This is a genomic window from Desulfovibrio sp. SGI.133 (genome assembly GCF_050313955.1).
Taxonomy (GTDB): Bacteria; Desulfobacterota; Desulfovibrionia; order Desulfovibrionales; family Desulfovibrionaceae; genus Desulfovibrio.
This window is the reverse complement of record NZ_JBNPMK010000006.1, coordinates 115344-160206: the sequence shown is the minus strand read 5'-3', so window position 1 is coordinate 160206 and position 44863 is coordinate 115344. Positions and strand designations below refer to the sequence as shown.

General features: G+C 60.3%; 38 protein-coding genes and 3 tRNA genes (1 of these 41 running past the window's edge). 25 read left to right on the top strand and 16 right to left on the bottom strand.

Features of this window, described 5'->3' with window-relative positions; translation table 11 throughout:
- Window positions 1–327 precede the first annotated feature (327 nt).
- Entirely contained in the window at window positions 328–1098 is a 771-nt protein-coding gene (locus ACQRBR_RS09145; RefSeq protein ID WP_427812827.1) for a DUF4198 domain-containing protein, read from the top strand.
- Window positions 1099–1545: 447 nt separating this feature from the next.
- On the opposite strand, the gene ACQRBR_RS09140 is transcribed toward ACQRBR_RS09145, so the two are convergent.
- Both ACQRBR_RS09140 and folK read right to left on the bottom strand, forming a co-directional pair.
- Window positions 1546–1839, bottom strand: a complete 294-nt coding sequence (locus tag ACQRBR_RS09140; protein WP_168935302.1) for a transcriptional regulator — start codon at window positions 1837–1839, stop codon at window positions 1546–1548.
- A gap of 79 nt (window positions 1840–1918) precedes the next feature.
- On the bottom strand, window positions 1919–2500 hold the full coding sequence (gene folK, locus ACQRBR_RS09135) for a 2-amino-4-hydroxy-6-hydroxymethyldihydropteridine diphosphokinase (protein WP_427812826.1): 582 nt from the start codon (window positions 2498–2500) through the stop codon (window positions 1919–1921).
- Between the two features lie 6 nt (window positions 2501–2506).
- On the opposite strand from folK, the gene xerD reads away from it, so the two are divergent.
- The 6 genes from xerD to ACQRBR_RS09105 all read left to right on the top strand — a co-directional run bounded on the left by xerD (window position 2507) and on the right by ACQRBR_RS09105 (window position 10327).
- A complete protein-coding gene (gene xerD, locus ACQRBR_RS09130; protein ID WP_204626485.1) occupies window positions 2507–3445 on the top strand; it encodes a site-specific tyrosine recombinase XerD in 939 nt (312 codons plus the stop codon).
- A complete protein-coding gene (locus ACQRBR_RS09125) occupies window positions 3445–6126 on the top strand; it encodes a CBS domain-containing protein (RefSeq protein WP_427812825.1) in 2682 nt (893 codons plus the stop codon). Before xerD ends, ACQRBR_RS09125 begins: the two co-directional genes overlap by 1 nt.
- A 62-nt stretch (window positions 6127–6188) precedes the next feature.
- A complete protein-coding gene (locus ACQRBR_RS09120) occupies window positions 6189–6671 on the top strand; it encodes an HIT family protein (protein WP_168935299.1) in 483 nt (160 codons plus the stop codon).
- 25 nt (window positions 6672–6696) lie between these two features.
- Window positions 6697–7137 carry a lipopolysaccharide assembly protein LapA domain-containing protein gene (locus tag ACQRBR_RS09115; RefSeq protein ID WP_168935298.1) on the top strand — a complete coding sequence of 147 codons (441 nt, stop codon included), beginning with the start codon at window positions 6697–6699 and terminating at the stop codon, window positions 7135–7137.
- Window positions 7138–7215: 78 nt separating this feature from the next.
- On the top strand, window positions 7216–9936 hold the full coding sequence (gene mutS / locus ACQRBR_RS09110) for a DNA mismatch repair protein MutS (protein ID WP_427812824.1): 2721 nt from the start codon (window positions 7216–7218) through the stop codon (window positions 9934–9936).
- Complete coding sequence (locus ACQRBR_RS09105; RefSeq protein WP_427812823.1) at window positions 9929–10327, top strand: DnaJ family domain-containing protein; 399 nt, start codon at window positions 9929–9931, stop codon at window positions 10325–10327. Before mutS ends, ACQRBR_RS09105 begins: the two co-directional genes overlap by 8 nt.
- Before the next feature lie 96 nt (window positions 10328–10423).
- Here the strand turns inward: ACQRBR_RS09105 and ACQRBR_RS09100 are convergent, their stop codons facing one another.
- Window positions 10424–11317, bottom strand: coding sequence for an acetamidase/formamidase family protein (locus ACQRBR_RS09100; RefSeq protein WP_278338559.1), 894 nt, complete (start codon window positions 11315–11317; stop codon window positions 10424–10426).
- Between the two features lie 22 nt (window positions 11318–11339).
- On the bottom strand, window positions 11340–12719 hold the full coding sequence (locus ACQRBR_RS09095) for an APC family permease (protein WP_204626489.1): 1380 nt from the start codon (window positions 12717–12719) through the stop codon (window positions 11340–11342).
- 227 nt (window positions 12720–12946) lie between these two features.
- Here ACQRBR_RS09095 and ACQRBR_RS09090 point away from each other — a divergent pair.
- The 4 genes from ACQRBR_RS09090 to ACQRBR_RS09075 all read left to right on the top strand — a co-directional run bounded on the left by ACQRBR_RS09090 (window position 12947) and on the right by ACQRBR_RS09075 (window position 17979).
- Window positions 12947–13024 (top strand) — tRNA-Pro (locus ACQRBR_RS09090).
- Between the two features lie 432 nt (window positions 13025–13456).
- Window positions 13457–13533, top strand: a tRNA-Arg gene (locus ACQRBR_RS09085).
- Between the two features lie 266 nt (window positions 13534–13799).
- Window positions 13800–15308 carry a site-specific DNA-methyltransferase gene (locus ACQRBR_RS09080; protein ID WP_427812822.1) on the top strand — a complete coding sequence of 503 codons (1509 nt, stop codon included), beginning with the start codon at window positions 13800–13802 and terminating at the stop codon, window positions 15306–15308.
- A gap of 10 nt (window positions 15309–15318) precedes the next feature.
- Window positions 15319–17979, top strand: coding sequence for a DEAD/DEAH box helicase (locus ACQRBR_RS09075; RefSeq protein WP_427812821.1), 2661 nt, complete (start codon window positions 15319–15321; stop codon window positions 17977–17979).
- 147 nt (window positions 17980–18126) lie between these two features.
- On the opposite strand, the gene ACQRBR_RS09070 is transcribed toward ACQRBR_RS09075, so the two are convergent.
- From ACQRBR_RS09070 to ACQRBR_RS09060, 3 genes are all read right to left on the bottom strand, one after another.
- Window positions 18127–18203 (bottom strand) — tRNA-Arg (locus ACQRBR_RS09070).
- 133 nt (window positions 18204–18336) lie between these two features.
- A complete protein-coding gene (locus ACQRBR_RS09065; RefSeq protein WP_427812820.1) occupies window positions 18337–19254 on the bottom strand; it encodes a DMT family transporter in 918 nt (305 codons plus the stop codon).
- Window positions 19255–19389: 135 nt separating this feature from the next.
- Window positions 19390–20280, bottom strand: coding sequence for a LysR family transcriptional regulator (locus ACQRBR_RS09060; protein ID WP_427812819.1), 891 nt, complete (start codon window positions 20278–20280; stop codon window positions 19390–19392).
- A 159-nt stretch (window positions 20281–20439) separates the two neighbouring features.
- On the opposite strand from ACQRBR_RS09060, the gene ACQRBR_RS09055 reads away from it, so the two are divergent.
- The 4 genes from ACQRBR_RS09055 (at window position 20440) to ACQRBR_RS09040 (ending at window position 24475) form a co-directional block, all read left to right on the top strand.
- The gene (locus tag ACQRBR_RS09055; protein ID WP_427812818.1) at window positions 20440–21030 is read left to right on the top strand and encodes a LysE family transporter; all 591 of its coding nucleotides are present in this window, start codon (window positions 20440–20442) and stop codon (window positions 21028–21030) included.
- Between the two features lie 199 nt (window positions 21031–21229).
- Complete coding sequence (locus tag ACQRBR_RS09050; RefSeq protein ID WP_303879007.1) at window positions 21230–21808, top strand: DapH/DapD/GlmU-related protein; 579 nt, start codon at window positions 21230–21232, stop codon at window positions 21806–21808.
- 89 nt (window positions 21809–21897) lie between these two features.
- Window positions 21898–22836 (top strand): alpha/beta hydrolase, encoded by a 939-nt coding sequence (locus ACQRBR_RS09045; protein ID WP_427812817.1) that lies wholly within the window; start codon window positions 21898–21900, stop codon window positions 22834–22836.
- A gap of 361 nt (window positions 22837–23197) precedes the next feature.
- Window positions 23198–24475: a Na+/H+ antiporter NhaC family protein gene (locus ACQRBR_RS09040; RefSeq protein WP_427812816.1), complete on the top strand. Its 1278-nt coding sequence runs from the start codon at window positions 23198–23200 to the stop codon at window positions 24473–24475.
- A 392-nt stretch (window positions 24476–24867) separates the two neighbouring features.
- On the opposite strand, the gene ACQRBR_RS09035 is transcribed toward ACQRBR_RS09040, so the two are convergent.
- Complete coding sequence (locus tag ACQRBR_RS09035; RefSeq protein WP_289616108.1) at window positions 24868–25629, bottom strand: DeoR/GlpR family DNA-binding transcription regulator; 762 nt, start codon at window positions 25627–25629, stop codon at window positions 24868–24870.
- 329 nt (window positions 25630–25958) lie between these two features.
- Between ACQRBR_RS09035 and ACQRBR_RS09030 the strand changes: the two genes are divergently transcribed.
- The 3 genes from ACQRBR_RS09030 to ACQRBR_RS09020 all read left to right on the top strand — a co-directional run bounded on the left by ACQRBR_RS09030 (window position 25959) and on the right by ACQRBR_RS09020 (window position 28946).
- Window positions 25959–26963: a TRAP transporter substrate-binding protein gene (locus ACQRBR_RS09030; RefSeq protein ID WP_006005181.1), complete on the top strand. Its 1005-nt coding sequence runs from the start codon at window positions 25959–25961 to the stop codon at window positions 26961–26963.
- Between the two features lie 111 nt (window positions 26964–27074).
- On the top strand, window positions 27075–27656 hold the full coding sequence (locus ACQRBR_RS09025) for a TRAP transporter small permease (protein ID WP_303879035.1): 582 nt from the start codon (window positions 27075–27077) through the stop codon (window positions 27654–27656).
- A gap of 3 nt (window positions 27657–27659) precedes the next feature.
- Window positions 27660–28946: a TRAP transporter large permease gene (locus ACQRBR_RS09020; RefSeq protein ID WP_303740406.1), complete on the top strand. Its 1287-nt coding sequence runs from the start codon at window positions 27660–27662 to the stop codon at window positions 28944–28946.
- A gap of 402 nt (window positions 28947–29348) precedes the next feature.
- Here ACQRBR_RS09020 and panF read toward each other — a convergent pair whose 3' ends face one another.
- Both panF and ACQRBR_RS09010 read right to left on the bottom strand, forming a co-directional pair.
- Complete coding sequence (gene panF, locus ACQRBR_RS09015) at window positions 29349–30803, bottom strand: sodium/pantothenate symporter (protein ID WP_427812815.1); 1455 nt, start codon at window positions 30801–30803, stop codon at window positions 29349–29351.
- Window positions 30800–31123, bottom strand: a complete 324-nt coding sequence (locus ACQRBR_RS09010) for a YhdT family protein (protein ID WP_427812814.1) — start codon at window positions 31121–31123, stop codon at window positions 30800–30802. The genes panF and ACQRBR_RS09010 overlap by 4 nt, the downstream gene beginning before the upstream one ends.
- Window positions 31124–31374: 251 nt before the next feature.
- Between ACQRBR_RS09010 and ACQRBR_RS09005 the strand changes: the two genes are divergently transcribed.
- The 5 genes from ACQRBR_RS09005 (at window position 31375) to ACQRBR_RS08985 (ending at window position 36766) form a co-directional block, all read left to right on the top strand.
- A complete protein-coding gene (locus ACQRBR_RS09005; RefSeq protein ID WP_427812813.1) occupies window positions 31375–32376 on the top strand; it encodes a glucokinase in 1002 nt (333 codons plus the stop codon).
- Window positions 32377–32809: 433 nt separating this feature from the next.
- Entirely contained in the window at window positions 32810–33454 is a 645-nt protein-coding gene (locus tag ACQRBR_RS09000; RefSeq protein ID WP_427812812.1) for a TetR family transcriptional regulator, read from the top strand.
- 11 nt (window positions 33455–33465) lie between these two features.
- Window positions 33466–34476, top strand: coding sequence for an HlyD family secretion protein (locus ACQRBR_RS08995; RefSeq protein ID WP_427812811.1), 1011 nt, complete (start codon window positions 33466–33468; stop codon window positions 34474–34476).
- The gene (locus tag ACQRBR_RS08990) at window positions 34476–35612 is read left to right on the top strand and encodes an ABC transporter permease (protein ID WP_427812810.1); all 1137 of its coding nucleotides are present in this window, start codon (window positions 34476–34478) and stop codon (window positions 35610–35612) included. Before ACQRBR_RS08995 ends, ACQRBR_RS08990 begins: the two co-directional genes overlap by 1 nt.
- Window positions 35609–36766, top strand: coding sequence for an ABC transporter permease (locus tag ACQRBR_RS08985; protein ID WP_427812809.1), 1158 nt, complete (start codon window positions 35609–35611; stop codon window positions 36764–36766). The genes ACQRBR_RS08990 and ACQRBR_RS08985 overlap by 4 nt, the downstream gene beginning before the upstream one ends.
- On the opposite strand, the gene ACQRBR_RS08980 is transcribed toward ACQRBR_RS08985, so the two are convergent.
- The 4 genes from ACQRBR_RS08980 to mnmH all read right to left on the bottom strand — a co-directional run bounded on the left by ACQRBR_RS08980 (window position 36717) and on the right by mnmH (window position 40605).
- The gene (locus ACQRBR_RS08980) at window positions 36717–37292 is read right to left on the bottom strand and encodes a TetR/AcrR family transcriptional regulator (protein WP_168935277.1); all 576 of its coding nucleotides are present in this window, start codon (window positions 37290–37292) and stop codon (window positions 36717–36719) included. The two genes, ACQRBR_RS08985 and ACQRBR_RS08980, sit on opposite strands and share 50 nt — an antisense overlap.
- Before the next feature lie 133 nt (window positions 37293–37425).
- Window positions 37426–38262, bottom strand: a complete 837-nt coding sequence (locus ACQRBR_RS08975) for a DMT family transporter (protein ID WP_289616112.1) — start codon at window positions 38260–38262, stop codon at window positions 37426–37428.
- Between the two features lie 133 nt (window positions 38263–38395).
- A complete protein-coding gene (locus ACQRBR_RS08970) occupies window positions 38396–39511 on the bottom strand; it encodes an alanine racemase (protein WP_427812808.1) in 1116 nt (371 codons plus the stop codon).
- Between the two features lie 23 nt (window positions 39512–39534).
- Window positions 39535–40605 carry a tRNA 2-selenouridine(34) synthase MnmH gene (gene mnmH, locus ACQRBR_RS08965; protein ID WP_204674374.1) on the bottom strand — a complete coding sequence of 357 codons (1071 nt, stop codon included), beginning with the start codon at window positions 40603–40605 and terminating at the stop codon, window positions 39535–39537.
- A 166-nt stretch (window positions 40606–40771) separates the two neighbouring features.
- Here mnmH and upp point away from each other — a divergent pair, with 166 nt between their 5' ends.
- Together upp and ACQRBR_RS08955 are read left to right on the top strand one after the other, a co-directional pair.
- The gene (gene upp / locus ACQRBR_RS08960) at window positions 40772–41398 is read left to right on the top strand and encodes a uracil phosphoribosyltransferase (RefSeq protein ID WP_289616114.1); all 627 of its coding nucleotides are present in this window, start codon (window positions 40772–40774) and stop codon (window positions 41396–41398) included.
- Between the two features lie 8 nt (window positions 41399–41406).
- Window positions 41407–42666: a uracil-xanthine permease family protein gene (locus ACQRBR_RS08955; protein WP_204674372.1), complete on the top strand. Its 1260-nt coding sequence runs from the start codon at window positions 41407–41409 to the stop codon at window positions 42664–42666.
- A 349-nt stretch (window positions 42667–43015) separates the two neighbouring features.
- Here ACQRBR_RS08955 and ACQRBR_RS08950 read toward each other — a convergent pair whose 3' ends face one another.
- Complete coding sequence (locus ACQRBR_RS08950) at window positions 43016–43918, bottom strand: DMT family transporter (protein WP_303879063.1); 903 nt, start codon at window positions 43916–43918, stop codon at window positions 43016–43018.
- Window positions 43919–44023: 105 nt separating this feature from the next.
- Window positions 44024–44863, bottom strand: the 3' portion of a protein-coding gene (locus ACQRBR_RS08945; RefSeq protein WP_427812807.1) for a polysaccharide deacetylase family protein. It continues 156 nt past the right edge of the window; the window shows 840 of its 996 coding nt (coding positions 157–996); its start codon lies beyond the right edge, outside the window; it ends in the stop codon at window positions 44024–44026.

Sequence of the window (44863 nt, the reverse complement as noted above, 5' to 3'; positions counted from 1 at the left end):
GGGGGGTCTTTTTTTGTCCCCGCTCCGCTCCCTTCCAAAAACTTTTGCCGGTGGGGCCTGTGCGAGGATGGGAGAGCCTCCTCTTCTTCACAGGCACTTCCATCCTCCCGCAGGCAGAGCCTGAGTTCACCTGTTACAGTTGTACCTTTGAGCAGCTTTTTTGAGAGATCCGCAATATTGACAGGGTGTTGTCTTTTGGTTGACATGTAGCGTAAGTGGGAAGAGCCCGAGCAAGTTGAAAGTCAATGTGCTCTTTTTTGTACCTGCAGGTATCCACGGGGCAGTGGGCGAAGATCCCTATTTGACGAGATCCAAGGAGAAAGCAGCATGTGGAAAATAGCATGCATGGCAGTTGCTCTGTGTATGTGTCTGTGTGGTCGGGCGGAAGCCCAGTTCAGTATGCTCATTCCCTCGTCTTCGACGGTAATGGAAGACAAAGAATCTTCCTTGAAGCTGGATATTTTCTCCGCTTATCCCATGGAGATGCGGGGCCTGGATATGCAGCAGCCAAAGTCCCTGACGGTTACCAGGGACGGGAAGGTGGAAGATCTCAAGGCGATGCTCAAGCCGGCTACCATCATAGGGCATCAGGCTTGGCGGGCTGTCTATGAGGTCAAACAGCCCGGCGTGTACCAGTTTGCCACGGAGCCTGCCCCCTATTTTGATCCCGAAGAAGACCGCTTCATCATCCACTATACCAAGACTGTCGTGGCGGCCTTTGGCGAAGAAAAAGGCTGGGATGTTCCTTTGGGGCTGAAAATGGAGATCGTTCCTCTGACTCGTCCTTTTGCCAACTATAGCGGCAATATTTTCCAGGGCCGTGTATTGCTGGATGGCAAACCTGTTCCCGGTGCTGAGGTGGAAGTGGAATTCTACAATCGTGATGATGTCTATATGATCCCCAATGTCTACTTCATAACCCAGGTGATCAAAACGGATGAGAACGGTGTCTTTACGTATTGTGCCCCCTGGCCGGGCTGGTGGGGTTTTGCGGCTTTAAAGACGGACAGGGAAAAGATGGAGCATCAGGGTGCATCCAAGGAGGTGGAGTTGGGGGCGGTGATCTGGGTGGAATTCACCGCGCCGTTGAAAAGATAGATGAGGATCTGCTCCTCGTTTGGCAGCGGCTTGGTGAGAGCTGATACGCTCTGCGTCCCGGATGGCATTCTCCATCGTAGGCGTTCATTACTCGATCGGCGATATAGGATGATTCCTGGAGGACGCCTGCGGGCTTGAGTGAGGTATGCGCATGGCCCCGGGTGCTGGGCAGCATGCCTCATCTTCAGGAGGAACGATGATAAACTGCTCGAGACCCGCTGGATCCCGGGCAGTTCCTATTTGGGGGCTGGAGTTAGTATGGGGAGTTGGTTGGGGGCCGGAAACGACGATTCATGGTTTATCCAAGGAATTCTGCCTGGAAGAAAAAAAGCAGTGTCCCCTATGCCCAAAGGACCTGCGGACACTTCCCTCAGGTTCGGGCCTCCTGCCTGCAAAAAGAAAAAGCCCGTACAATGACGGGCTTGGGAATCGGGATAAACGCGCTGCTTAGTCGCGGGGCGGGAGCTCACGGCCGCCTTCCTGGAGACGTTCCAGGAATTTGTCACGGCATTCGTAGCTGCAGAAACGGTAGACTTTATCGCCGTCACGCACGGAGATATTGCCGTCCACAGAGACATAGGTGCCGCATTCAGGATCTTTGACCATTTCGCCGGCAGCGACCTTGCGCTCGACTTCAGCGGCCTGGTCTTCGGCGTTTTCCTTTTTCTTCTTCAGAAAATCATTGGCAAACAGTCGGTACAGGACGTAAACGGCCAGACCCAGCACAAGCCATTTCCACATAGGGTCGCTCTCCTTCTCCTGCCTAGAGCAGGGTCTCATTCTTTATCGCAACTCAGAATAGCATAAGAGCTTTTGCGCGTCACTGAAAAATTCTCTGACCTTCCTGTCGATATTCGAGCTCGGCCAGCCATTGTGCCGGGGTGCGGCCGTGGATGCGACAGGCGGCGCCCACATCACACAGAGGGATGAGGACGAAGGCACGCTGGCACATGCGCGGATGGGGGACGATGCTTTCCGGCGCGTCGCACTGCCGGTCCCCAAAGAGCAGCAAATCCATGTCGATGCAGCGCGGTCCGAAGCGCAGGGCCGGATCACTGCTACGCTGTCTGCCCAGCAGTTTTTCCTCCGCCAGCAAGGCCTGGACAAAGCTCTGCGGGGTCCAGTCGGTCTCCAGCTCCATGCGGACGACCTGATTGTGGAACCAGGGCTGATCCACATAATCCTGCGGTTCGGTCAGATAGATGCCGGAGAGCGCATCCACCCGGGCACGGGGCAGGGCATGCAGCCGCTCCACGGCCAGGGAGAGCATATGGGCGGCATCGGGTGTGTTGGACCCCAGGCAGACGAAAACGGTGATGGTCGGTGCGGTCATGGCCTTCTTGTAGACATTTGCCCGGATGCTGTCAAAAATCTTGCCCAATCCGTCCAAGGCAGCTAGCATGATGACATGACGGAAAAAAGTGCATTGCCTGAGGCGACGGAGCGATCCCTGCAGATCCTGAAAAAACAGATCCCGGCCTGGGGGGAATACCTGCTGGCCCAGCGGGGCCTTTCCATGCGTACGGTGGTCTCATACCGGCAGGATCTGGAAAACTTTTTCCTTTTCCTTGATGAGCTGGATGCCGGTGACAAGACCAGCCTCGATGAGCATGATCTGTTCCTGTATCTGGCCTGGCTGCGGGCCCGGAAGAATGCGGGGCGCACGCTGGCCCGGCGTTTGTCGGCATTGCGCGGCTTTTTCGAATACACGGTGGAAGAAGGTCTGCTGGAGAGCAATCCCGCCAGCCTGCTGGAAAGCCCGCGTCTGCCCCAATACCTGCCGGAAGTCCTGAGCAAGGCTGAGATGGACCGCTTGCTGCAATTGCCGGACATGCGCGAGAAATGCGGCCGTCGTGACCGCTGCCTGCTGGAAATGCTCTATGCGGCGGGCCTGCGCGTCTCGGAGGTCTGCAATCTGCTGGTGGCGGATGTGGACATGCAGCGGGGGCTGGTGCTGGTGTCGGGCAAGGGCGCCAAGGACAGACTGGTCCCGCTCCATTCCCTGGTGCTCGATCTGTTGCAGCAGTGGTTGTCCTTCTGGCGTGACGACTTTTCGCCCCAAAGCCGTTACCTTTTCCTCAACCGTTCCGGCAAGGGCCTGAGCCGCCAGTACGTCTGGAAGATGGTCAAAAAATACGCCTTGCTGGCGGGCATACGGCGCTCCATCTCGCCGCACACCTTCCGCCATTCCTTTGCCACCCACCTGCTGGAAGGAGGGGCTGACCTGCGGGCCGTGCAGCTTTTGCTGGGCCATGCCGACATCAGCGCCACCGAGATCTATACCCATGTGCAGGCCGAGCGTCTCCATGCCCTGCACAGGCAGTTCCATCCACGGAGTCAGTCGTAATGTCCGCATCTTCTCCCCGGATCCTGGTCACCTGCCATGCCAATGCCGATTTCGATTCCTTTGCGGCCATGCTGGCTGCCCACTTCCTCTACCCCGGCAGCTTGCTGCTGTTTCCCGGGACGCAGGAACGCGGCCTGCAAAAGGTCGTGGCCTCGCTGGATGCCAAACGCTACCATCTGACCGAAAGTGCCGACATCCCCTGGGACGAGATCACGCATCTCGTGCTGGTGGATACGCGCCAGAGGGAGCGTGTCCGGCATGTGTCGACTCTGCTGGACAGGGAAGGGGTTACCGTCGAGGTCTGGGATCATCATCCGGCGTCGTCCGAAGACGTCCCGGCCCAGACGAGCCATGTGGAGACAGTGGGCTCGGTCACGGCCCTGCTGGTGCGGGAGTTGCGGCAACGGGGGGTCGTGCTGGAAGCCGCGGATGCCACCCTGCTGGGGCTCGGCATCTACGGGGATACGGGCTCGTTCACCTACAGTTCCACCACACCGCTGGATTTTGAAAGCTCGGCCTGGCTGCTGACCCAGGGCATGGATGTCAACGCCATCAACGAGATGGCGGCCCATGAGCTGACCAGCCTGCATGTGCGGGCCCTCAACAGTTTGCTGGAATCGGCGCGCGTCTACCATATCAACAATGAGCCGGTGGTCATCGCCGAGGCCTCCATGGAGCACTACCTGGGGGATTTCGCCTATCTGGCCCACCGGCTGATGGAGATGGAGAAGTTCACCGTGCTTTTTGCCGTGGGCCGCATGGAGGACAGGGTGCAGGTGGTGGCCCGCAGCCGCAGCGATGCCATCAATGTGGGCCGCATTTGTGCGGAGCTGGGCGGGGGCGGTCATGCCTATGCCGCCTCGGCCTCCATCCGCAACCTGACCCTCAACGAGGTCCATGACGCCATCGTGCGCAATCTGCACATGCAGGCAGGGCCGGAAAAGACCGCCAGCGATTATATGTCGTCACCGGCGGTGGGGATCGAGTCGGACCGCAGCATGCGTGAGGCCGATACCCTGATGATGCATTTCGGCCTCAAGGCCGTGCCTGTCTTCAAGCCCGGGACACGCCACTGCATCGGAATCCTGGATGCTCAGACGGCTTCCCGCGCCACCAGCCACAAGCTGGGCGACCGGCCTGTGGACGACTACATGCGTCGCAATATCAAGAGCCTGGCCCCGGATGCGCCTTTGCGGGATATCTCGTCCATCATCGTGGGCGGCCGGCAGCGTCTGGTGCCCATCGTGGACAAGGATCTGGTGGTGGGGGTGGTGACCCGCACGGACCTCATCAACGTCATGACCTCCGAGCCCGGTCAGGTCCTGGACTATCAGGAGAACAGCTCGCGCGAACGCAATGTGGCCAAGCTGCTGCGTGACCGTCTGCCCGCACGGGTGCGCCATCTGCTGGAGCTGGCGGGCCGTCTGGGACAGCAGCTGAACATGCCTGTCTATGTGGTGGGCGGCTTCGTGCGCGACCTTTTGCTGGACCGGCCCAACCATGACGTGGATTTCGTGGTGGAGGGCGAAGGCGTGGCCTTTGCCCGTGCCCTGGCTGCCGAACTGGGCGGCCGTGTGCGTGAACATCGCAAGTTTTTGACGTCCATGGTCATCTACCATGACGAAGACGGCCTGGAACAGCGCATCGACGTGGCCACCGCGCGCCTGGAGTATTACGAATCCCCGGCGGCGCTGCCCACGGTGGAGCTCTCGTCCATCAAGATGGACCTGTTCCGGCGCGACTTCACCATCAATGCCCTGGCCATCCGCCTGGACTGCACGCCCTACGGGCAGCTGGTGGACTTTTTCGGCGGGCAGCGTGACATCAAGGAAGGCGTGCTGCGCGTGCTGCACACCCTGAGTTTCGTGGAAGACCCCACACGCAGCCTGCGGGCGGTGCGCTTTGAACAGCGCTATGGCTTCCATATCGGGCCCAGCGCGGAAAAGCTCATCAAGAACCTGCTCAGCCTGCATATGCTGGACAAACTGTCCGGAAAGCGTATCTTCAACGAATATACCCACATATGTGACGAAGACGATCCGGCGGCCTGTTTCGAGCGCCTGGATGGCCTGGGCCTGCTGCGGGCCCTGGGGCCCTCCCTGACCTTGACGCCGAGCAAGCGCCAGATCCTGCAGCAGGTGCGCTCCATGCTCAACTGGTACCGCCTGCTGTATTTCGATGAGAGCGTCGAGAACTGGCTGATCTACTTCCTGGCCCTGGGACACCGGCTGAACTATGCCGAAGTCTCCGCCAATTTCGCCGCCCTGGGGCTGCCCGAAGGTCGCAAGCAGGAGATCTTGCAGCAGCGGGAGTCCATGCGGCATGTGCAGCCCAAGTTGGCCCGCTGGCAAAAGGCCTTTGAGGCCGGAACAGGCAGGATCAGCGAGCTGTATCTGCTGCTGGAAAAATTCTCGCTGGAATTCCTGCTCTACATCATGGCCGGTGTGGAAGACAGCGGGCTGCAAAAGAACCTTTCCCGTTACATCACCCAGTGGCGCCGTGAAAAGCCGGATATCGACGGCCGGGATCTGCGTGACATGGGTATCGCGCCGGGACCGCTGTTCGGGCGCATCCTGCGGGCCGTACTGGTCGGCAAGCTGGACGGGGAGACCCCGGATGTGGACAGCCAGCGTCGTCTGGCGCTGGACATGGCCCGGCAGGAAGGCGTATTTCCTAAATAAAAGAGCGGCGTTCAGGGCAGGACTTGCCCTTGGCGCGCAAGCCGTGTATTGAGGAAAAGAAAATGAAACAATTGTGGACGCCCTGGCGCATCGAGTACATCCTTGGCCCCAAACCGGACAGCTGTGTTTTTTGTCTTCCCGAAAGCAGGGATGAAGACGAGGAGCGGCTCGTCCTGTACCGGGGCAGGCATGCTTTTGTGATCATGAACAAATTCCCGTACAGCAACGGGCATATCATGGTCTGTCCCTATCGGCATGTGATGGCGCTGGCCCAGCTTGAAACGGATGAGACGCACGAGATCATGGACCTGATGCAGCGCTGCACGCTGGTGCTGCAGGAACATTTTCACTGCGAAGGCATCAATATCGGCCTCAACCAGGGGCAGGCTGCCGGAGCCGGTATCCGGGAACATCTGCACTTCCATCTCGTGCCGCGCTGGAACGGGGATTCCTCCTTCATGGCCGTGATGGACGAGGTGCGCACGATCCCGGAACACCTGCGCAGCAGCTATGCTCATCTGAAGCCGTATTTCGACAGGTTTTGAACACCACCGCGCAGAGGAGGAGACTATGCGCTATATAAAGGTCCTGTTACTTGTTCTGCTGATTTTCTTCAGTCTGGTCTTCTTCTTCCAGAACCAGACGGCCCTGTCGACGGCCATGACGCTCAAACTCAATCTCTTCTTCGTGCCTGAGATGACGTCCATCCCGCTGCCGTTCTACTTCATCGTCATCGTGGCCTTCTTCGTGGGTGCCCTGCTGGCGGTGGCCCTGCTGCTGTGGGACAAGATGCACCTGACGGCCCGTTACATGAAGAGCAAGTGGCGTGTGTCCGCTCTGGAACGTGAAGTGGCCAAGCTGAAGAAGAGCCTGGACGGTGAGACCGCGCGCGGCGATTTCCTCCGCAAGGTCTCCCAGGAAAAGGCCCAGGCCATCGAAGCCGCTCCTGCCAAGGAAAAGGCCGAGGCCAAGCCGGAAGAAGTGACCGCTCCCGACCCTGACAAGGCCTAGTCCCTTTTCCCCCGCGCATCAGGCGCATTTTTCTGCAGCGGCGTCGTCCTTGGATGGCGCCGCTGCGCAATTACGCATATGGCAGAAAAAACTCCCAAGCTGACTCCCATGTTCGAGCAGTATCTGCGCATCAAGGCCGACTACCCTGATGCGCTGCTGTTCTATCGGATGGGCGACTTTTACGAGCTGTTCTTCGACGATGCCGTCACCGCGGCCCGGGAACTACAGATCGCCCTGACCAGCCGCAGCCGCGACACGGAAAATCCCGTGCCCATGTGCGGTGTGCCCTGGCATGCCGCGCAGGCCTACATCGCCCAGCTCATCGACAAGGGCTTCCATGTGGCCATCTGCGACCAGACCGAAGACCCCAAGGCCGCCAAGGGGCTGGTGCAGCGGGCCGTGACCTGCGTGGTGACGCCCGGCACCGTGCTGGAAGACGCCAACCTGGACGCCCGCAGCCACAATTATCTGGGAGCCGCTTTCTGGGAGGGACACAACGGGGCCTTCGTCTGGGCGGACATCTCCACGGGCCAGTGGTCCGGCATGGAGGTGAAGCGCCTGCCCGAGCTTTGGCAATGGATCCAGAAGCTGGCCCCGCGCGAGCTGCTGGTGCCGGACGACAAGGAATTGCCGCCCAAATGCCTGCTGGAAGGCGTGCGCCTGCTGCGTCGCCCGGTGGCCGGTTTCGACGCCCGCAAGGCCGAACGCCGTTTGCTGGAAGCCCAGTCCGTGCAGGAACTGGCAGCCCTGGGCCTGCAGAACAAGCCCTGCCTCGTGCGGGCCTGCGGCGCGCTGCTGGTCTATCTGGAGCAGACCCAGAAACGCCGCCCCGAGCATCTGATGCCCTTCCAGCCGCTGGACCTGGGCCGTCACATGCTGGTGGACGACGTGACGGAACGCAATCTGGAGATCTTCCAGCGCCTCAACGGCCGCAAGGGCAAGGGGACCCTGCGGCATGTGCTGGACGATACCATGACGCCCATGGGCGGCCGCCTGCTGGAAGACATGCTGCGGCATCCGTGGCGCGAAGCGGCCCCCATCCTGGCCGTGCAGGACGCCGTGGCCCTGCTGCACGATGACGACAACCGCCGGGCCCTGCTGCGGGAAGCCCTGAAGGACGTCTATGATCTGGAGCGCCTTTCCACGCGCGTGACGGTCAACCGGGCTACCCCGCGGGATTTCATCGCCCTCGGCAACAGCCTGGCGGCCCTGCCTGCCGTTCTGGCGGCCTTGACGCAGCCCTTGGACGGGAAATACCCGCTGCCCGGGCAGGAGAACGGGGAGGACGCGCCCCGTGTCATCCATGAGCTGCTCAAAGGCTGGGACGATCTGGCCGATTGTGCGCATCTGCTGCACAGCGCGCTGGTGGACAGTCCGCCGGTGGTCATCACGGACGGCGGTCTGTTCAAGGCCGGATACAATGCCGAGCTGGACCGCCTGCTGGATCTTGTGGAACACGGCGAGCAGAAATTGCAGGAAGAGCTGGCCCGCGAACAGCAGGAGACCGGCATCGCCAAACTCAAGCTGGGATTCAACCGGGTCTTCGGCTATTATTACGAATTGAGCAAGGCCGCGCACAGCGGGCCGGTGCCGGAGCATTTCATCCGCCGCCAGACCCTGGCCAATGCCGAACGCTTCACCACGCCCGCCCTCAAGGAGCTGGAAGAAGCGCTCCTTTCCGCTTCTGAAAAACGCAAAACGCTGGAATATCAGCTCTATCAGGATCTGCGTACCTTTATGGCCCAACAGCGGGAGCGCATCCTGCACATGGCCGATGTCATCGCCCATCTGGACTACTGGCAGAGCCTTGCCGAGGTGGGGCGTCGCAACGGCTGGTGCCGTCCCGAGCTGGACAGCAGTGCCGACATTTTTATCGAGGAAGGTCGCCACCCGGTGGTGGAAGCCATGATCGGCGCGGCCAATTTCGTGCCCAATAACATCACGCTGGATTCCCGCCGCCGTCTGTGCCTGCTCACCGGCCCCAACATGGCGGGCAAGTCCACGGTGCTGCGGCAGGTAGCCATCATCTGCCTGCTGGCGCAGACCGGTTCCATGGTCCCGGCCACACGGGCGCGCTTGGGGCTGGTGGACAGGTTGTTCTCGCGCGTGGGCGCTTCGGACAATCTGGCCCAGGGGCAGAGCACCTTCATGGTCGAGATGATGGAGACGGCCCGTATCCTGCGGCAGGCCACCAAGCGCAGCCTGGTCATTTTGGACGAGATCGGGCGCGGCACCAGCACCTATGACGGTGTTGCTCTGGCCTGGGCCGTGGTGGAAGATCTGGCGGCCCGGGCGCACGGCGAGGTGCGCACCCTGTTCGCCACCCATTATCACGAGCTCACGGCGCTGGAAAAGCGCGTGCCCGGCGTGTTCACCATGAATATCGCCATCCGGGAATACGGGGGCGACATCCTCTTCCTGCACAAGCTGGTGCCCGGTCCCGCGGACCGCAGCTATGGCGTGGAGGTGGCCCGCCTGGCAGGCGTGCCTGCGCCGGTGGTGCAGCGGGCACGGGCCATCCTGGCGGAACTGGAGCAAAGCCGGGGCGAGGGGCGGCGCATGTCGCCCCAGACGGAGACGCTGGCCCTTCCCGGCATGGAGAAGCGGGTCGCCCGCGAGGAGCCCCCGTCCCTGCCCATCGACATCCCGGCCGCACCGGCCGCCGGGCCGCATCCGCTGGTCCTGCTGCTGCGGGACCTGGATCCCGAGGAGCTCTCGCCGCTGGCGGCCCTCAAGCTGATCATGGAGTGGAAAAAACTCTGGGCCGATGCTCCCGATACGGAGGAAAAACATGTCTGAGGTCAGTCCCTGGTCCGTCATCCAGTCCATTGCCGAGCGTCGTATCGAAGAGTCCATGGCCAGGGGTGATTTCGATGACCTCCCCGGCCGGGGCAAGCCGCTGGAACTGGAAGACGACAGCCATGTTCCTCCGGAGCTGCGCATGGCCTACAAGGTGCTGCGCAACGCAGGCTGCGTGCCGCCGGAGCTGGCCGAGCGCAAGGAGATCAGCAATCTGGCCGAGATGCTGGAACATTGCGAGGACGAGCAGGAGCGCGTGCGCCAGATGCAGAAACTGCGGTTCATGATCCTGCAGGCCCGCATGAAGCATCAGCGTCCCCTGAACCTTGATGACGACACCTATTACGACCGCTTGCTGGAGCGGCTTTCCCGGCACGACAGGAAAAAATAGCGTCTTCTGTTCCTCAGGCAAAAGGACACGAAAAAAGGCTGCCCGCAAGATGCGGACAGCCTTTTTCAGTATCGTCGCGTCGGACGGGCCGCAGGGCTAGCCCACCAGGGGACGCTTCATGTCGGCCTTGGGCACGCCCAGGCGCACGATGAGGTCCACTTCGCAGGGCTTGCAGGCCTGGCAGACTTCCAGGTCGCCGCGCAGGGACATGTACAGGTAGGCGTCGGTGGCATCCCAGCCGGTAGCGGCAGCCACCAGGCCCTGCATCTGCACGCTGGCGTGGCGCAGGGCTTCTTCATAACCGGCGGCGCTGGCCATGGTGTACCAGGTGTCGGCGGTTTCCAGCACGGGCCATTCCAGCGGGCAGTTCTTGATGACGCTCACGCGGGCGATGACGGTACCGTTGATCTCCAGACCGGTGCCGCACAGTTCGCTGTCACCCATGACGGCGTGCATGTCGCCCATCTGCACCAGACCACCTTCCACGCGCACGGGGAAATAGGCGGTGTTGCCCTTGACCATCAGCTTGCAGTCCAGGTTGCCGCCGTGGCTGCCGGGGTAGCCGCAGGGCACGCTCTTGCCCTTTTCGGGGGCCACGCCGATGACGCCGATCATGGGATTGATGGGGAAGGTCACGTCATTGAAGACGGCCTTGCCGTTCTCGATGGGAATGCGCTTGGTGCGGGTCTCGCACTTGTCCCAGAGGGGGCCGATCTTGGGCAGGGTGGTGGTGGTACCGATGGTGTCGCACTGCACGTCCAGCAGTTCCACCTTGATGACGTCGCCGGGCTGGGCGTCGCGCACGAACAGCGGGCCGGTGGCGGGGTTCATCTTGCTGTAGTCGCAGCTGGTCACCAGCTGGCTTTCGGAATGCATCTGGTTGCTGAAGCAGTCCTGGGTGCGGAAGATGACGATCTCGCCGGAATCGATGGTGCCGGTAGGTTCGTTGTCGGCACTGAAGGTATAAACGACCTTGTCAAAGTACTGCATGATTCAACTCCTGCAATGAAGGTTACACCATATCGCTCTTGCGGAAGGCTTCGGGGACGACCTTGTAGCCCTTGCTCTTGACGTAGCCGATGACCAGGCCGATGGCCAGCCAGCTGAAGCCCACGATCTGGGTCATGCTGTCGAAGGAGAGCCACACATAACCGAGGATGAGCACGCCGCAGAAGGGGCAGATCACATAGTTGAGCAGGGCCTTGCCGCCGCGCATCTTTTCACGACGCCAGAAGAAATTGTACACGGCGAGGTTCAGCAGGATGAAGGAGGTCAGGGCGCCGAAGTTTACCAGGCGGGCCAGGTCTTCCACGGTGGAGAGCTCGGCTACCAGGATGGAGAAGATACCCACGGCGATGGTGGCGATGTAGGGGGTCTGGAAGCGGGGATGCACCTTGCGGAACAGGCCGGAGACACCGGGCAGCACGTTGTCGCGGGACATGCCGTACAGCACGCGGGAGGTGGCGGCCTGGGCGTTCATGGTATTGGCGATGCCCACGGCCAGGATGTTGACCACCAGCAGGACCTTGCGGAACCAGTCACCGGCGGCGAGCTCGGCAGCGTCGAAGAAGGCCGTGTCGGGGTTCATCTTGCTCATGTCGGGCTGGATGATGGTGGCCACGTAGGTCTGGAGCATGAAAAGGAAGCCGATGCAGAGCAGAGCGGCCATGGTGGCGCGGCCGATGGTCACTTCGGGGCGGTGGGTCTCTTCGGCCAGGGTGGAGATGCCGTCAAAGCCCAGGAAGGAGAGACAGGCGATGGTGCAGGCTAGGCCGATGAACTGCAGGTTCATCTCGCCGGGGCGGTACAGGGGATCCATGACCAGCTGGCCGGTGCCGCCGCCTTCACCAAGGACGTAGTTGAGGCCGAAGCCGATGAACAGGGCCAGGACCACGGCTTCCACATAGAACATGATCCAGTCGGCACGAGCGGTATAGGTGATGCCGCGGACGTTGATGAGGGTATTGATGCCCACGAACACGATGACCCACATCCAGCGGGGGGTGGCCGGGAAGAGTTCCACACACCAGTTGGCGGTCATCAGATAGAGCAGGGCGGGCACGAACACATAGTCCAGCAGGATGAGCCAACCGGCGATGAAGCCCACATGGTGGTTCAGGCCGCGCTGCACATAGGCGTAGACAGAGCCCGCGATGGGGAAGCGGTTACTCATCTTCATGTAGCTCAGGGCCGTGAAGAACATGGCGCAGATGCCCACAAAGTAGACAAAGGGCGCCATCATATGGCTGTCTTTGGAAATGTAGCCATAGATGGACATGGGGGCGATGACCACCATGAACAGCATACCGTAAACAAATACGTCCTTGAAGCTGAGTTCGCGCTTCAGCTCCTGGCCGTAGCCAAAATTGTCCGTGGAACCTGTGTTCGACATAAAGCAACCTCAAAAAAATTTTTACCGGGCAGACGAACCGGTATGTGCGTTTTAGCCCCTTTTTTCATAAAGTCAAAGCCTAATTGCCCGATATGCGTAAAACACGTACCGCCATGTCCGGGACTCCGCCGGGCAGGAACGGATACCACCTGACATGGCGGAGAAAAATTTTTTTGAAAAAAAAGCTTGCATACGGCAGGCCTTCGGTGTAATGTCCTCTCTTGCAACGGGATGTGGCTCAGTTTGGCTAGAGCGCAGCGTTCGGGACGCTGAGGCCGCGCGTTCAAATCGCGCCATCCCGACCATAAAAAAATAGACGGGTTCCAGTGAAGCTGGAGCCCGTTTTTTTATGGTGAAAGCAATATATGTCCCTTGCCGCGTACCCCTGTGTCCGTGAGGGGGGAAGGATAGTCCGCCTCTCAGCCCAAAGGCGTTCAGTCTTATTTTGAACTGTCGCAATCGGTGGGACCAGGTCGCTGGATAGTTCATGTTCCAGGGGCTCACGAGCATTTCCACAGGCTGATTCTGTTCCCGGCTTTTGCGGTAACATCCGGCAGCTAGTCTGCGTCGTCAGACGGTGTTCCGATGGCGGAAGAAAGTGTGGGAAAGGGGCCTGGTCTGCCATGTTGTCCCATCGAAAGCGGGACGGCCGATAAGAGCGGCTGCATAAAAATTGATTTTTTTACGCAAAAATGTTTGACAGGGCAGGGCGATTGCTATACATAGCTTTTCACGACGCGCTCGTAGCTCAGCTGGATAGAGCAACAGGCTACGAACCTGTAGGCCAGGAGTTCGAATCTCTTCGGGCGCACCACAACAAAAACAAGCGGTTAGCTGTAACAGGCTGACCGCTTTTTTGTTTTCCTTGCCATTGGCAGCGCCGGGCTGGGACCAGCCCGGCCGTCCGTTCCGGGAGGCTGCCGCGGCTGCTTCTGTCTTTTGCCAGTGCCTGGATCGCCCTGTGGACTCGGCAGGATGAAGAAGGCGAAGACACGAAGTTTCAGCCTTTGTTTTTGACCATCGGCAAGGACTGGGCTATTTTGCAGGAACGTTTTCACCTCTACCTGTCGAGATACCTCCATGCCCATTCTGCAATGGCTTACCCGCGAAAAAGACCTCCGTGCCGCCGGACGCGCGCCCTATCGGCTTTTGGAAGAAGTTGAGCGATACGGCGACGGCTCCCCTCAGAATATGCTCATTCAGGGCGACAATCTGGAAACCCTCAAGGCCTTGCTTCCGTACTATGCGGGCAAGGTGAAATGCATCTATATAGACCCGCCATATAATACCAGAAGCGCCTTTGAACATTACGACGACAACTTGGAGCATACGCAGTGGCTGTCCATGATGTATCCGCGTCTTGAGCTTCTGCGGGAATTCTTGAGTGAAGACGGAAGTATTTGGATTAGTATTGATGATACTGAAAGAGATTATCTGAAAGTTATATGTGATGAAATATTTGGAAGAAGTGTTTTTCTAACTTCTATTTCATGGCAAAAACGCTATTCAAGAGAAAATCGTGAATCAATAGGTGACTCGCATGAATACCTTCTAGTTTATGTCTCAGACAAAGAAAAATTTAAAATTTCCAGGAATCTATTACCTCTTACTGATAAGCAGAAAAAAATATATAAGAACCCAGACAAAGATTCCCGTGGTCCTTGGCAATCTGTATCTTTGCTTGCTCAAGGTTACCGCCCAAATCAAATGTATGAAATTGTCAGTCCTAACGGAAAAATACATACCCCTCCGCCTGGTAACTGTTGGAAGGTTGTCGAGAGTGAGTATCGTAAGGCTTACGAAGACAACAGGATTACTTTTGGCAACGATGGAAACGGTGTTCCAAGAAGAAAGCAATTTCTAAGTGAAACAAAAGGACTTGTTCCTTGGACCTGGTGGCCACATGAAGAAGTTGGCCATACTGATGAGGCTAAAAAAGAAATCAATGCACTTTTTGGTGCTGAAGATGCCTTTGATACCCCCAAGCCTGAACGCCTTATTCAGCGAATTCTTCATATTGCCACAAATCCCGGCGATCTGGTTCTGGATTCTTTCCTCGGTTCCGGTACTACGGCGGCCGTGGCCCATAAAATGGGCCGCCGCTACATCGGCATAGAAATGGGAGAACACGCGGTAACACACTGCGTTCCCCGTCTTCAAAAAGTTGTTGACGGTGAACAGGGCGGCATATCGCAGGCCGTGAACTGGCAGGGCGGAGGAGGTTTCCGCTTCTATAAACTTGGGGAAAGCATCTTCGACGAAGACGGAGCCATCCGCGAACAGATAACCTTTGCCCAGCTTGCGGCACATGTATGGTTCTGTGAAACAGGGGAACCGCTTTCCGGCAGGGCTGATTCCCCGCTGCTGGGTGTTCACGAAGGCACGGCCTACTATCTGCTTTACAACGGCATTCTGGGCGACAAAAAGCCCCAGGGCGGCAACGTGCTTACCCGCCGGGTTCTTGAAAGCCTTCCCCCATGGGACGGCCCGAAGGTGCTGTACGGCGAAAGGAACATGCTCAGCCCGCAGCGCATGAAGGAGCTGGACATGGTTTTCAAGCAGACTCCCTATGACATCAAGGGCCGTTAGGAGCGCCGTCATGTTTGAGCTGAAGGAATATCAGAAGGAAACGCTGGGCATACTCAGGGAGTATCTGGAACAGGCGTTCCTGCAGGGACCAAAGGCAGCGTTCGGAAAAGTGACGGCGAAACATCCTTCCGATGTGAGGCCGTCGGCCTATCATGCGCGCTGGGGTATGGACAATGTGCCCTATGTCTGCCTGCGCCTTCCCACAGGCGGGGGAAAAACGCTGCTTGCCGCGTACAGCGTGGGAGTCGCTGCGGAAACCTGTCTTCACAGGGAGCATCCTTTTGTTCTCTGGCTTGTGCCCACCAACACCATACGGAAACAGACAGTACAGGCGTTGCGGAACCCTTCGCATCCCTGCCGGGAAGCATTGAATGCCACATTCGGCTTGCAGGGGGTCTCCGTTTTTGATGTGGAAGATATCAACAATATTCGCCCTGCCGACATATTCGGAACAACCTGTATCGTCGTTTCTACCATGCAGACCTTGCGGGTAGAGGAAAAAAACAAGGACGCCCGCAAGATATACGGGCATAATGAAAATTTTGAGCAGCATTTCCAGCACCTTCCCAATACGGATTCAGACCTTGATCGGGGGGAGGACGGGCGTGTTCTGTATTCCTTTGTGAATATGGTGCATCAGCTGCGTCCTCTGGTGCTGGTGGATGAGGCGCATAAAATGATCTCCCAGCTGTCCGGCAAGGTCATGAAGCGCATCAATCCGGCCTGCGTCATCGAGTTCACGGCAACGCCTGTGGATAGCAACGTGCTGTTCCGGGTATTTCCGTCCCGCTTAAAGGCGGAGGACATGGTCAAGCTACCTTTCAACGTGGCGGAGCATCCTTCATGGGAAGAAGCCGTGCTGTGGGCGGTGGAGACAAGGAAAACTCTGGCCGAACTCGCCGCCCAGGATGAGGAGTACATCCGGCCGCTGGTATTGTTCCAGGCTGAGAAAAAAAACCAGAATTGCACGGTGGACAGACTGAAGCAGTTTCTTCTGGATCATGATATCCCGGCGGCGGAAATTGCCGTGGCCACAGGGGAACAGAGGGAACTGGATGCGCTGGATATTTTCAGCCGCGACTGCCCGGTGAAATATGTGATTACCGTGGAAGCCCTGAAAGAAGGCTGGGATTGCTCCTTTGCCTATGTGTTCTGTTCCGTGGCCAATATTCGTTCCGGCATAGACGTGGAGCAGCTTCTGGGGCGCGTGATGCGCATGCCGTATGCGAAGGCGAGAAAGAACTCCCGCCTGAACATGGCCTATGCGCATGTAACGGCCTGCACTTTCAGCGAGGCTGCTACTGCCATGTATGACAGAATGCTGAACATGGGCTTCGGCGAGGATGAAGCCGCGATGCAGATCCAGCAGCTTGAACTGCCCGAAGTGAATTTCGAAGGTGGTTTTGCACATTCACCCATGGGACAGTGGGCGAACAGCAGAAAAAGTGTTCCTGCGCTGGTTATCCCTCTGAAAAAAGTTCCGGACTTTTCTCAAATAGCGGAAGCCGCGGACGGCATTGAAGTGCGACAAGCGGATTCGGGCTTTGAAGTCGTCAGCAAAGGCATGCTGTCGCGAGAGGCTGAAAGCGTCATTTTGTCCTGCGTGGCGGAAAAGCAGCGGGATGAAATACGGCGGACTGTAGCACTGCATCGCAGTGCGGTAGCAGCGCGAATGCCGAAGTCTCCGGCAAGCCAGGGCATGACTTTTGCTGTGCCGCTGCTTCTGGTGGAGCTGGATGGAGAACTGGAAATCCCGGAGCCGGAACTGCTGGCGGGGGTGTGGTCTCCTCTGGAGCTGATTAGGGAAGGGGCATGTCCTCTGGAAGAGGGAGAGTTTCAGTTCGACGCTAGGGAGCATGTGTTCCAGTTTGATGTGGAAGGTGAAAAACTTGTCTGGCGCCCTGTGAATGTACAGCAGCAGGGTTGGCTGTATGAACCGGAAGAACTGAGCGTGGGCCTGCTGGCGCGGACACTGGATAGAAGCTGCAGGTTTGATGATATCAATCAGCCCGTCATGCTTGAGTTTTGCCGCCGCTGTGTGCAGGGGCTGATGGACAGGGATGGGGTAGAGCTTTCCACTCTGTATTTGGGAAAGGATATACTGGCGCAGTGTATCAGGAAAAAGATAGCTTATCTTCGTGAGGAAGCAAAGAAACGCGGTTTTCAGCAGCTTCTGTTGTCAGCATCAGCAAATATTGAAGTTTCCTTCAATGCAGACTTTTCTTTTCCTCGAGACGGCTATGCTGAGAGTGTCCCTCCTTACGCTGGGGCATACCAGTTCGGAAAGCATTACTATGATAGGCCACGTGATTTGAAGGCCTACGGCGAGGAATTTCATTGTGCCCAGGCCATTGATCTTCATCCTGATGTGAAGATGTGGGTAAGGAATGTGGACAGACAGGTGGGTTCCTTCTGGCTGCCGACTTCCAGTGACAAATTTTATCCTGACTTTGTTGCCATGCTGACCGATGGACGTATTCTATTGGTAGAATATAAGGGCAAGCACCTGCTGAGCAATGACGATACCAAAGAAAAGCGGAATATCGGAGAGCTGTGGGCAGAGAAAAGCAACGGTCGCGGACTGTTCCTGCTGGTTTCGGAAAGTGTGCCGGAACTGGGATTTGAAAGACAAATGTCCACGTTGCTGAAAAAAGTTGAAAATGTCAGGTAGGCAGAGGTCAAGGCCGCTTTCGGAAAGCCGGAGGCGGCCTTTTTTTGTCAATGGAACGGGCTCGTTCCTGTCTGTTTTTCAGCTTGGATAATGGCATGATGCACAAAAAAGCACTTATGAGGCTTCCCCCATAAGTGCTTAAAATTTTGGTGCGCCCGGCAGGAATCGAACCTGCGGCCTACTGCTTAGGAGGCAATCGCTCTATCCGACTGAGCTACGAGCGCGCGTCGTATCTTGTAAAGCAGTCTGACACGGGCTGTCAAGTTGAAGCTGGAAGGGGGAAATGTCCTGCATTTCCAGGGTGGAAGGCTGCCTTTTCTTTACCACGTGAGATCCCGCCAGCATGGCGCGGTCAGCTCAGGATCGTTTGTGCGGCAGGTGCAGCATGGGACCAAGTGCGATGCCCATGGCCCCCAACACGACGACGACAGCTCCCAGCAGGCTGAGCAGGCCCAGGTGCTCCAGGGGAAAGACCTGAGGTAGGGCCATCGCCCCCAGGGCTTCCAGTCCCAGCGTGAACAGCGGGGTGGTGGTGACCACAGCGCTGACCTTGGCGGCATGCCAGTTTTTCATGGCTGTGGAAAAAGCGCCATAAGCGACAATGGTATTGATGCAGGCAAAGATCAGGCAGCCCATCTGCAACGAATCCAGCTCAAGGAAGGCCGAAGGGGTGGAGAGCGGCGTCAGGGCCAGGGCACCGGCAAGATAGATGAAACGCATGATGCGCCCGGGCGAGATCGTGCGCAGCAGGACTTTTTGGGCGATGCCGTAACTGGCCCAGACCACAGCGGCCATGATCCCCAGCGCCATGCCGATAAGCATGTCACCGTTGGCCAGCTCCAGCAGCCGGGTATTGAAGAACAGCAGAAGACCGGCAAGCAGGACGATGACGCTGCCCCCCTGGATGGGGAGGAAGGGCTCGCGCAGGACGAACACACTGCCCAGCAGGAGGAGGACAGGGCCCGCCTGTGCCAGGATCTGGCAGGCAGAGGCGCTGAGATAAGCCACCGACGAGTTGAAGAACACGAAGTTGCAGCTCAGGCCCGCAGCGGCCAGGACCAGCAGAATCTTTTCCCGGCGGCCCAGCGGCGTACTGTTGCCGGGATGACGGCAGGAAAGGCCCCAGGTCCAGACAGCAGCCACCCAGAAGCGCAGGCAGACGATGGAAAGCGCGTCCACCGTGGAAAGCAGGTGTTTGAGGGCCAGCGGCAGGGCCCCCCAGAATAAGGCCGTGAGCAGGGCAAGCATCAATCCGGTAGCATTGGAACCCGGCATGTTCATCCTCCGTTGAGCGTTACGGAGGGCACCCTACAGCTTTGTTATAGGCTTGTCATGCGGAAATGGGGGAGGGGGGCTGGATGAGCTGGGAACGGACGAAATCGCTCCGGCAGGCGTACGCTGCCGCAGCCGTTACGCTTGGAACAGAGCGGCGTTGTGCAGCAAGTCCCTGAAAAGGCGCATGGCAGGCGTGCTTTCCCTGTTTTTATGCCAGACGCAGATGGCCTGGACCTGGCGGTTAGACATGCGTGCCGGCAACTCTACCAGGCTCCCGGCGGCCAGTTCCTGCTCTACGGCAAACGTGGGCAGGAAGGAGACTCCCAGGTTGGCAGCCACGGTCTTTTTAATGGATTCGATGCTCCAAAGCTCTATAGTGTTGCGGAACAGGATGTCCCTGGCGCGAAGGTGGGCTTCCATTCGCTCCCGATAGATGCTGCGGGGCTCATTGATAATGAAGCTGGTCTCCTTCCTCTGGTGGGGCGTATCGAAGTCCCGGAGCCCGGGAGCGAGCAGGGGGGAGGCGACGATGATCCCCTTTGCCTGGCCGAGCGGCAGTACTTCGAGCGTGTGCGGATGGCCTCCCACATCATAATAGACTCCCAGATCATACTGGCCGGAGAGGATGCCTTCCCTGATGTCGTGACAATTGAGGCTGTGCAGCTGGAGCTTCACAGCCGGAGCCCGCTCCACGAAATCGCCGAGCAGGGCATGGAGCTTGTAGGAGAGCAGGGATTCCGCCACAGCCACACGCAGCTCCCCGTGCAGGGACGCAGGATCGTTGCATGCCGTGATGGCCTGCATGGAATGCAGGATAGCTTCCATATGCGGCAGGATGTTCTTTCCGGCAGGAGTAAAGACCATGCGCCGCCCAAGGCGTTCGAAAAGCCGTATGGAAAGTTCGTTTTCGAGCTGGCGCACCTGAAAGGTCACAGTGGACTGGGAGCAGTTGAGCCGCTGCGCGGCCTTCTGGAAGCTGCCTTCTTCCAGGATGGCCTTGATGACGACGATGCTGCGCGTGTCCATACTTCTCTCCATGATATATCGAAATAATAGAATCCCTACTGCAACTATATTTGCTTTTTTGAAATATGTCATCAGCGTACCCTGCAGGGATCTCACGTAGCTCGGTACAGGATCAGGCCGCAGCTGTGACGGTCATCCCAAAACGATATGGAGGGGCGCATGCCTGCATCGGTATTTTCGGCTTTTTTCGTCTTCACCTTCATCACGGCCATCACGCCCGGCCCCAACAATATTCTGGCCCTGACGACGGGCAGTCGGGCGGGGCTCAGGGGCAGCATCCCTGTACTCGCCGGGATCTGTGGCGGCTTTCTTTGTGTCATGGCCATTTGCGGCGTGCTTTCCATCTCCTTTTCCGTGCTGTCCGCCTCCTTCCTGCAGGTCATGCGCTATGTCGGAAGCGCTTATCTGCTCTGGCTGGCATGGAAGACTGCCATGCCGAAGGCAGGGGGCAACAGCGGCGGGCGTGCCGGTGCAGGCTTCATGACCGGATTCGTGCTCCAGTTCGTCAACGTCAAAATCATGGTCTACGGTATGACGGCCTATTCCGCCTTCATCCTGCCGTACCATGATTCCATAGTGGCGCTCCTTGCCGGGATGTGCTTCCTGACCATGATGGGCAGTCTGGGCACCGTCGTGTGGGCCGTAGCGGGAGCCAGTCTGCAGAGCGTGTTCCAGCGGCATGCCTGCGTGGTGAATGGATTGCTGGGGGCGATGCTGGTCGGCTGTGCTTGGTCCTTGTTAGATCAGTGATGCCGCCGGGGGCCGCAAAAGCCGGGTAGGGGCCCGCAGTCTGCAGTCTTTATTATGCTTAAAATGTATGGATAGCTATTTGATATAGGTATTTTACCTGATAACGACCTTTCTGCTATCTCCTCAGGGAACGCAGGCGGTCGTCATCAGGCCTTGTGGCAGCGGTCAGCCTGATCTTCATCATGAAGGAGAATGAGCCATGATGTCTCTGGACACATTGCTGGAACACCTGGATGCGGGGCAGCCGCTGGTCACAGGCACGGAAGCCTTTGACTGCATGCACGCCTATTCGTACGAGGCCATGCGCCTGACTGCAGAGCTGAACAATGCCTTCCACACGCCTGAAGAGATCCGTGAGATCATGGGGCGGATCACGGGGCGTCCGATTGATGAGACGTTCCGTCTGTTCCCGCCGTTCTATACCGATTTCGGCAAAAATATTCGCATCGGGCGCCGTGTCTTCATCAATGCCTGCTGCTGCTTCCAGGATCAGGGAGGGATCAGTATCGGTGACGGGACGCTCCTCGGGCACCGGGTGACCTTGGCCACCATCAACCATGGTTTGCCGCCGGACCAGCGCCATGTCCACAATATCGCGCCCATCGTCATCGGCAAGGATGTCTGGATCGGTTCCGGCGCCATCCTCCTGCCGGGGGTGCATGTGGGCGATGGTGCCGTGGTGGCGGCAGGCTCTGTTGTCCGTGAGGACGTCCCGCCGCGCACCATCGTGGCTGGTGTCCCGGCCAGGATCATCAAAACTGTGGAGCAGGGCGCCTAGGCCTGCCGTACCGTTGCGCGCGGGACGTCACCATGCGGACCGTCCCGCCGGATCATGACACCGGCTCAAGCCGGACAGGGGAAAAGAATATGCAGTACGCGACGCATTACGAAGAAGGAAAAAAAGTTTCGTTCAAAAAGTTCGATCTTAAGCTGGCGGGCCTGCTGTTCCTGCCCGATGGTTTTGATGCGGACGCCAAATATCCGGCGGTGGTGGTCACCCATCCCGGCGGCGGCGTGAAGGAACAGTGTTCCTCGCTTTACGCCTGGCATCTGGCCCGGGCCGGCTATGTGGCCCTGGCATTCGATGCCTCCCATCAAGGCGAGAGCGAAGGCCTGCCCCGGTGTCTGGAAGATCCTTTCTCGCGCGTGGAGGACATCCGCTCGGCTGTGGATTACCTTGTCTCCCTGCCGTACGTCGATGAAGAGCGTATCGGGGCCATGGGCGTCTGCGCCGGGGGCGGCTATACCATGAGCGCCATCCAGACCGATGTGCGCATCAAGGCGGCGGCCGGGATCAGCACCTGGGACGTGGGCGACAGCGCCAGAAACGGTTTTCCCGGTGTTGAGATCGAGAATTTCATGCAGAAGCTGCTGCAGGAAGTGGCCCGTGCCAGAACGGCGGTAGCCCGGGGAGAAGAAGCCCCCTGCTGGAAGTATGTTCCGGACGGCCCGGACGAGATCGACGAGCATACGTCCGTGATCCAGCGGGAAGCCTACGAATATTACAGGACACCGCGCTGCAGTTATCCGACGTCCGTCAATCGCTACCTTGTTTCCAGCAATGACAAGCTGGCGGCCTTCGATGCCTTTGCCTATCTGGATACGGTGTCGCCCCGTCCTCTGCTGTTCATCGTGGGCAGCCGGGCGGATACGCTCTATTTCACGGAAGATGCCTACCGGCGGGCCAAAGAGCCCAAGAAGATCCATGTGGTGGAAGGGGCCAGCCATGTGGACCTGTACGACAAGCCGGAATACGTCACCCAGGTGGTGGAAGCCCTGAAAGAGTTCTTCGGCAAGGCGCTGTAGACAAATCGTTTTCTCTTGCTGTGGAGGAGTGATCCCGCGGGGCTGACTCCTTCGGCAGCTGGAAGACAGCAGCAGGCCGTGTTCTGCCCACTTCCTGCGTACCGTCTGATGACCTGAGTACAGGGCAGCGGAGAGGACGCACCCAGGTTTCTAGACTGCGAGGGAGAGCTCGCAGAGGGAAAAAAGAAAAGCAGCCCGGCCTCTTTCACGAGGGGCCGGGCTTTTCGTCATTCGGGAGAGCCGGTAGGCGGCTTCTGTCGGAAATCGCCCAGGTAGTGCAGATAGGCGGCAGTCTGCCGGCGAGGCAGGGGGGCCCGGCGGAAAAGCGTTTGACAGGCCCGGGCGAGAGTGGAATGGAATCATGTCCATGAACGCCGTCGTCATATCGCTGTTTCTTGGGGGGCTGGCCCTGTGCATCATTACGGGCGCATCCCTGCTGTGGGCCTTGGCCTTCGGCCTGCTGTGTTTTTCCGGGCATGCTTTCCGGCGGGGCTTTCGGTCCCGGGAGATCGTCGGCCTGTGCGGCCGGGGCGTGCGGACCATCGGCAACATCCTGAAGATCTTCGTCCTCATCGGCTTGCTGACGGCGGTCTGGCGTTCGGCCGGGACCATCCCTTATATCATCCATCATTGCCTGCCGTGGGTGGATCCTGCCCATTTCCATTTGTGGGTCTTTCTGCTGTGCAGTCTGTTGAGCCTGTTGCTGGGGACATCGTTCGGTACGGCCAGTACGCTGGGCGTCGTTTTCATGCTGCTGGCGCGCACGGCCGGGCTCGATCCGCTCCTGACGGCCGGGGCGGTCATGAGCGGCATCTATGTGGGGGACCGCAGCTCGCCCATGTCGTCCAGTGCGGCGCTGGTCTGCGCCCTGACAGGGACGTCCATCTATGACAATGTACGGCTCATGTGGCGTACGTCCCTGCTGCCCTTCTTTCTGGTCTGCCTGGCCTACGTCCTGCTGCCGTCGGCGCGGGCCGAGAGCCTGCCGCATGTGGACGGTCTGTTTGCCGAGGGGCTGGTGTTGGATGGCCGGGCCCTGTTGCCGGCTGTCTTCATGCTGGTCCCCTTGCTGTTGCGCTGGGATGTCAAAAAGATCATGGCATGCAGCATCCTTGCCGGATGCGTGGTCTCTTTGGCCGTCCAGCAGATGTCACCGGCTGCCCTGTTGCGCTGTCTGGTGTTCGGCTATGAACCTCCGGCGGGCATGGAGATGCTGGCCGGGGGCGGCCTGCTCTCCATGGCACAGGTGGCGGGCATCGTTCTGCTGACCTCGGCCTATGCTGGCCTGTTGGAAGCCACCGGTCTGCTGGATGGGCTTTCTTCGCTTTGCAGGCGGCTGTCCTTACGGCTGGGGGCCTTTCGGACCACGGTGCTGGCAGGCCTGCCCGTGGCTGCCGTAAGCTGCAACCAGACGCTCGGCATCATGCTGACGAAGCAGCTGTGCGCGCCTCTTTGGCAGAACGGGAAGGAGATGGTCCTGCCGCTGGAAAACGGCATCGTCCTGCTGGCGGCCATCATCCCCTGGAGCATCGCCGGGAGCGTTCCCTGCGCCATCATGGGCGTGGGACCGGAGTGCCTGCCCTATGCTTTTTATCTGTATATGGTGCCGTTGACGGACATGCTGCTGCGGCGCCGCTAAGACGGTATGTCTGGCGGCTATCGGGGCAGAGGAGAGCAGAAGGTCGCGTCCTTTCCCGCGTGTTTTTTCTGTCCTGTCGTATGCAGTCCCGGCATCTGGTGGAGAATTTTCCCCGGCAATATCCTGTATGTAAAAACCCCGACCTTCCTTCATCTAGGAAGCGTCGGGGCTTTTTCGTTACCATTTTGGGAGTACCTGAATCGTATCTCCCGCTGGTGCCAGGCCATTTGGCCGGTAGTGTGTCCTTGCCGGGGCACAGGAGGAAATGCTTTGCCGGGAAGCTGTTTTCTTGCCGCCAGCGGACAAAAGCGGTTTCCAGATAGTTCGGGCAGGGCGTAGCTTGGGGCGGTGCAGAGAAGATCTGGCGTTTTGCCGCCCATACCCGAGTACGGCTAGACCAGATACAGTTCCGTCCCGGCTTCCTGGAGCATGTGTTGCCAGTGCTCCTCCAGGGGGGCGTTGGAAAACACGGCTTCGATATCGCAGACATTGGCCACCCGGACCATGGCGGAGCGGCCGAATTTGGAATTGTCCGTGGCCAGGAAGACGCGGCGCGAGCATTCGATGATGGTCCGGGCCACGGAGACTTCCCTGTAGTCGAAGTCCAGCATGTTGCCTTCCTGGTCGATGCCGGAAATGCCGATGATGCCGTAATCCACCCGAAATTCCCGGATGAAGTTCTCCGCGCTGGGGCCGATGATGCCGTGGTCATGATGCCGCACCGTGCCGCCGGCCACTACCACGTCGAAGTTGGGATTGCGGGCCATGATGGCGGCCACGTTGAGGTTGTTGGTCAGCACTCGCAGATTGTTGTGGCTCAGCAGAGCATAGGCGACTTCTTCGGTGGTCGTGCCCAGATTGATGCAGATGGAGGCACCGTCGGGGATATGTTTGGCCAGCATTTGGGCGATGGCCTTTTTTTCAGGCAGGAAGAGCTTTTTGCGCTGCTCGTAAAGGATGTTCTCCGTGCTCAGCGGCATGCCGACACCGCCGTGGAACCGCTGCACCTTGCCTTGTCCGGCCAGGGTGTTGATATCCTTGCGGATGGTTTGCGGGGTCACGGAAAAACACTTGGTGAGCTCGTCGATGGTCGCATAGCCGCGCGCGTTGAGCATGTGCAGCAGGGCCTGATGGCGTTCCGTTGTCTTGGTCATGGAGTGTCCTGATGAGGATGAGGATGCCGCAATATACTGGAATGACAGGGGCCGCGCAAGCTGCTCCCGGATATCGGGATGAAAAGGTTTCGTTTTCGAACTTCTATTATCAAAAAACGAAAATTGATTGACGCGGAGCCTGTCTAAGGCTTATGACAAAAACAAGTATATACGCCTGTTTTCCCGGCATCCTGTCGGGATCGGCCCCCGGATAGCGTATCCGGTCCGGCCGGATGGTTTGCTTTGTGAAACAGGTGGCCTGACGGGCAAAAGGCCGTCAGGGTGCGGAAAAGGGGCTCCCTATCTCAATCCCAAATCAGCAGAGGTGGATGATGAAACGTATCGTTGCACTGCTTTTGGCCTGCGCCTTTGTCATGGGTGCGCTGGCTGCGCCTGCCATGGCTGCCAAGACCATCGTCATCAAGATCGCCGGCATGAAGCCCGAAGGTGAACCGGAAACCATCGGCATGCACAAGTTCGGCCAGTATCTGAAGGAACTGTCTGGCGGCAAATACGAAGTGCAGGTCTTCCCCAACAGTACCCTGGGCAAGGAAGACGCCTACATCGCCAGCACCCGTAAGGGCATCATCCAGATGTGTGCCACGGGTACCCAGACTTCGGCCCTGCATCCTGCCATGGCCATGTTGGAAACCCCCATGCTGTACGACAGCTATGACCACGCCCGCCGCGCCATGGAAGGCGAGACCTTCAAGCTGATCAATGAAGGCTTCACCGAAAAGTCCGGCCTGCGTACCCTGAACGCCTTCCCTCTGGGCTTCCGTCACTTCTACACCAAGAAGCCCCTGAACAGCGTCAATGATGTGAAGGGCCTGCGCATGCGCGTGCCCAACATCCCCCTGTACACCAACTTTGCCAAGGAATGCGGCATCAGCGGCCAGCCCATGCCCTTCGCTGAAGTGCCCAGCGCTCTTGACCAGGGCGTCATCGACGGCGGCGACAGCCCCCTGTCCGACATCGTGGCTCTGAAGATGTACGAGATCACCCCTCAGATCACCCTGACCGGTCACATCCTGGTGATCCACTCCCTGTACATCAACGAAAAGTTCTACCAGAAGCTGCCGGAACAGGACAAGGCCTGGTTCAACGAAGCCGCCAAGCGCGCTGCTGACGACATCTGGCAGATGGTGGAAGAAGGCGACGCCAAGGCCATCGAGACCATCAAGGCCGCCAAGGGTTCTGTGAATACTCCTTCCAAGGAATTCCACGACTACATGGTGGAAGCGGGCAAGCGCAGCTGGAAGCTGTTCTATGACACCGTTCCCAATGCCAAGGAAATCCTGGAAAGCGCCGCCAGCTACCGCGACGCGAAGTAACATCTGGATACCGGGGGATGCCGCATGGGGCGGCGTCCCCCTTTTTCGACCCTGAACCACGCATGCAGACACCGCAGCAGCGGTTTTTCTTCCGATACGCAGGGGGATACGATGAGCAGCGAAACCAAAACGACGCCCGCGACGGCTCCCGGGCAGCCGGCTGCCGAAACCAGGCACGGTTTGTCTGGCGAACTGCTTTTTGAAATTTTCTGTGCGGTCATCTTTCTGGGGATGATCGGTCTGGTCTTCTATAATGCCTTTTTGCGCTATGTATTTGGCGGAAGTTATCCCCCCAGCGAGGAATGGGCGCGCTTTCTCTTCATCTACATCACCTTTTTCGGTGCCATTGAGGCGTTCTACTGGAAAAAGCACATCGCGGTGGACATGTTTGTGGACATGTTCTCGGGCATGTCCCGCAAATGCATAGAGATCCTGGCCATTTTGCTGACCATGGGCGCTCTGGGGCTGCTGCTTGACGGCGGCATCACCTATGTGCTGCAGACCATCGACACCAACTCGGTGGCCACCAACGTCAACATGGCCTTCATCAACAGCACGCTGCCCATCATGGCCTTCACGGCCATCCTTATCTGCCTGCGGGATCTGATCGCCCTTGTGCGCCGTCCCGCCAGCAGCTTCGTCAAGGCGACGGAAGAGGAAAAGATCGAGCAGGAAATCAGCAAGGAGTTGTAGGGTATGGAGCTTTTTCTTTTCCTTGGCAGCCTCTTTGCGTTCCTGTTCGTAGGCATCCCCATCTCCATGGTGCTGGTGCTGTGCTCCATCGTGCTCATGTGGCATTCCGGCATGTGGGACAGCATGATCATCCCGTCCACCATGCTGGACGGGGCCAACAACTATCCCCTCATGGCCATCCCCTTCTTCGTCTTTGCCGGCGAGATCATGGCCGAGGGCGGCCTGTCCAAACGAGTGGTGCAGCTGGCCCAGCTCATGATCGGTCGCGTGCGCGGCGGTCTTGGTTATGCCGCCATCATTTCCAGCGTGATTTTTGCCGGTCTGATGGGTAGCTCCGTGGGTGAAGCCGCGGCCCTGGGCGGCCTGCTGCTGCCCATGATGGCTGAAGTGGGCTACAAGCCCGGCCGTGCGGGCGGCGTCATCGCCTCGGGCGCCATCCTTGGCCCCATCATCCCGCCCAGCACCAACTTCATCCTGCTGGGTGCGACCATCAGCGGCCTGTCCATCACCAAGCTGTTCATGATCGGCCTGTTCCCGGGCATCTTCATCGGCCTGGCCCTGATGGTGGTCTGGTTCTTCATCGTGCGCATCGATGGTTACAACGAGACCATCACCTTCACGCGTGAAGAAAAGTGGAAGATCATCCGTGACGCCACCCCGGCCTTCATGATGCCCGTGCTGCTGCTGGGCGGCATCCGCTTTGGCGTGTTCACGCCCACGGAAGGCGGCGCCTTTGCGGCCATCTACGCCATCATCGTCTGTATGGGGTACTACCGGGAACTGAGCTTCCGCGGTCTGCTGCGCGTCAGCGCCCGTGCGGCACGGACCACCGCTGTGGTCATGCTCATCGTGGCCACGGCCACGGCCGTGGGCTGGTTCATCACCATCGCCCAGATCCCCAACCAGGTGACCGATCTGTTCCGGCCGCTCATCGACAGCCCCGTGCTCCTGCTGCTGGCCATCAACATCTTCCTGTTCCTGGTGGGCATGGTCATGGACCTGACCCCCAACATCCTGATCTTTGCTCCGGTGTTCTATCCCCTGATCACCCAGGCCGGTATCGACCCGTACTTCTTCGGCCTGCTGTTCATCCTGAACCTGGGCATCGGCGTCATCACCCCGCCCGTGGGCACGGTGCTCTACGTGGTCTGCGGTGTGGGCAACATCAAGATCACCAAGCTGGTGCAGGGCATGCTGCCGTTCCTGGTGACGGAGATCATCATGCTCTTCCTGCTCCTCTTCTTCCCCTCGCTCTCCCTTACGCCGCTCAACTGGCTTATGGGCGGCTAGGTGCGATCCGCGTCCTTGTCATGCAGGGCCCCTTCGGGGGCCCTTTTTTTATGCCCTGTGATCAGAAAAGGGCGGCTGCGGCCATGCCGGAGATGGGGAATCTGTATCCGGGATAGACCCGCTGGGGACTTTCCTGCGGGGAGGGATGAGCTCCGGGCAGGAGAAGGGCAGGCACAGGCAGAGCGGCGTCGCGCCTTCGTCGTCGATCAGGCGCTGCCCGCGGTCTTGCAGGCATGATGGGGCTGGAAGATGGGACGCTGCCTCTTGCTGATCCTGCCGTCAGGAGGGCCTTCCCTCAGTATCCTGTTGCGGATGGTGGTGGCAAAGATGGACGTACACCATAAAAAAAGCATCCCCACAGGAGATGCTTTTGTGTTTTCAGGTCCGTTATCAGCGGATGGTTCAGGCAGAGCGCGATGTCCCCAGCCTGTTCCCCAGCAGGAAAGCCAGCAGGGCCGCAAGAGTAGAGGGTACGATGGCATGGATGCCGTACATGGAGGGCTTGAGGATGCTCAGGGCAAAGAAGCAGATCACCCCCACCAGGATGGAGCTCAGAGCACCGGCCGCATTGGCCTTGCGCCAGTATAGGCCCAACAGCAGGGGCCAAAGGAAGGTGGCTTCCAGACCACCAAAGGCAAACAGGTTGATCCAGACCAGCAGGTCCGGCGGCTCCAGGGCCGCCATAAAGACAACGGCGCCGATGGCGGCCGTGCAGCCCAGGCTGAAGCGCTTGATGCGCTGCAATGGCATGCGGCTGCTGTCGCCTTTCAGGACGTACTGCACATAAAGATCTTTGATGATGGCCGCCGAGGCCAGGAGCAGCATGGAGTCCACAGTGGACATGATGGCCGCCAGGGGGCCGGCGATGAAGACCCCGGCCCAGAACGGCGGCAGCAGCTCCAGTATCAGGCTGGGCATGGCCATGTCGCCTACGGCCAGGCCGGGGATGACGGCCCGGCCCAGTGCTCCGGCCAGATGGACGCTCAACAGGAGAAAACCGATAATGACCGTGCCCATGATCATGGCGCTGTGCATGGCCCGTGAGTCCTTGTAGCCCATGCAGCGCTGGCTCGTCTGGGGCAGTCCCAGTACGCCCAGGCCCACCAGTACCCAGAAAGAGAGGATCATGGGCTGGGGCACGGCATCCTTGGGGCCTGTGGGCGTGATGAGGCCGGGATCGATGGCCTTGAGGCGCAGCATACAGGCCTCCATGCCGCCTCCGGCCTGGACCACCGCCAGCAGTACCACGACGGAAGCCACAGTCATGACGATGCCCTGCATGGCATCGGTAAGGACAACGGCACGGAACCCGCCCAGCGCGGTATAGGCGATGACCGTGATGCCGAAGAGCGCCAGCCCGACTTCATAAGGGTAGCCGGTGATGGCCTGGAACAGGCGGGCACCGCCGATGAACTGGGCCGTCATGGCAGCCACAAAAAAGACCAGCAGGGCCAGAGAGCAAAGGATGGCCACGGCGTCACTGCCATACCGGACGCGCAGGTAGTCGGTGATGGTCACGGCATTCATGGCCCGGGCTTCCATGGCGAAGCGTTTGCCCAGGACCCCGATGGTCAGGAAGACGGTGGGCATCTGGATCATGGCCAGCAGGACCCAACTCAGGCCCACGGTATAGGCCACCCCAGGCCCGCCGATGAAACTGCTGGCACTGGTGTAGCTGGCCACCACGGTCATGGCCAGCACAAAGCCGCCCATGGAACGGCTGCCCAGAAAGTATTCCTCAAGGAAGCCCGAAGCGTTCTCATGTTTGCGGGAAAGTTTTCCGGCCCATAGAGCCACCACAAAGGACAGCGCCAGATACAGGACGATGGGAAGCAGCGTGGAGGAGGCAGCGGTCATGGACGTTCCTCCTGACCGGGGTGATGTTCGCGGGAGGAAGATGCTTCCGGCGCCTGGGATGCATCATCATCAAGGGGCATGTCCTTGAAGAAAAAGCGCACCAGTCCCCAGACGAGCAGACAGGCCACAGGGTAGCCCAGCACGCAGCTGTAGAAGAACCAGTCCGGCATGCCCAGCGTATAATTGTAGTTGTCCGGGGAATCGCTCCCCAGTCCGTAGGCTGTCAGATACCACCAGAGGAAATACAGGGCATAGGCAGCCAGGGCGAACAGGGCTTCCCGGTTCGCCTGAAGGAAACGCTTGTCGTTTTTGCGGGCCATGGATACTCCGGGGCTGAAAGGGACGGGACGGCCACTGCTCCCACCAGTATGACAGAGTGTGCGTCCGTAGTCGAGCAGGCAACCATGAAGGAAAAGTATCCCGACGGGATAGAGGAATAAAACAGACGGCATTTGCTGTACCGTCTCAGGGCCAATACAGGGCCTGCTCCTGCTGTATGTGTCTGCCGCTTTGACCTGAAGGGCCGTCATGCGTAGGCTGGCGGGAACACCTTGTACGGAGAACAAAGACCATGAGCATGCTTGCCGCCATTGATCTGGGTGGGACCCACTGCCGTTTTGCCCGTTTTACTGCTACGCCCCGAGGGCTGGCTCTGGACGCTGTGGAAACATGCCCGACAGCCGACCTGCAGGACAGTGGGGCGATCCTGGAACAGTGGGAAAATTGCCTGCATACCCCGTTGGCACAGGTCGCCGCGCTGGTCATGGGGGTTGCCGGACCTGTCCAGGATGGTCTGCGCGCCCGTTTGAGCAATGCACCTTTGCAGATAGATCTGAAGGCCGTCATGCCGCACTTCGGCCTGCGTCGTGCCCGCGTAGTCAATGATTTCGTCTGTGAGGCCTGTGCCTGCCTGACCCGGGTGGGGGAGCGGTCCCGGCATCTGCTGGGACCGGCCGACCTCCCTTGTCCGGCGCATCGTTCTCCCAGGGAAGCGCTTGCACCTGTGGCCGTGCTGGGGGCCGGTACAGGACTAGGCTCCGGCTGGCTGGTCCCGCAGACGGGCAGCGGGCAGCTGCGCTGGCTGCCCCTGCCGTCAGAGGCCGGACATCAGGCCTTTGCCTTTCTGGGACGGGAAGAAGAGGATTTTGCAGCTTTTGCTCGTGAACGGCTGGGGCGGCCGTTCTTGCGTCCTGATGATGTGGTTACGGGGCGGGGGCTGGTCGTGCTACATCAGTTCCTGACAGGCCGGGAGCTGTCCCCTGCCGCTGCGGCGGCCGAAGGACTGGTGAGGGACCAGCCGACCCTGTGCTGGTATGCCCGTTTTCTGGGACGAACTTGTGCGCACTGGGGGCTGGCCACGTTGTGCTACAGCGGCCTGTTCCTCACCGGCGGTATGCTGTTGCGCAACCCCGCTGTCACGGAGCATCCGTCTTTTAGGGAAGGTTTTTATATGGCGTCGGAACTGGGTGTCTTGGAGCGCATCCCCGTCCGGCGTTATGCGGAAGCCTACAGCGGTCTTTGGGGTGCGGCCTGGCTGGGAGCAGGTCTGGCCGGCGTGTCGACAGAGGGCTAGCCTGATTTCCAGAAAAAATGGCGACATTGGCGTCTTCCGCAGAGGAAGGCCGGAGCAAAAAAAGATGACGCAGGTCCGAGGACCTGCGTTTTTCATTTTGGACGGGGCCGTCAGGAAGGAAGTCCCTTGTAACAAGAGAATCCGGCAGGCATGCCTGCCGGATAGAGGAGGGATTAGGAGGTTGCGGGGAGGCCTCCGGCCTGGTGTAGAACGGAAGGGGGGAGAGGAGCCTTTCCTGCCATCTCACCAGATGGATATTTTTTATTTAACGATCGTTCGAATGTCAATAGGAGTAGAGACTCTGATTTGTAGCCAGTATTCTCTTAATAGCTTTGCGGTAACTGAGGAAACAGACAAGAAAGCTTCCAGTTTTTTAATCAATTGATTGACTAAAATTATAGGGGGAGCTACGGTCCTGCTCAGGAGGAAGAGTATGGACGATACGTTGGAGGACAAAAGGCGCAGCAAGGGGGAGGTTACCCGGATGGCCTTGCTGGAAGCGGCCCTGGTCCTGTTTGGGGAACGCGGCTTCGAGGGGACGAGCACCCGTGATATCGCCGGGCTGGCCGGTTGCAATCAGGGGCTCATCTCTTTTCATTTTGGCGGCAAGGAAGGTCTGTACGATGCGGCCCGTACTGTCATTTTCGAGAATCTGGGCAGCATCGTGCGTCCCATGACACGGCGTCTGGAAGATGCCCTGGCTGCCGGGACGGATGCCGCGGCGCTGTGCGGCACATTGCAGGCAGAGATCACGGCGATCCTGACCACGTTCATACGCAAGCAGCACCACCAATCCTGGTTCCTGCTGCTGCGGCGTTCGCTGCATGTAGGCGACGAAAAAACGCGTGAGCTGCATTCGGCCCTCTTTCTGCCCCTGCTGGACGTCATCGGCCGCATCCTGGCAAAGGCCGGTCCTGCGGGAGAAGACAGCGCTCTGAAGGCCTTCCTGCTGGTGGATATGGCGTTCAGCATCTTGCGGGACTATCCCATGTTCTCTGCTATCTCTCCTGCGCGTGATGCGGAGGCGGATGCCCGGGAACTGGCCGGGATGCTCTTCCGGGGGATACTGGCCCGCTGAAGGAGGAAAAGATGATGCGTCGTTTCTTGTTGCCGGCAGTACTGGGGCTGGTGGCTGCGGGGATCGCGGTCATGGCTTTGTCCGGCCTGCTGGATGTCGACCGGGAAAACGCCTTCATCCAGGGAGAGATGGACGGGACGCGGATAGATGTCGCGGCCAAATTCTCGGCCCGGGTGGCCGCGACACCGGGGCGGGACGGAGCGCCCGTGCGGCAGGGCGATCTGCTGTTGCGCCTGGACGGGACAGAGATGGAGGCCCGTGTACTGCAGACCCGTCAGGAGCTGGAACGGGCGCGGGCCCAGCTGGAAAAAGCGCTCAACGGGACGCGCGAAGAAGAGATACGCCGCCTGCATCAGCAGCATCAGGAAGCTGTGGCGGCATTGGCCCTAGCGGAAAAGACCCACGCCCGCTGCCGTGTCCTGCATGCGCAGCAGGCCGTCTCCACCCAGCGCTATGATGAAGCGGTCAATGCCCTGACCCAGGCCCGGGCCCGCGAGCGCGCCATGAAGGCCGCGCTGGAAGAAGCCGTCACCGGTTCGCGGCAGGAGGACATTGCGGCGGCCAGGGCTGCCACCCAGGCGCTGGAAGCGCGCCTGCAGGAGGTGGAGAGCATGGCGCGGGACGTGGAGCTGCGCTCGCCCGTGGATGGGGAGATCAGCAAGGTCCTTGTGGACGTGGGGGAACTGGTGGCGCCGGGCTATCCTTTGGTGACGCTTATCGAACTGGATGATCTGTGGATGGTGATCCAGGTCCGCGAGGACCAGCTGCAGGATGTCCGCATGGGCAGGCTGCTGGTGGGGCAGATTCCTGCGCTGTCTGGGAAAAAAGTGGTCTTCCGGGTTGATTACATGGCGCCGCTGGGCAATTACGCCACCTGGCGCGCCACCAACAATTCGGATTCGTTCGACCTGAAGACCTTTGAAGTCCGGGGCCGCCCCGTGAAGCCCGTCCCCGGTCTGCGGCCGGGCATGAGCGTTATTTTTGCCTGGCCTTTCGATCCCGTCATGGAGGATGGACACTGATGGGCTCATTCTGGGCCGCCGCCCTGGCGCAAGTCCGCTCCTGGCCACGGGACAGGCTCTTCATCTGGCTGCTGCTCATAGCGCCCCTGTCCGGCATGGTCATTCTTGACGGGCTGTTTGCGGATGGCTTGCTCCGCCGCTTGCCCGTAGCCGTCTGCGACCTTGATGACAGCAGCACGTCCCGTGAGGTGATTCGCCGGGTGGATGCTCTACCCAGTGCGCGTGTTGCGGCGCTGCTCGCCTCACCGGACGAGGGCAGGGACGCCATCCGCCGTGGTGAGGTCTTTGCCGTGGTGGTGATACCGCGCCATTTTGAGCGGGATCTGCTCCGCCGGCGTCCGGTGCAGGCCATCGCCTATATCGACGGGCAGCATATGCCGGTGGGCAGCGTCCTGCGCCGGGATCTGGTGGACCTTGGCACTGCCGGCTGGAAGCTGGTCTTTACTGATACGCTGCGTCGATCCGGGGTCCCCCCGGTGCAGGCGGATTGGCAGACAGCGGGGATAGGGCTTGATCTGCGTTCACTGGGCAATCCCGCGGCCAATTACAAGATTTTTCTTGTCCACTCCTTCCTGCCCATCCTGCTGCAATTGACCTCCCTGCTGTACAGCGTCTGCGTCCTGCACCGACTGCGTCCGGAACGGCCCTCCATGGCGCGGATCTGGGGCAGTGTCTGTCCGGTGGCCCTCCTCGTGGGGATGCTGGGCTGCCTCCAGACAGGCCTGCTGGCTGCGCGCGGCTACTTTCCCCTACAGGCCTCCATCCTAGCGGTCTGCGTGATCTATCTGCTGTTTTCGCTGGCCTGCGCGGCATTGGCGGTCTTTATCGCGGGCCTGTGCGACGAGATACTTCTGGCACTGATGATGGTCTCGGGGCTGGCATCCCCGGCCTTTGCCTTTGCCGGGATCACTTTCCCGCAGCTGGCCATGCCGCCTTTTGCCCGTTTCTGGTCGGGGCTGCTGCCGTCCACCCAGCTGCTGCGGCTGGAAGGCAGCGTGATCCAGATGGGCGATGCCCTGGGGCAGCACTGGTCCATCCTGGGGGCCTTATGCCTGCTGGCCTGCGTGTACGGCGGACTGGGGAGCCTGTTCCATAGCCTGCGTTCGCGCCGTCAGGAAGAGGAAATCGCCCGATGAAGAAAATACTGGAGAGCTTTTGTGCGGAATGTGCCGTATTGGCGGCCTCTCGTGGTGCCCGTTCCATCTTCATCGTGGGCATCCTGTTCTATTCGCTGCTGTATCCCAGCCCGTATTTTTATGAGGTCCCGCAGGATCTGCCGTTTTTTGCCGTGGATCAGGATGGCAGCACCAGCAGCCGCCAGCTGCTGCGCAGTCTGGATGCCACGGAAGGGATACGCCTGCATCGCTATGCCGATCTGGGGCAGGCCTTTGCCGATCTGCGGTCGGGCGATATGGTGGGGGGCATCGTAGTCCCGAGGGACTTTGAGCGGGGACTGTTGCGCGGGCAGGAGACCGTGGTGCCGTTCTACAGTGAGGCGGCTCATCTATTGTCCTACGGCATGCTGGTACAGGGAGGGCGGCTGGCCACGGAAAGCCTGGGCGCAGGAGCCCGCGTGGAGCGCCTGCGCAAACAGGGCGTACCGGAAAGCGCGGCCCTGGCCCTGCAGGTGCGGGGACGCATCGATGCCCGGCTGCTGTACAATCCCGCGGGCAATTATGCCAGCAATACGGTCCCGCCCGTGTTCGTGCTGATCTTGCAGCAGATCATGATCATCGGCTGCGCCATGCTGGCCGTGACCCGGAAAGAGCGCTTTCCCGGGGCCTCCGGCGGCATGGCCGCTGCAGCAGGCAGAGTGCTGCTGGCACTGTGCCTTGGCCTGATTTTTGCGTTCTATTATCTGTTTGTGCTGCAGCAGGTGGACGACCTGCTGCCTGTCCGGGATTTTGCCGTGCTGCTGTTCTTCCTGCTGCCCTTTTTCAGCGTATGCCATTTCCTGGGCAGCATGCTGGGGGAATATTTCAGCAAGGAGCATACGGTCCTGCTGCTCATGCTCCCTACGTCCATCCCCTTCCTCTTCCTGAGCGGCACCATCTGGCCGCTGCAGGCCATGCCCCTGCCTCTTGCCTGTCTGGCCCAGTTCGTGCCTGCCACTCCCGCCATCTCCGGCTATATGCTGATGGCCTTCCGCGGGGCGACGCTGGGCGATGTCCTGCCATTCTGGGGCCAGCTGATCCTGCTCAATGCCGTTGTCCTGGCGGCCTGGAAGGCACAGCGTCTGCTCAGGGCTGGAGTTCCCGGCGGATTTGGGCGCATATCCGTTCCGCGATGACGGCGGCCGTCAGGGGATGGCCGGCATAATGCCGGAGGCTGTGCGATACCCGGCTAAGCTGCAGGTAGCCGATGAGGGAACTTTCGATGGATTCCATGATCCGTTCCGTATCCCGGATCCCGTACTGGGCAAGTATCTTGATGAAGTTCTCGTGGAGGGTGGCAAAAACACTGTCAGCGAGGAAGTGGAGACGCTCTTCCAGGCCTTCGTTGAGCTCGCGGAGCAGAAGGCGGGTGAAGATGGGATTGCCGCAGCAGTAGGTGACGACGTTCCTGATGAGGCATTCCATTTTTTCGATGCCGGTGGTCCCCTGCGGGGCCTTGAACGCGCTTTGCACGCCGGTGAACACCATGACCAGGGTCTGCCGGTACAGGGTCTCCTTGTCAGGAAAGTAGTAATAGAGCGAAGCCGGTGTCAGTTCCATCTCGGCGGCGATATCGCGTACCGAGACGGCATTGTAGCCTTTGGCCGCAAAGAGCCTGGCAGCGGCCTGCATGATGGCGATTTTTCTGGAAGGGCGGGGCATGGCTATCCTTGGGGCTGGGCAGGAAAAGGCGACCGCTGCCGTATTGCGGCAAAGGGTGCGGGCTCCGGCAGGACGAGAAGGCAGGTCGCCGGAGCGGCCTGCCTGGCACAACGGATGAAAAGACCGGGAAAGATTAGCCGAGCCGTATCAGCATGGCCCCGCCCATGACGATGAGGATGGCCATGATGCGCGAACGGGAAAGCCGTTCATGCAGGAAGATGACGGCCAGCAGCATGCCGAAGATCACGGAGGTCTCGCGCAGGGCCGCCACCAGGGCGATGGGAGCCAGGGTCATGGCCCAGAGGGCGATGCCGTAGGAGCCCAGACCGCACAGACCGCCGAACAGGCCCGTGGCCGCGCGCTTCCGCAGATAACTGATGTAGGTGCCGCCGTGCCGCCAGAGCACATAGGCATGGATGGGGAAGATATTGAGGAAGAAGATCCAGCAGGTGTAGCTGACGCCGTTGCCGCTGGCACGGGCGCCGTAGCCGTCGGCCAGCGTATAGCCCGCGATGACCAGGGAAGTACGCAGACAGATGAGGATGTCCGCGGCGCGGGCGCCCTTGTGGACGTGCTCCAGGGTCAGGGTCAGGATGCCGAGGCAGAGCAGGAGGACACCGCCCCAACCGGTGAGGCTGATGTGATTGCCGAGCAGCAGCAGGGCCAGGGCCGTGATCATGGGGGCACAGCCGCGCATGATGGTATAGCCCATGGAGAGGTCCACCTTGTCATAGGCCTGCGAGATGCAGATGTAGTATGTCAGGTGGAAACAACAGGAAAGAGCCAGCAGACCCCAGGATTCCGGCGCCGGTGCGGGCAGGAAGGGCAGGATGAGCAGGGCCCCCAGCCCGCCGCCCAGGGCGTTCATGGAAGATTCGAAGAGTTTGTTGGAGCCGCCTTTGACGATGCTGTTCCAGGTGGCATGCAGCAGGGCTGCAGCCAGCACAAGAAGCAGGACATGTCCGTCCATTGTTACGACCTCGCGTCAATGATGTGACGAGTAGGTTACACGAAGTCGCACAGAAGGCAAGCAGGGAAAAGCATTGGATTTTTGGCCGCACGAAAGGCGAATTGTGCTTCGTGCGGCCAAAAGATGCGGCTGTTTACCAGCCCCGGCAGCGTTCAAGGCGGCCGCGGATCCGTCCTTCACGCAGGACGGTGTAGCTGTCGAAGCAGGCGGCGGTGGCGCAGGCGTGGATGGGTAGGATGCGCAGCCGGCTGCCCGCAGGCAGGGCAGGGCAGGAAGGACCGCTGACGATGCCGTGTTCCTGATTGGTCTCCGTGACGCGCAGGCCGGGGAGCAGGTTCCCGGCCTCGTCGCAGACGAGCCCGTAGCCGAACTCTTCCCGCTTCCAGGGCAGGCCCGTATCACGGGAAAGGGCCATCCAGCCCGCGTCGATGATCAGGGCGCTGCCGTTGCTCTGGCGGCCGATGACCGTGGTCAGCACGGAAAGGGCCAGGTCTTCGGGGCGGCAGACGCCCAGACCGGCCATGACAAGATCCTGGAAGACATAGACGCCGGCCCGGACTTCCGTGATGCCGGAAAAATCTTCACCGAAAAAGGCCGTGGGCGTGGAGCCGACGCTGACCACAGGGCAGGGGAAGCCGGCTTCCCGCAGCAGCCGGGCCGCCGTATTGGCCGCGGCGCATTCCTGCACGGCCAGAGCGGCGATGGCTTCCGTGGTGGGCAGGTCGTAGGCAGAGCCCGCATGGGTCAGGACGCCGCGGACCTCCTGGCCGCCATCCCGCAGCAGGGCGGCGATGGCCGTCAGGCGGGGATCGTCGGGGCGCAGGCCGGCCCGGTGCCCGTCGCAGTCTATCTCCAGCAGCACGGCCAGACGGCAGTCCCGCTGCCGGGCAAAGTCCACCAGCAGCCGGGCGCTTTCCTCATTGTCCAGCACCACGCTCAGGTCGATACCGCGCCGGCGCAGTTCGGCCACGCGCTCCAGTTTGTTGGGGGCGATGCCGACGGCGTAGCAGATGTCATGCACACCGCCTGCGGCAAAATATTCGGCTTCCGCCAGTGTGGAGACCGTGGCCGGGCCGGTGGGGCTTTCCATACAGCGGCGGGCGATCTCGATATTCTTGCAGGTCTTGAGATGGGGCCGCAGGGAGACGCCGCGCTCATGCAGGCGGCGGGCCAGCCGGTCCATATTGGCCTGCAGCTTTTCGTCTTCCAGCAGCAGGCAGGGCGTGGTCAGCGCAGCAAGTGTGGTCATCTGTTCCTCCTTGTCGGGAACCGTTACAGAGGTGTGGTGGCGGTGAACGTTTCCGGCGGCAGGTCCTGCTCCCACTGATGGAGCAGGCGGGCGGCCAGGGCCGGATCGTCGGTGGTACAGGTCAGCTCCTTGATGACGGGGGCCTGGCGGTTTTCTATCTGATGCGCATAACAGCGGTCATAATAATGGAGCACCGCGCGGGCGGCATCGGCATAATTCCCTTCATCTATCCACAGCCGGCAGCGCTGGGTCAGTTCACTGCCCAGACGGCGTTGCAGACGCTCCAGGGCTGCCAGCAGGCCTTCCCGCATGTCCTGGCCGCCGTAATCGCGGACAAGATGGGCGACGCGTTCTTCATCCGGCAGGAAAACGCGGACCAGCGGACTGCGGCCCAGCTGGGCAAAAAATTCCTCACACATGGTCACATGGCCGATGTGGCGGCTTTCGTCCTCGAGCCAGACAGGCCGGGCAGGATCGCAGCGCCGCCATGCTTCATAGAGCTGGTTCTCGAACCATTCGTTGCCGGGCTGGTCTTCGGCCTGTCCCAGAGCGCCGAAGGCAGAGCCCTTGTGGTGGGCCAGGCCTTCCAGATCGATGACCTGCGAACCGAGGCGCTGCAGTTCCAGCAGGATGTCCGTCTTGCCGCAGCCCGTGTAGCCGCCCAGCACGAGGATGGGCCGGGGGCGCGCCAGCTCGCTGCGCACGAAGGTCCGGTAGCTTTTATAGCCGCCTTCCAGCCTGTGCACGGTGAAGCCGCCCGTTTCCAGCAGCCAGCGCATGCTGTCGCTGCGCATGCCGCCCCGCCAGCAGTGGAGCAGGACCTCGCGCTTGCTGCCGCACAGATGGCGGGCGCGGGCCAGCAGGGCGGCCAGATGACCGCCCACCAGTTCCAGGGCCAGATGGACGGCGCCTTCACGACCGCTGCGGGCGTGGGCCGTCCCGACCTTGGCGCGTTCTTCATCGGTAAACAGGGGCAGGTTGAGGGCACCGGGGATATGGGCAAAGGCGAACTCGCCGGGAGAGCGGACATCCAGCAGCGGGAGGCCCTGGTCCCGCATGGCCAGAAATGCAGCAACGTCCTGAACTGGGGGCATGACGATCCTCTAAAAAAGTAAAAAAGTCTGTTATGGGTACGCCAAAGCCGGGACGCTGTAAACCGTGTCCCTTCCCGCAGATATCGCACGAGACCTTGACAGCGTACAGGGCGCAGCATAGCGTGGATTGCCCCGAACTTTTTTCATTTACAGCAAGGAGTTGGATATGGCAGTCCATGTAGTGGATCATCCCCTGGTGCGTCACAAGCTCGGCATCCTGCGCAAGGACAGTACGTCCACCAGTGAATTCCGCAGTGTTTCCAATGAGATTGCCCGTTTGCTCATCTACGAGGCCACCAAGGGCTTCGCTACCGAGAAGCATACGGTGCAAGGCTGGGCCGGGCCCGTGGAAGTGGAGGCCATTTCCGGCAAGATGGTGACCATCGTCCCCATCCTGCGCGCCGGTCTGGGCCTTATGGACGGTGTGCTGGACATGATCCCCGGCGCCAAGATCAGCGTGGTGGGCCTGTACCGCAATGAGGAAACGCTGGAACCCGTGGAATACTACGCCAAGCTGGCCCGCAATATCGAAAGCCGCCTGGCCATCATCCTGGACCCCATGCTGGCCACGGGCGGTTCGCTCATCGCCACCATCGACATCCTCAAGAAACGCGGCTGCAAGCATATCTGCAGCCTCAACCTGGTCTGCGCGCCCGAAGGCATCGCCAAGGTCCAGGAAAAGCATCCTGATGTGGAGATCTACACCGCTTCGGTGGACTCGCACCTGAACGAGAACGGCTATATCATCCCCGGCCTGGGCGATGCCGGTGACCGCATCTTCGGCACCAAGTAGGAGACTGCATGGCGGAACAGCTCAACACCGGAGGCGGGGAATTCGATCCCTGCCGTTACAGGCTGCGTCTGCGTGACTGCCTGCTGGGCGCGCAGATGCTTTTTGTGGCTTTCGGCGCGCTGGTGCTTGTCCCCTTGCTGACAGGACTCAACAGCAATGTTGCCCTGTTCACCGCCGGTGTGGGCACGCTGCTGTTCCAGCTCATCACGCGGGGCAAGGTGCCCATCTTCCTCGCATCTTCCTTCGCCTTCATCGCGCCCATCATCTATGGCGTGGAGACCTGGGGCATGCCCCGCACCATGGGGGCCCTGGTCTTTTCCGGCCTGCTCTATGTGCTCATAAGCCTGGTCATCCGCTGGCGCGGCATGGGGCTCATCCTGCGTCTGCTGCCGCCCATCGTGACCGGCCCGGTGATCATGGTCATCGGTCTCGTGCTGGCGCCCACGGCCGTCAAGATGGCCCTGGGGCAAAGCGGCCCGGCCATGCCCCAGACAACGGCCATGAGCATCTCCATGGTCTCGCTGGCCGTGACCGTGGCCGTCTCCCTGCTGGGGCGCGGCATGCTGCGTCTGGTGCCCATCCTCTGCGGCATCGCCGCTGGTCTGGTGATGGCGGAGATCATGGGCGTGACCAGCTGGGAGGCCGTGAGCAAAAGCCCCTGGCTGGCCCTGCCGGCGTTCAGCCTGCCGGAATTCGCATGGGAGCCGCTGCTCTTCATCATCCCGGTGACCCTGGCCCCGGCCATCGAGCACTTTGGCGACATCATCGCCATCAGTTCCGTCACGGGCAAGGATTATCTGCGTGATCCCGGTGTGAAGAACACCATGCTGGGGGACGGGGTGGCCACCATGGCCGCTTGTCTGCTGGGCGGACCGCCCAACACCACCTATTCCGAGGTGACCGGCGCCGTGACCCTGACCCGGGCCTTCAATCCCGCGGTCATGACCTGGGCCGCCCTGTGCGCCATCCTGCTTTCCATGGTCGCCAAGGTGGGGGCCTTCCTCAGCTGCATCCCCGCGCCTGTCATGGGCGGGATCATGATCCTGCTGTTCGGGGCCATCATGGTGGTGGGCCTGAACACGCTGGTGCGCGCCGGGCAGGATCTGCTGCGGCCCCGCAACATGGTCATCGTGGCTCTGATCATCATTTTTGGTGTGGGCGGGATGCAGGTCAGCATCGGCGGTTTCAAGCTGGCCGGTATCGGTCTGGCGGCCATCACCGGTGTGGTCCTCAACCTGCTTTTGCCGCAGGATGATCCGCAGGGATAAAAAGCCCTGAAAGAGAAAAACGATGCGCAGGATGGTGTGATGCCATCCTGCGCATTTTTTGTGCGGTTTTCCCGGTCGATGCTCAAAGGGGCAGACAGAAAGCCCTCTGCCATGGGAGTTTTGGGGTGAGCACCTTTGCTGCCGTCGGCGAGCCTCGTTCCATCATGGCCGATGGAGTCCCTTTGCTCTTCCGGGGCAGATTTTTGGCGCAGAGACGCTGACCGCCGCGGATCGGATCGTCGGCGGCGCTGGTGCTCTGCATCCTTTTGTGATGGTTTTCAGGCTGTCAGCTCGTGTCACCCCGTGGGACCGTCTTCCCGCCATATTGTTGGGCAAGACCACTGACAGCCTAGGAGGCGGCCCGGCTCTTGTCCATGTTCAGCCAGAAAACGGCGGCCAGCACCAGGGCGCTCCCGGCCCAGCCCAGCGGGCTGAAGAATTCATCCCAGAACAGCCAGACCCAGATGGTGCTGAGAATGGGCTCCAGATAACAGAGCACGGCCGTACGGACCAGTCCCAGCCGCTTGAGAGCCTGGGCGTAGCAAAAAAAGGCGAAATAGCCGGTGAAGCCGCCCAGGATCAGCAGCCAGCCCCAGGTGGAGAGGCTGTGGTCGAGGCTGACGGGTGTGAGGCAAAAGATGACCGCCGCGCCGCCCAGCTGCATGAAGGCATAGAGGGTGGCCGGGGTATAGCGGTCCTGCCACCAGCGGCAGAAGGGGTAGTGGGAGGCGTAGCATACGCTGATGAGCAGGCCGCAGGCGATGCCTGTCCACGATGTCTGCCCGGGCAGGCTGCCGCCGGAGAAGCAGACCATGCCCGTACCGGCCAGGGCCAAAGCGATGATGCCGCACTGACGGGTGGTGATGGGTTCATGGAACAGAAAGCGGGAGAACATGGCCACCCAGACCGGTGCCGTGTAGAGTAGGACCACGGCCATGGCCGCGCCGCTGAGCTTGATGGCGTACAACGTGGCCGCATAGAAGACCCCCACGGCCCAGAAGCCGAAAACGGTGAACAGGGCCGCGTGGCGCAGGGGGATGCGGATCTGCCTGCTCAGGGTCGCGTGGGTGATGAAGCAGGCGGCGCCGATGGCGGCACGCCAGAAGGCCGTTTCGAGCGGGCTGACACCGGCGGCCAGACAGTTTTTGGAGATCAGACCGATGACCGACCAGGCAAAGACGGTCAGCAAGATCAGGATCAGGCCGTGACGGCGGGCGGAAGGGGAAACAGGAGAAGGCAGAGTCGCGGCCATGAGTGTCATTCCTCGGTCAGATGGAGCCATGAAAAAACGCTGTGTCGGTCCACAGCGTCGGGGAAAACAGGACAGGCCCGGAGTCTGTCCTGTTCGGTTCGTGTTTTACCAGTTGCCCTGGCCTGCCGGACGGGCAGGGAAGGTACCCGCAGGCAGTTCTGCCAGCTGGCTGGCGGTGCAGCCCTGCACCGGGAAGGTCTCCCGAAGCCAGGACAGGAAGGCATGGATGCGTTCCAGAACGGCGTCAGCGGCTTTTTGGTCAGGCACATGCGGGGAACCGCCGGGCAGCATCTCGGAAGAGTGCCAGAACAGGCTCAGCACCTGCCCGCCCCGCCGGCGGTGTAGCCGTGCGGCCCAGCGCATGATCCGGGGCGCATGCCAGAACGGATTGGGGCTGAGGACGCCCCAGAAATGGAACTTGTCCCGCGAGGCGGCAGGACAGGCCCGGTACCAGAGCTGGGCAAGCGCGGGATGCAGGGGGATCTGCGTGATGGGTGCCTCCAGCAGGGGAGCGCCCTGCCAGCCTTCCACCCAGTAGGGATCCGCCGGAGCAAGAAAGTGGTCCGGCCCGCCCGGGAAATGGCGCAGGGGGCAGACGGAGCTGTCCACCTTGATACCGGCCTCGGAAAGCAGGGGACGCACGCAGTCCTTGAGGTCCCAGCGGCCCATGCGGAAGCTGGTCAGGGGAGCGCCCTGGAATTCCCGCCCGGCATCCAGCAGCGTGGCCAGACGCTGGCGCAGCAGGTCGCGCGGCAGTTTGTCCGTGCGTGTGGGCTGGCCTTCGTGGGGGGGATCCAGCGGTGAGGCCGGTGGCGTGCTCCAGTGGTGGAGATGGGCCCCGATCTCCGCGCCGTAATGGTCGCGCATCTGCTCCAGCACATGGCAGGCCCCGGCATCGGCAAAGACCGTATGGGCACAGAACAGCGTCAGCGGAAAGCCCAGATC

What these genes read in the sequence shown, in the direction of transcription:
- ACQRBR_RS09145 (WP_427812827.1), top strand. Translation starts at nt 328, where the DNA reads ATGTGGAAAATAGCATGCATGGCAGTTGCTCTGTGTATGTGTCTGTGT.
- ACQRBR_RS09140 (WP_168935302.1), bottom strand. Translation starts at nt 1,839, where the DNA reads ATGTGGAAATGGCTTGTGCTGGGTCTGGCCGTTTACGTCCTGTACCGA.
- folK (WP_427812826.1), bottom strand. Translation starts at nt 2,500, where the DNA reads ATGCTAGCTGCCTTGGACGGATTGGGCAAGATTTTTGACAGCATCCGG.
- xerD (WP_204626485.1), top strand. Translation starts at nt 2,507, where the DNA reads ATGACGGAAAAAAGTGCATTGCCTGAGGCGACGGAGCGATCCCTGCAG.
- ACQRBR_RS09125 (WP_427812825.1), top strand. Translation starts at nt 3,445, where the DNA reads ATGTCCGCATCTTCTCCCCGGATCCTGGTCACCTGCCATGCCAATGCC.
- ACQRBR_RS09120 (WP_168935299.1), top strand. Translation starts at nt 6,189, where the DNA reads ATGAAACAATTGTGGACGCCCTGGCGCATCGAGTACATCCTTGGCCCC.
- ACQRBR_RS09115 (WP_168935298.1), top strand. Translation starts at nt 6,697, where the DNA reads ATGCGCTATATAAAGGTCCTGTTACTTGTTCTGCTGATTTTCTTCAGT.
- mutS (WP_427812824.1), top strand. Translation starts at nt 7,216, where the DNA reads ATGGCAGAAAAAACTCCCAAGCTGACTCCCATGTTCGAGCAGTATCTG.
- ACQRBR_RS09105 (WP_427812823.1), top strand. Translation starts at nt 9,929, where the DNA reads ATGTCTGAGGTCAGTCCCTGGTCCGTCATCCAGTCCATTGCCGAGCGT.
- ACQRBR_RS09100 (WP_278338559.1), bottom strand. Translation starts at nt 11,317, where the DNA reads ATGCAGTACTTTGACAAGGTCGTTTATACCTTCAGTGCCGACAACGAA.
- ACQRBR_RS09095 (WP_204626489.1), bottom strand. Translation starts at nt 12,719, where the DNA reads ATGTCGAACACAGGTTCCACGGACAATTTTGGCTACGGCCAGGAGCTG.
- ACQRBR_RS09080 (WP_427812822.1), top strand. Translation starts at nt 13,800, where the DNA reads ATGCCCATTCTGCAATGGCTTACCCGCGAAAAAGACCTCCGTGCCGCC.
- ACQRBR_RS09075 (WP_427812821.1), top strand. Translation starts at nt 15,319, where the DNA reads ATGTTTGAGCTGAAGGAATATCAGAAGGAAACGCTGGGCATACTCAGG.
- ACQRBR_RS09065 (WP_427812820.1), bottom strand. Translation starts at nt 19,254, where the DNA reads ATGCCGGGTTCCAATGCTACCGGATTGATGCTTGCCCTGCTCACGGCC.
- ACQRBR_RS09060 (WP_427812819.1), bottom strand. Translation starts at nt 20,280, where the DNA reads ATGGACACGCGCAGCATCGTCGTCATCAAGGCCATCCTGGAAGAAGGC.
- ACQRBR_RS09055 (WP_427812818.1), top strand. Translation starts at nt 20,440, where the DNA reads ATGCCTGCATCGGTATTTTCGGCTTTTTTCGTCTTCACCTTCATCACG.
- ACQRBR_RS09050 (WP_303879007.1), top strand. Translation starts at nt 21,230, where the DNA reads ATGATGTCTCTGGACACATTGCTGGAACACCTGGATGCGGGGCAGCCG.
- ACQRBR_RS09045 (WP_427812817.1), top strand. Translation starts at nt 21,898, where the DNA reads ATGCAGTACGCGACGCATTACGAAGAAGGAAAAAAAGTTTCGTTCAAA.
- ACQRBR_RS09040 (WP_427812816.1), top strand. Translation starts at nt 23,198, where the DNA reads ATGTCCATGAACGCCGTCGTCATATCGCTGTTTCTTGGGGGGCTGGCC.
- ACQRBR_RS09035 (WP_289616108.1), bottom strand. Translation starts at nt 25,629, where the DNA reads ATGACCAAGACAACGGAACGCCATCAGGCCCTGCTGCACATGCTCAAC.
- ACQRBR_RS09030 (WP_006005181.1), top strand. Translation starts at nt 25,959, where the DNA reads ATGATGAAACGTATCGTTGCACTGCTTTTGGCCTGCGCCTTTGTCATG.
- ACQRBR_RS09025 (WP_303879035.1), top strand. Translation starts at nt 27,075, where the DNA reads ATGAGCAGCGAAACCAAAACGACGCCCGCGACGGCTCCCGGGCAGCCG.
- ACQRBR_RS09020 (WP_303740406.1), top strand. Translation starts at nt 27,660, where the DNA reads ATGGAGCTTTTTCTTTTCCTTGGCAGCCTCTTTGCGTTCCTGTTCGTA.
- panF (WP_427812815.1), bottom strand. Translation starts at nt 30,803, where the DNA reads ATGACCGCTGCCTCCTCCACGCTGCTTCCCATCGTCCTGTATCTGGCG.
- ACQRBR_RS09010 (WP_427812814.1), bottom strand. Translation starts at nt 31,123, where the DNA reads ATGGCCCGCAAAAACGACAAGCGTTTCCTTCAGGCGAACCGGGAAGCC.
- ACQRBR_RS09005 (WP_427812813.1), top strand. Translation starts at nt 31,375, where the DNA reads ATGAGCATGCTTGCCGCCATTGATCTGGGTGGGACCCACTGCCGTTTT.
- ACQRBR_RS09000 (WP_427812812.1), top strand. Translation starts at nt 32,810, where the DNA reads ATGGACGATACGTTGGAGGACAAAAGGCGCAGCAAGGGGGAGGTTACC.
- ACQRBR_RS08995 (WP_427812811.1), top strand. Translation starts at nt 33,466, where the DNA reads ATGATGCGTCGTTTCTTGTTGCCGGCAGTACTGGGGCTGGTGGCTGCG.
- ACQRBR_RS08990 (WP_427812810.1), top strand. Translation starts at nt 34,476, where the DNA reads ATGGGCTCATTCTGGGCCGCCGCCCTGGCGCAAGTCCGCTCCTGGCCA.
- ACQRBR_RS08985 (WP_427812809.1), top strand. Translation starts at nt 35,609, where the DNA reads ATGAAGAAAATACTGGAGAGCTTTTGTGCGGAATGTGCCGTATTGGCG.
- ACQRBR_RS08980 (WP_168935277.1), bottom strand. Translation starts at nt 37,292, where the DNA reads ATGCCCCGCCCTTCCAGAAAAATCGCCATCATGCAGGCCGCTGCCAGG.
- ACQRBR_RS08975 (WP_289616112.1), bottom strand. Translation starts at nt 38,262, where the DNA reads ATGGACGGACATGTCCTGCTTCTTGTGCTGGCTGCAGCCCTGCTGCAT.
- ACQRBR_RS08970 (WP_427812808.1), bottom strand. Translation starts at nt 39,511, where the DNA reads ATGACCACACTTGCTGCGCTGACCACGCCCTGCCTGCTGCTGGAAGAC.
- mnmH (WP_204674374.1), bottom strand. Translation starts at nt 40,605, where the DNA reads ATGCCCCCAGTTCAGGACGTTGCTGCATTTCTGGCCATGCGGGACCAG.
- upp (WP_289616114.1), top strand. Translation starts at nt 40,772, where the DNA reads ATGGCAGTCCATGTAGTGGATCATCCCCTGGTGCGTCACAAGCTCGGC.
- ACQRBR_RS08955 (WP_204674372.1), top strand. Translation starts at nt 41,407, where the DNA reads ATGGCGGAACAGCTCAACACCGGAGGCGGGGAATTCGATCCCTGCCGT.
- ACQRBR_RS08950 (WP_303879063.1), bottom strand. Translation starts at nt 43,918, where the DNA reads ATGGCCGCGACTCTGCCTTCTCCTGTTTCCCCTTCCGCCCGCCGTCAC.